The 53484-nt window shown below is 66.8% G+C and carries 59 protein-coding genes and 1 tRNA gene (1 of these 60 running past the window's edge); 34 read left to right on the forward strand and 26 right to left on the reverse strand.

Annotated elements, in window-relative coordinates:
• Both D7T59_RS08765 and D7T59_RS08770 read right to left on the reverse strand, forming a co-directional pair.
• Window positions 1–348: the start of an efflux RND transporter permease subunit gene (locus tag D7T59_RS08765; protein WP_180851414.1), read on the reverse strand. The gene continues 2754 nt to the left of window position 1, outside the view; 348 of the gene's 3102 nt are visible here — the first part of the coding sequence; it begins with the start codon at window positions 346–348; the stop codon falls past the left edge of the window.
• 3 nt (window positions 349–351) lie between these two features.
• A complete protein-coding gene (locus D7T59_RS08770) occupies window positions 352–1539 on the reverse strand; it encodes an efflux RND transporter periplasmic adaptor subunit (protein WP_180851413.1) in 1188 nt (395 codons plus the stop codon).
• A 156-nt stretch (window positions 1540–1695) separates the two neighbouring features.
• Here D7T59_RS08770 and D7T59_RS08775 point away from each other — a divergent pair, with 156 nt between their 5' ends.
• The 3 genes from D7T59_RS08775 (at window position 1696) to D7T59_RS08785 (ending at window position 5934) form a co-directional block, all read left to right on the forward strand.
• On the forward strand, window positions 1696–2379 hold the full coding sequence (locus tag D7T59_RS08775) for a response regulator transcription factor (RefSeq protein ID WP_180851412.1): 684 nt from the start codon (window positions 1696–1698) through the stop codon (window positions 2377–2379).
• The gene (locus tag D7T59_RS08780; RefSeq protein WP_180851411.1) at window positions 2366–3742 is read left to right on the forward strand and encodes a sensor histidine kinase; all 1377 of its coding nucleotides are present in this window, start codon (window positions 2366–2368) and stop codon (window positions 3740–3742) included. The genes D7T59_RS08775 and D7T59_RS08780 overlap by 14 nt, the downstream gene beginning before the upstream one ends.
• Before the next feature lie 98 nt (window positions 3743–3840).
• Window positions 3841–5934: a TonB-dependent siderophore receptor gene (locus D7T59_RS08785; protein ID WP_180851410.1), complete on the forward strand. Its 2094-nt coding sequence runs from the start codon at window positions 3841–3843 to the stop codon at window positions 5932–5934.
• Here the strand turns inward: D7T59_RS08785 and D7T59_RS08790 are convergent.
• Entirely contained in the window at window positions 5918–7435 is a 1518-nt protein-coding gene (locus tag D7T59_RS08790; protein ID WP_180851409.1) for an MFS transporter, read from the reverse strand. The two genes, D7T59_RS08785 and D7T59_RS08790, sit on opposite strands and share 17 nt — an antisense overlap.
• Before the next feature lie 106 nt (window positions 7436–7541).
• Between D7T59_RS08790 and D7T59_RS08795 the strand changes: the two genes are divergently transcribed.
• Window positions 7542–8465, forward strand: a complete 924-nt coding sequence (locus tag D7T59_RS08795) for a LysR family transcriptional regulator (RefSeq protein ID WP_164136965.1) — start codon at window positions 7542–7544, stop codon at window positions 8463–8465.
• A 48-nt stretch (window positions 8466–8513) separates the two neighbouring features.
• Here D7T59_RS08795 and D7T59_RS08800 read toward each other — a convergent pair whose 3' ends face one another.
• A complete protein-coding gene (locus tag D7T59_RS08800; protein WP_180851408.1) occupies window positions 8514–9377 on the reverse strand; it encodes an EamA family transporter in 864 nt (287 codons plus the stop codon).
• Window positions 9378–9509: 132 nt separating this feature from the next.
• Between D7T59_RS08800 and D7T59_RS08805 the strand changes: the two genes are divergently transcribed.
• Entirely contained in the window at window positions 9510–10889 is a 1380-nt protein-coding gene (locus D7T59_RS08805; protein ID WP_180851407.1) for an aminotransferase-like domain-containing protein, read from the forward strand.
• On the opposite strand, the gene D7T59_RS08810 is transcribed toward D7T59_RS08805, so the two are convergent.
• Complete coding sequence (locus D7T59_RS08810; protein WP_258012980.1) at window positions 10828–11787, reverse strand: LysR substrate-binding domain-containing protein; 960 nt, start codon at window positions 11785–11787, stop codon at window positions 10828–10830. The genes D7T59_RS08805 and D7T59_RS08810 overlap by 62 nt on opposite strands.
• Window positions 11788–11887: 100 nt before the next feature.
• Between D7T59_RS08810 and D7T59_RS08815 the strand changes: the two genes are divergently transcribed.
• Complete coding sequence (locus D7T59_RS08815) at window positions 11888–12586, forward strand: glutathione S-transferase family protein (protein ID WP_180851406.1); 699 nt, start codon at window positions 11888–11890, stop codon at window positions 12584–12586.
• 87 nt (window positions 12587–12673) lie between these two features.
• Window positions 12674–13348, forward strand: a complete 675-nt coding sequence (locus tag D7T59_RS08820) for a class I SAM-dependent methyltransferase (RefSeq protein WP_180851405.1) — start codon at window positions 12674–12676, stop codon at window positions 13346–13348.
• A gap of 3 nt (window positions 13349–13351) precedes the next feature.
• Here D7T59_RS08820 and smqnr read toward each other — a convergent pair whose 3' ends face one another.
• Window positions 13352–13999, reverse strand: a complete 648-nt coding sequence (gene smqnr / locus D7T59_RS08825) for a SmQnr family pentapeptide repeat protein (protein WP_180851404.1) — start codon at window positions 13997–13999, stop codon at window positions 13352–13354.
• A 159-nt stretch (window positions 14000–14158) separates the two neighbouring features.
• On the opposite strand from smqnr, the gene D7T59_RS08830 reads away from it, so the two are divergent.
• Together D7T59_RS08830 and D7T59_RS08835 are read left to right on the forward strand one after the other, a co-directional pair.
• On the forward strand, window positions 14159–14935 hold the full coding sequence (locus tag D7T59_RS08830; RefSeq protein WP_180851403.1) for a DeoR/GlpR family DNA-binding transcription regulator: 777 nt from the start codon (window positions 14159–14161) through the stop codon (window positions 14933–14935).
• Window positions 14936–14946: 11 nt separating this feature from the next.
• Window positions 14947–16080: an MFS transporter gene (locus tag D7T59_RS08835; protein WP_180851402.1), complete on the forward strand. Its 1134-nt coding sequence runs from the start codon at window positions 14947–14949 to the stop codon at window positions 16078–16080.
• A gap of 9 nt (window positions 16081–16089) precedes the next feature.
• Here the strand turns inward: D7T59_RS08835 and D7T59_RS08840 are convergent, their stop codons facing one another.
• From D7T59_RS08840 to D7T59_RS08860, 5 genes are all read right to left on the reverse strand, one after another.
• On the reverse strand, window positions 16090–17595 hold the full coding sequence (locus D7T59_RS08840; RefSeq protein ID WP_180851401.1) for a PepSY-associated TM helix domain-containing protein: 1506 nt from the start codon (window positions 17593–17595) through the stop codon (window positions 16090–16092).
• 11 nt (window positions 17596–17606) lie between these two features.
• Entirely contained in the window at window positions 17607–19745 is a 2139-nt protein-coding gene (locus tag D7T59_RS08845) for a TonB-dependent receptor (protein ID WP_180851400.1), read from the reverse strand.
• Between the two features lie 129 nt (window positions 19746–19874).
• Entirely contained in the window at window positions 19875–20261 is a 387-nt protein-coding gene (locus D7T59_RS08850; RefSeq protein ID WP_180851458.1) for a DUF2946 family protein, read from the reverse strand.
• Window positions 20262–20472: 211 nt separating this feature from the next.
• Complete coding sequence (locus tag D7T59_RS08855) at window positions 20473–20727, reverse strand: hypothetical protein (RefSeq protein ID WP_005408345.1); 255 nt, start codon at window positions 20725–20727, stop codon at window positions 20473–20475.
• Between the two features lie 11 nt (window positions 20728–20738).
• The gene (locus tag D7T59_RS08860; RefSeq protein ID WP_005408344.1) at window positions 20739–20963 is read right to left on the reverse strand and encodes a hypothetical protein; all 225 of its coding nucleotides are present in this window, start codon (window positions 20961–20963) and stop codon (window positions 20739–20741) included.
• A 485-nt stretch (window positions 20964–21448) separates the two neighbouring features.
• Here D7T59_RS08860 and D7T59_RS08865 point away from each other — a divergent pair, with 485 nt between their 5' ends.
• The 24 genes from D7T59_RS08865 (at window position 21449) to D7T59_RS08980 (ending at window position 40501) form a co-directional block, all read left to right on the forward strand.
• Window positions 21449–23785 carry a VapE domain-containing protein gene (locus tag D7T59_RS08865; RefSeq protein ID WP_180851399.1) on the forward strand — a complete coding sequence of 779 codons (2337 nt, stop codon included), beginning with the start codon at window positions 21449–21451 and terminating at the stop codon, window positions 23783–23785.
• Window positions 23786–24061, forward strand: coding sequence for a DUF7696 family protein (locus tag D7T59_RS08870; protein WP_180851398.1), 276 nt, complete (start codon window positions 23786–23788; stop codon window positions 24059–24061). It begins immediately after the preceding gene.
• Window positions 24062–24135: 74 nt separating this feature from the next.
• A complete protein-coding gene (locus D7T59_RS08875; protein WP_180851397.1) occupies window positions 24136–24363 on the forward strand; it encodes a hypothetical protein in 228 nt (75 codons plus the stop codon).
• A gap of 41 nt (window positions 24364–24404) precedes the next feature.
• On the forward strand, window positions 24405–25043 hold the full coding sequence (locus D7T59_RS08880; RefSeq protein WP_180851396.1) for a deoxynucleotide monophosphate kinase family protein: 639 nt from the start codon (window positions 24405–24407) through the stop codon (window positions 25041–25043).
• A gap of 152 nt (window positions 25044–25195) precedes the next feature.
• A complete protein-coding gene (locus tag D7T59_RS08885) occupies window positions 25196–25579 on the forward strand; it encodes a hypothetical protein (protein ID WP_049444117.1) in 384 nt (127 codons plus the stop codon).
• Window positions 25580–25934: 355 nt separating this feature from the next.
• On the forward strand, window positions 25935–26363 hold the full coding sequence (locus D7T59_RS08890; RefSeq protein WP_232274011.1) for a Mor transcription activator family protein: 429 nt from the start codon (window positions 25935–25937) through the stop codon (window positions 26361–26363).
• On the forward strand, window positions 26360–26710 hold the full coding sequence (locus D7T59_RS08895; protein WP_043033662.1) for a hypothetical protein: 351 nt from the start codon (window positions 26360–26362) through the stop codon (window positions 26708–26710). The genes D7T59_RS08890 and D7T59_RS08895 overlap by 4 nt, the downstream gene beginning before the upstream one ends.
• Window positions 26707–27192, forward strand: a complete 486-nt coding sequence (locus D7T59_RS08900; RefSeq protein ID WP_180851395.1) for a glycoside hydrolase family 24 protein — start codon at window positions 26707–26709, stop codon at window positions 27190–27192. Before D7T59_RS08895 ends, D7T59_RS08900 begins: the two co-directional genes overlap by 4 nt.
• An 80-nt stretch (window positions 27193–27272) precedes the next feature.
• Window positions 27273–27566 carry a hypothetical protein gene (locus D7T59_RS08905; protein ID WP_239506887.1) on the forward strand — a complete coding sequence of 98 codons (294 nt, stop codon included), beginning with the start codon at window positions 27273–27275 and terminating at the stop codon, window positions 27564–27566.
• Window positions 27472–27801 (forward strand): hypothetical protein, encoded by a 330-nt coding sequence (locus tag D7T59_RS08910; protein ID WP_164136929.1) that lies wholly within the window; start codon window positions 27472–27474, stop codon window positions 27799–27801. The genes D7T59_RS08905 and D7T59_RS08910 overlap by 95 nt, the downstream gene beginning before the upstream one ends.
• 118 nt (window positions 27802–27919) lie before the next feature.
• Window positions 27920–28474, forward strand: coding sequence for a hypothetical protein (locus D7T59_RS08915; RefSeq protein WP_180851394.1), 555 nt, complete (start codon window positions 27920–27922; stop codon window positions 28472–28474).
• Window positions 28471–29061 (forward strand): phage baseplate assembly protein V, encoded by a 591-nt coding sequence (locus D7T59_RS08920; RefSeq protein ID WP_180851393.1) that lies wholly within the window; start codon window positions 28471–28473, stop codon window positions 29059–29061. Before D7T59_RS08915 ends, D7T59_RS08920 begins: the two co-directional genes overlap by 4 nt.
• 52 nt (window positions 29062–29113) lie before the next feature.
• Window positions 29114–29452 (forward strand): GPW/gp25 family protein, encoded by a 339-nt coding sequence (locus tag D7T59_RS08925; RefSeq protein WP_005408332.1) that lies wholly within the window; start codon window positions 29114–29116, stop codon window positions 29450–29452.
• Window positions 29453–29454: 2 nt separating this feature from the next.
• The gene (locus tag D7T59_RS08930) at window positions 29455–30351 is read left to right on the forward strand and encodes a baseplate J/gp47 family protein (RefSeq protein WP_180851392.1); all 897 of its coding nucleotides are present in this window, start codon (window positions 29455–29457) and stop codon (window positions 30349–30351) included.
• A 223-nt stretch (window positions 30352–30574) separates the two neighbouring features.
• Window positions 30575–31123 (forward strand): phage tail protein I, encoded by a 549-nt coding sequence (locus D7T59_RS08935; protein WP_227860081.1) that lies wholly within the window; start codon window positions 30575–30577, stop codon window positions 31121–31123.
• Between the two features lie 7 nt (window positions 31124–31130).
• Window positions 31131–33329 (forward strand): tail fiber domain-containing protein, encoded by a 2199-nt coding sequence (locus D7T59_RS08940; protein WP_180851390.1) that lies wholly within the window; start codon window positions 31131–31133, stop codon window positions 33327–33329.
• Window position 33330: 1 nt separating this feature from the next.
• Window positions 33331–33990: a hypothetical protein gene (locus D7T59_RS08945; protein ID WP_180851389.1), complete on the forward strand. Its 660-nt coding sequence runs from the start codon at window positions 33331–33333 to the stop codon at window positions 33988–33990.
• Window positions 33991–34096: 106 nt separating this feature from the next.
• Window positions 34097–35299, forward strand: coding sequence for a phage tail sheath C-terminal domain-containing protein (locus D7T59_RS08950; protein ID WP_180851388.1), 1203 nt, complete (start codon window positions 34097–34099; stop codon window positions 35297–35299).
• Window positions 35300–35301: 2 nt separating this feature from the next.
• Window positions 35302–35805: a phage major tail tube protein gene (locus D7T59_RS08955; RefSeq protein WP_099553864.1), complete on the forward strand. Its 504-nt coding sequence runs from the start codon at window positions 35302–35304 to the stop codon at window positions 35803–35805.
• A gap of 80 nt (window positions 35806–35885) precedes the next feature.
• Window positions 35886–36176, forward strand: coding sequence for a phage tail assembly protein (locus tag D7T59_RS08960; RefSeq protein ID WP_005412456.1), 291 nt, complete (start codon window positions 35886–35888; stop codon window positions 36174–36176).
• A gap of 120 nt (window positions 36177–36296) precedes the next feature.
• Complete coding sequence (locus D7T59_RS08965; RefSeq protein WP_180851387.1) at window positions 36297–38768, forward strand: phage tail tape measure protein; 2472 nt, start codon at window positions 36297–36299, stop codon at window positions 38766–38768.
• A gap of 2 nt (window positions 38769–38770) precedes the next feature.
• Window positions 38771–39238 (forward strand): phage tail protein, encoded by a 468-nt coding sequence (locus D7T59_RS08970; protein WP_049430173.1) that lies wholly within the window; start codon window positions 38771–38773, stop codon window positions 39236–39238.
• Window positions 39222–39437, forward strand: coding sequence for a tail protein X (locus tag D7T59_RS08975; RefSeq protein WP_180851386.1), 216 nt, complete (start codon window positions 39222–39224; stop codon window positions 39435–39437). Before D7T59_RS08970 ends, D7T59_RS08975 begins: the two co-directional genes overlap by 17 nt.
• Window positions 39428–40501, forward strand: a complete 1074-nt coding sequence (locus tag D7T59_RS08980; protein ID WP_180851385.1) for a contractile injection system protein, VgrG/Pvc8 family — start codon at window positions 39428–39430, stop codon at window positions 40499–40501. The genes D7T59_RS08975 and D7T59_RS08980 overlap by 10 nt, the downstream gene beginning before the upstream one ends.
• Window positions 40502–40581: 80 nt before the next feature.
• Here D7T59_RS08980 and D7T59_RS08985 read toward each other — a convergent pair whose 3' ends face one another.
• The 15 genes from D7T59_RS08985 to D7T59_RS09055 all read right to left on the reverse strand — a co-directional run bounded on the left by D7T59_RS08985 (window position 40582) and on the right by D7T59_RS09055 (window position 52568).
• Window positions 40582–40962, reverse strand: a complete 381-nt coding sequence (locus D7T59_RS08985) for a tautomerase family protein (RefSeq protein WP_106549828.1) — start codon at window positions 40960–40962, stop codon at window positions 40582–40584.
• A 245-nt stretch (window positions 40963–41207) separates the two neighbouring features.
• Window positions 41208–41282: transfer RNA gene (locus tag D7T59_RS08990), tRNA-Val, on the reverse strand.
• 135 nt (window positions 41283–41417) lie between these two features.
• A complete protein-coding gene (locus D7T59_RS08995) occupies window positions 41418–41771 on the reverse strand; it encodes a PilZ domain-containing protein (RefSeq protein WP_111111528.1) in 354 nt (117 codons plus the stop codon).
• Window positions 41768–42724, reverse strand: a complete 957-nt coding sequence (locus D7T59_RS09000) for a DNA polymerase III subunit delta' (RefSeq protein ID WP_180851384.1) — start codon at window positions 42722–42724, stop codon at window positions 41768–41770. The genes D7T59_RS08995 and D7T59_RS09000 overlap by 4 nt, the downstream gene beginning before the upstream one ends.
• Window positions 42721–43386, reverse strand: coding sequence for a dTMP kinase (gene tmk, locus D7T59_RS09005; RefSeq protein ID WP_180851383.1), 666 nt, complete (start codon window positions 43384–43386; stop codon window positions 42721–42723). Before tmk ends, D7T59_RS09000 begins: the two co-directional genes overlap by 4 nt.
• Entirely contained in the window at window positions 43383–44444 is a 1062-nt protein-coding gene (gene mltG, locus D7T59_RS09010) for an endolytic transglycosylase MltG (protein WP_164136937.1), read from the reverse strand. Before mltG ends, tmk begins: the two co-directional genes overlap by 4 nt.
• Before the next feature lie 98 nt (window positions 44445–44542).
• Window positions 44543–45907 (reverse strand): aminodeoxychorismate synthase component I, encoded by a 1365-nt coding sequence (locus D7T59_RS09015; protein WP_180853508.1) that lies wholly within the window; start codon window positions 45905–45907, stop codon window positions 44543–44545.
• Between the two features lie 112 nt (window positions 45908–46019).
• Complete coding sequence (gene fabF, locus D7T59_RS09020; RefSeq protein ID WP_008266624.1) at window positions 46020–47282, reverse strand: beta-ketoacyl-ACP synthase II; 1263 nt, start codon at window positions 47280–47282, stop codon at window positions 46020–46022.
• 142 nt (window positions 47283–47424) lie between these two features.
• Window positions 47425–47664 (reverse strand): acyl carrier protein, encoded by a 240-nt coding sequence (acpP, locus tag D7T59_RS09025; RefSeq protein ID WP_005408313.1) that lies wholly within the window; start codon window positions 47662–47664, stop codon window positions 47425–47427.
• Window positions 47665–47816: 152 nt separating this feature from the next.
• The gene (fabG, locus tag D7T59_RS09030) at window positions 47817–48560 is read right to left on the reverse strand and encodes a 3-oxoacyl-ACP reductase FabG (protein ID WP_005408312.1); all 744 of its coding nucleotides are present in this window, start codon (window positions 48558–48560) and stop codon (window positions 47817–47819) included.
• Window positions 48561–48642: 82 nt separating this feature from the next.
• Complete coding sequence (gene fabD, locus D7T59_RS09035) at window positions 48643–49587, reverse strand: ACP S-malonyltransferase (RefSeq protein ID WP_180853507.1); 945 nt, start codon at window positions 49585–49587, stop codon at window positions 48643–48645.
• Window positions 49588–49827: 240 nt separating this feature from the next.
• Window positions 49828–50610 carry a BUD32 family EKC/KEOPS complex subunit gene (locus tag D7T59_RS09040; RefSeq protein ID WP_164136934.1) on the reverse strand — a complete coding sequence of 261 codons (783 nt, stop codon included), beginning with the start codon at window positions 50608–50610 and terminating at the stop codon, window positions 49828–49830.
• Between the two features lie 77 nt (window positions 50611–50687).
• On the reverse strand, window positions 50688–51665 hold the full coding sequence (locus tag D7T59_RS09045; protein WP_099553840.1) for a beta-ketoacyl-ACP synthase III: 978 nt from the start codon (window positions 51663–51665) through the stop codon (window positions 50688–50690).
• A gap of 91 nt (window positions 51666–51756) precedes the next feature.
• Window positions 51757–51951: a 50S ribosomal protein L32 gene (rpmF, locus tag D7T59_RS09050; RefSeq protein WP_005408308.1), complete on the reverse strand. Its 195-nt coding sequence runs from the start codon at window positions 51949–51951 to the stop codon at window positions 51757–51759.
• A 107-nt stretch (window positions 51952–52058) separates the two neighbouring features.
• Window positions 52059–52568 carry a YceD family protein gene (locus D7T59_RS09055; RefSeq protein ID WP_164082454.1) on the reverse strand — a complete coding sequence of 170 codons (510 nt, stop codon included), beginning with the start codon at window positions 52566–52568 and terminating at the stop codon, window positions 52059–52061.
• A 113-nt stretch (window positions 52569–52681) separates the two neighbouring features.
• Here D7T59_RS09055 and D7T59_RS09060 point away from each other — a divergent pair, with 113 nt between their 5' ends.
• Window positions 52682–53251, forward strand: a complete 570-nt coding sequence (locus D7T59_RS09060) for a Maf family protein (protein ID WP_180853506.1) — start codon at window positions 52682–52684, stop codon at window positions 53249–53251.
• Window positions 53252–53484: the final 233 nt, after the last annotated feature.

Below are 53484 nucleotides of genomic sequence, written 5' to 3' on the forward strand. Positions count from 1 at the left end.
GATGGCCTGGTTGACGCTGTTCTGCACCTGCACCTGGGCGATATCCGGATTGGCGCTCTGGTCGAAGGTGACCGTGATCCGCGCCTGGCCCGATGACGAACTGGTGGAGGAAAAGTACAGCAGGTGATCGATACCCTTGATCTGCTGTTCGATCACCTGGGTGACGCTGTCTTCCACCGTCTGCGCCGAGGCACCGGTGTAGTTGGCGGTGATGTTGACCTGTGGCGGCGCAATGTCCGGGTACTGTTCGACCGGCAGCTGGCTGACGGCGATCGCGCCGAAGGCCATGATGCAGATCGCCAGCACCCATGCGAACACTGGGCGATGGATGAAGAAGCGCGGCAACATGGCTCAGCCCTTCCCGGCGGCTGCCGGCGCGACTGCCGCCGCGGGCTTCACCTGCACCGCCGTGCCATCGGAGAGCCCCTGTGCGCCGGCCACGACCACCCGTTCGCCGGCAGCGATGCCATCCAGCACCAGCCACTGGTCGCCAATCGCCCGCGCGGTACGGAACAGGCGCAGCTTCGCCTTGCCCCTCTCATCCACCACCCACACCTGCGCCTCACCCTTCGGGCTGCGGTCCACCGCGGACTGCGGCACCAGCAGGGCCCGCTGCTGCGTGCCCTGCCCCACCTGCGCCCGCACATACATTCCCGGCAGCAGCTGCCCGGCGGGATTGGGAAACCGTGCGCGCAGGGTGATGCTGCCGGTTTCCTGCTGCACGTCGATATCGGCAAATTCCAAGGTGCCGGGCAACGGATACTCACTGCCATCGGACAGCCGCAGCCGCACCGCAGCGGTGGTGGCCTGCACGCCTCCGTCGGCGATCGCGCGGCGCAGGGCCAGGTACTCGTTGCTGGACTGGGTGATGTCCACGTTCATCGGGTCGACCTGCTGGATCCGCGCCAGCGGGTTGGCCTGGCCCGAGGTAACCAGCGCACCCGGTGTGAACAGCGCACGACCGATTCGCCCGGCAATCGGCGCGGTCACCGTGGCGAAACCAAGCCGCGTGCGCGCGGTATCCAGGCTCGCCTGTGCCGCCTGCACCGCGGCTGCGGCCTGCTGGCCGCTGGCAATGGCGTCGTCCACGTCCTGGCGCGCGGCCAGCTGCTCACCGCCCAGCGCGTGCATCCGCTGCGCGCGCAGGCGTGCGGTCACTGCCGCCGCTTCGGCGGTCTTCAGGTTGGCCTGTGCCTGGTTCACTGCCGCCTGGTACAGGGCCGGCTCGATCTGGAACAAGGGCTGCCCGGCACGCACCGATTCGCCCTCTTCGAACAGGCGTTTCACCAGCACGCCATCCACCTGCGGGCGCACATCCGACTCCTGCGATGCGATGGTCCGCCCCGGCAGCTCCTGTTCCATCGCCAACGGCTTCTCCTGCAGGGTCAGCACTTCCACCTCGTGAAGCCTGCCCGCCGGCTTGGGCGCATCCTTGCCACAGGCCGACAGCAGGCCGAGCAGAACGAGTGCAAACAGCGCCGGCCGGCGCGTCCTCAGTGGTCGGGCGTGGCGGGGCAATGGGGTATGCAGGAGGTTCATCGGTGGCCGGGATTCCGCGCGCCGGGGGGAGACGCTCGGCGCCGAATATAGAAGACCCGCGCGCGGATTCCGGCGAAACGCGCATGAAACATTTTTCATTTGCAGTCACCGCGCGCGGTTGCGAGGATGGCAGCCATCCAACCTGCACACTGGCCCATGCCGCGCGTACTCACCATCGAGGACGACCTTGTCACTGCGGAGGAAATCGCAACCGAACTGCGCAGCCACGGCTTCGAGGTCGACGTTGCCGTTGATGGCACTGCCGGCCTCGCATTGGCGCGTGCGGGCGACTACGCGGTGATCACCCTGGACCGCATGCTGCCCGGGCTCGATGGCCTGGCGCTGGTCACTGCCCTGCGGCGCGAAGGTATCGTCACGCCCGTACTGATGATCAGCGCGCTGTCGGACGTGGACGAGCGCGTGCGCGGCCTGCGTGCAGGCGGTGACGATTACCTGACCAAGCCGTTCGCCTCGGATGAGATGGCCGCCCGCGTGGAGGTATTGATCCGTCGCCAGAGCCAGGCCGGCCCTGCAGACAATGTCCTGCGCGCCGGCGACCTCGAACTGGATCTGATGACCCGTTCTGCCCGGCGTGGCGGGCAGGAGATCAGCCTGCTGCCGACGGAGTTCAAGCTGCTCGAATTCCTGGTCCGCAATGCCGGCCAGGTGGTCACCCGCAGCATGCTGTTCCAGGAAGTCTGGGGCTATCACTTCGACCCCGGTACCAACCTGATCGACGTCCACATCGGTCGTGTCCGCAAACGCATCGAGCAGCCGGGCCGCCCGCAACCCATCACCACCGTGCGTGGAACCGGTTATGTCTTCGATGCGCACCCCTGACCAATGGCGCTCGTCCAGCAGCCGCCTGCTCGGGTTGTACTGCATCCTGTTCGTCGCCTGGTCGAGCCTGCTGCTGGGGGTGATGTACTGGCGCATCTCGGACTACCTCAATGACCTGACCGAATCCGGCCTGCAGCAGCGCGCCCATCTGTTCATGGCATTCGACGGCCAGGCACTGGATGAGGCATTGCGCGACAGCCAGCGCTTCGACCTGCACCAGGTGTACACCTACGGGTTGTTCGACCGCCGCGGTTCACCCATGGGCGGCACGCTGATCGCCATTCCCGAGGGGCTGCCACTGGATGGCCGCTCGCATCCGGTGCAGGGTTGGACGCTGGCCGGTGGCAGGCACGACAGCGGCGGTAGCGCGCTGGGCATGGCGACCCGGGATGGGCGGACGCTGGTGTTCGTCCGCCAGAACGGCAAGCTCACTGCCGTCAACAGCATCATCCTCGATGCGCTGTTGTGGGGCGTATCGCTGACCGTCATTCCCGGCCTGGTGGGCTGGCACCTGCTGCGCCGGCGCCCATTGAAGCGGATCCAGCAGATCGAAGCCGCCACCAACCGCATCGTGGCCGGTGACCTCGGTCAGCGCCTGCCGGTATCCAACCGCCGCGACGAGATCGATCGGCTGTCGAGCATCGTCAATGCCATGCTCGAACGCATCGAGCAGCTGATGACCGAGGTCAAAGGCGTGTGCGACAGCATCGCCCATGATCTGCGCACCCCGCTTACCCGCCTGCGGGCACACCTGTACCGCATGCGGGTCGGCCTGGACGAACAGGATCCCCATGCCGACCCGCTGGACAAGGCATTGGCTGAAACGGACATGCTGATGGCGCGTTTCACCGCGCTGCTGCGGGTATCCGAACTGGAAAGCCACCAACGGCGCTCGGCGTTCGACGAGGTCGACCTTGCCGAGCTGCTGCAGGAACTGCACCAGTTCTACCTGCCATTGGCCGAAGAGAAGCAGCAGTTGCTGGAGCTGCAGGTGGATCCACAGGTCGGCGCGCTGCGCGGCGACCGTGAGCTGCTGTTCGAAGCGGTGGCGAACCTGCTGTCCAACGCCCTGCAGTTCACCCCTGCACACGGCCGCATCCTGCTGCGTGCGGTCGACGATCACGGCGCCCCGAGGATCGATGTGATCGACAATGGACCCGGCATCCCGCCGCAGGATCGCTCGCTGATCTACCAGCGCTTCTTCCGCGGCGGCAGCAGCGCCGGCCAGGGACCGGGGTTCGGTCTGGGACTGTCGATCGTGGCCGCCATCGCCGGCCTGCACGGCTTCCGGCTGCGTGCGGGCAGCGCCCCGGGCGGCGGCGCCTGGCTGAGCATCCGCGGCGCCTCGAACGGGCTGCCCTGACACCAGGTCCGGACCTTTCAATCGCATTTGGGAATCATTTGTATTTGTGGGCAGGCATCCGGATAATCCGCCGTCACCGCCTTCCCGGATTCCTGACGATGCCCGCCCTGTCGCCGCACCGCCCGCTGCTGTACGCGCTCGCCCTGCCCACCCTGCTGGCCTCCGCCATCGCCCACGCCCAGGACGGCCCGGCGGCACGTACATTGGACAAAGTGACCGTGGTGGCCGAGCGGGCCAGCACCGCAACCAAGACCGATACCGCCCTGACCGAGACGCCACAGGCGATCAGCGTGGTCACCCAGCAGCTGTTCACCGATCGCGGCGCGCACAACCTGCAGGAAGTGCTGCGCTACAGCGCCGGCGTCACCGCTGATGCCTGGGGCCTGGATACCCGCAACGATGCCACCTCGGTGCGCGGCCTGGACCCGGTGCAGTACCAGGATGGCCTGCGCCGCAGCTACGGTTTCAGCCCCCTCGCCCGCCCGGAAATCTATGGCCTGGAGCGGGTGGAAGTGCTGCGCGGCCCGTCCTCGGTGCTGTATGGTGCCGGCGCCACCGGCGGCATCATCAATGCAATGAGCAAGCGCCCGGCCTTCGGCGCCCTCAACGGCGAGGTCGGCGTGCAGCTCGGCAGTTTCGACCGCAGGCAGCTGCAGGGTGACATCGGCGGCGCGTTGAACGATGCCGGTACGCTTGCCGGCCGCTTCGTCGGGCTGCTGCGTGAATCGAACATGCAGACCGATGTATTGAAGGACGACCGCGTCTACCTGGCGCCGTCGATCAGCTGGCGTGGCGAAAGCACTACGTTGACCCTGCTGGCCAGCTACCAGCGCGACAGGACCGGCTCCAGCCAGCAGTTCCTGCCGCTGGCCGCGACCCTGCTGGCCCCGCCCGGACGCCGCCTGGATCCTTCCACCTTCATCGGTGACCCCGACTTCGATCGTATCGACTCGCGCGTGTACAGCCTGACCGCACTGTTCGACCACCGCTTCAACGATGTGCTCAGCCTGCGCTCGGCCGTACGCTACATCGACGGCAAGACGACGCTGCAGCAGATGTACGTGGACAGCTACAGCAATCCGGCCGATCCGTTCATCGACGCCGCGCGCCGCGTGGTCAACCGCACCGCCTACGGCACCCGCCCGGACGTGCAGATCCTCAGCGCCGACAACGCGCTGCAGTTCGATTTCGCCACCGGTGCCTTCCAGCATCTGCTGCTGGCCGGCGTGGACTACAGCCAGTACAAGGAACAGCTGCAGCGGCTGGATGCCACCGGCACACCGATCGATATCTACGCCCCGGTGTCGGTGGCACCCACGGTACGCGGCTGGGAGCGGCAACCCGACCAGACCTCCACCCAGCTGGGCGTGTACGTGCAGGACCAGATCCGCTGGGCCGACCGCGTGTCGCTGGTGCTGGGCGCGCGCCGCGACCATGCGCGCTCGAAGACCGAAGGCCAGCCCAGCCAGACCGACAACGCGACGACCTATCGCGCCGGGCTGATCGGCGAACTGGGCGCGGGCGTGTCGCCCTACCTGAGCTACAGCGAATCGTTCCTGCCGGTGGCCGGCCAGGACCTGTTCGGCCAGGCCTTCAAGCCGATGCGCGGCCGCCAGGCCGAGGCCGGCATCAAGTGGCAACCGGCGCGCAATCTGCTGCTGACGATGGCCGCGTACCGCATCACCGAAACCAACCGCCAGACCAACGATCCGGACAACGTGCTGAACGTCGTGCAGACCGGGCAGATCCGCTCCAAGGGCGTGGAGCTGGAAGGCCAGTTCCAGTTCGCCAACGACCTGACGATCACCGCCGCTGTTGCGCGCAACGAGGCCGAAGTCAGCCGCAGCAACTTCGCGCTGGAAGTGGGCCAGCGCCTCAATGACACCCCGCAGGACCTGGCCTCGGCCTGGGTGTCCAAGGGCTTCCAGCTGGACGATGCCGCGCGCCTGCGCCTGGGCCTGGGCGTGCGCCACGTCGGCAACACCGTATCGCTGGGCAATGGCGGACGCATCGTCACGCCCAGCTACACGCTGGCCGATGCATTGGTGGAAGTGCAGGTGACCGACTGGACGATGGCGTTGAACATCACCAACCTCACCGACAAGCGCTACTACGCGCCGTGCCGCACCTTCGGCGACTGCTTCGCCGGCTATCCGCGCGTGGTCACCGGCACCATCAGCTATCGGTTCTGAGCACGGCCATTGCCGGCCGCCGCAGCAGCAGGTGCAACAGCACCGCGCATGCGGCGGTCAGCAGTGCCAGCAGACGCAGCAGCACCACCAGCGCCTCGGCACTGGCGTGCTGCAGCTGCCCACTGCTCATCGACGGCAGCAGAGCCTGTGCCTGTGTCTGCGCACCCGTGGCCAGATAGGCACCGGCGCGCGCCAGCAATGCAGGCGACGTTCCCTGTAGATGCCCGCTGACAAGCAGCGACAGCACTGCTGTCACGGCCGCCAGTGCAATGCCTTCACCGGCCACCCGCACGGTTCCGAAGATGCCCGCCGCCATGCCCGCACGTTGCACCGGTACCACGCTCACCGACAGGCCATCCATCAGCCCCCACGGCAGGGCCGTACCTGCACCGATCAGTACCAGCCAGGGAATCCACTGCGAAGGCGATGGATGGGCGGCATGCCGCGACAACAGATACAGTCCGCACGCACACACCAGCAGGCCAAGCGTGCACAGCCGTGCGCTGCCGATCCGTTCCGCCCAGCGCACGGCCAGTAGCGGCAGCACCAGCATCGGCGCAGACAGGGCCAGCATCTGCAGGCCAACCCATGTGGCGCTCTGCCCGTGCACGCCCAGGAGTTGAAGCGGCAGCACGACCAGCAGCACCACGTAGCCGAGGCAGGTTGCCACCGGTAGCAGCTGGACGCCCAGGAACGCCGGTTGCGAGAACAGCGAGAGGTCCAGCAACGGCAATGGATGCATCCGTTCGATGCCGATGAACACTGCACCGAGCAACAGCGTGGCGAGCAAGGCCAGTTGCACGCGCACGGCGTGCACGCCGAATTCGCCCAGCCACAGCAGGGCCAGGGTCAATGCCGCCAGCATCAGGCTGAAGCCCAGCATGCCGCCGACATCCAGCCGCCCGCGTTCGCCATGGCTTTCGGGCAACGCGCGCGCGCCCAGTGCGAAGGCCGCCAACGTCAGCACACCGCCTGCAGCAAACACGCTGCGCCAGCCCAGTGACTGCAGCAGCAGGCCCGCCAGCAACGGCCCAAGCGCCAGTCCCGCACCGAACGTCGTGCCCAGCAGGGCGAAGACACGGGCGCGCTTCGGCCCCTGCCAGCCCTGCGCCAGCGCCGCCGTGCCCGAGGCCAGCGCGGCGGCGGCGGCAACGCCCTGCAGGCCGCGCGCCAGATCCAGCCACAGCAGCGTCGGGGCCAGGCATGCAGCGGTCGTAGCGGCGGTGAAACCCGACGTGCCCAGCAGGAACATCCGCCGACGGCCATAGCGGTCGGCCAGGCCACCGGCAGCAAGCAGCAGGCTGCCGAAGGTGAGCATGAAGGCATTGGTCACCCAGGCCAGCGCAGTGGGCGAGGCCGCCGCGGAACGGGCCAGCACCGGCACCGCGACGGCACCGGCCGAAAAGGACAACGGCAGCGCCAGCGCGGCCAGGCAGACCGCAAGCAGCGTCCAGTGCTGCTGCGTGCGGACAGGTACAGGGAGTATCGAAACCGGGGCCATGCGGGCCTCCATCCATCAGGGACATTGATGATGGACAGGCCGCTATTCCTGAAAAACAGGCCCGATGGACGTTGATTGCGGCGCAATGTTCCGCAATCATGACTGCATGGACTCCATCTCCGCCCTGCTTGCCTTCGTCCGTACCGCCGAGGCGGGCAGCATCGTCGGCGCCGCCCGCGTGCTCGGCCTGTCCGCCTCGGCGGTCGGCAAGCGTATCGCCCGCCTTGAGCAGGAACTCGGCACCCGCCTGTTCCATCGCACCACCCGCCGCGTGCACCTCACCGACGAAGGCGAACTGCTGCTGCAGCGCTGCCGGCGTGCACTGGACGAGCTTTCCGAAGCACAGGCGGATCTGGCGCAACGACAGCACGCCCCAAGTGGACTGCTGCGCATCGGCCTGCCCACCATCGGCTACCGCTTCCTGTTGCCGGTACTGCCCGGCTTCCAGCAGCGCTACCCGCAGGTGCAGCTGGAGCTGGACTTCAATGACCGCATCGTCGATGTGGTCAGCGAAGGCCTCGACGCGGTGATACGTAGCGGTGAACTGGCCGATTCCAGCCTGACCGCACGGCGGCTGGGCGGCTTCCGTTTCATGCTCTGTGCAGCGCCTGGCTATCTGCAGGCGCACGGCATTCCCGGCGATGTGGGCGATCTGCGCATGCATGCGGCTCTGCGCTTCCGCTACCCGACTACCGGGAAGCTGCATCCCTGGCAGCTGCCGGGGGTGGAAGGCGATGCCGGCGCGCGCCTTCCGACGGCGATGACCTGCAACAACATGGAAGCAGTGCTGGCCGCCGCCATCGGCTGCATGGGCCTGGCCTGGATGCCAGACTTCCTCGCGGCCGACGCGCTGGCCGATGGCCGCCTGCAACAGGTGCTGCCTGCACTGCCCACACACAAAGGGCAGTTCTCGCTGCTATGGCCCGGTGGGCGCCACCCCAGCGCACGGCTGCGGGTGTTCATCGACTATGCCGTTGCGCATCTGTTCCGCAACGGCGCGGAAAAGGGGACGGAGGGGATCAAGTCATGATCGGCCCTTCTGTGCCTGAAACGACTTAATCCCCTCCGTCCCCTTTTTTCAGCGGCTGAAGCGGCGGGCGCCGGCCACGCAGATCACCGCGACCACGGTCACCAGCACCATGCTGAGGCTGACCGCTTCATGCAGCAACAGTGCCGCCAGGGCCAGGCCGAAGAACGGTTGCAGCAGCTGCAGTTGGCCGACGGCGGCGATGCCGCCCTGGGCCAGCCCGCGGTACCAGAACAGGAAGCCGATCAGCATGCTGAACACCGCCACGTAGCCCAACGCCCACCACGCCGACGGACCGACCGCGGTGAACGAGGGCGGGCGCATCAGCACCGTCAGCGGCAGCATCACCGGCAGTGCCAGCAGCAGCGCCCAGCTGATCACCTGCCAGCCGCCGAGATGGCGGGCGAGCCGACCGCCTTCCGCGTAGCCCAGTCCACACACCACGATCGCCGCCAGCATCAGAAGGTCGGCCTGCAGCGAGGCTTCAATGCCGTTGCGCGCGGCATAGCCGACCACGCAGGCACTGCCCAGCAGCGAGAACAGCCAGAACGCCGGGCGCGGCCGATCGCCACCGCGCAGCACGCCGAACACCGCAGTACTCAGCGGCAACAGGCCGAGGAACACGATGGTGTGCGCTGACGAGGCATGGCGCAGGGCAAGCGCGGTCAGCAGCGGGAAGCCGACCGCCACGCCGAGGCTGACCACCGCCAAGCCGGGCAGGTCGCTGCGCCGCGGAAAGGGTTGGCGCAACAGCAGCAACAGGCCGAGGCCGAGTACGGCGGCGATGGTGGCGCGTGCGGCGGTGACGAACCCGGCGTCCAGCTGCAGCACTGCCAGGCGGGTGGCCGGCAACGAGCCCGCAAAGATCACCACACCGATGAAGCCATTGATCCAACCACTCGCCGACCGTTCCACGCCTGTACTCCTGGGAGGCCGGGCGGTGCCCGGCGGGATCTCCATGGAAGCACCTGTGGCCCGCGCTCCCCAGCTACAATCCAGTACAGCTTCAAATAACTGTACTGCCCACACTTCCAGCACACTTTCACCATGACACGCCCGCTCACACGTATCGAATCGGTCATCCAGACCGTCCGCACCCGCATCGGCACGCGGGTGGATGGCGCCGGATCGCGCCTGCCCTCGGTACGCGCGCAGGCGGCGGCGATGGGCGTGTCGGTCTCCACCGTGGTCGAGGCCTACGAGCGCCTCGCCGCTGAAGGGCTGATCAGCGCGCGTGCCGGTTCCGGTTTCTATGTCAGTGGACCGGCCGCACCGCTGGCGCTGGCCGAAATGGAACCACGCCTGGACCGCGCGGTGGACCCGCTGTGGGTGTCGCGGCAATCGCTGGAAACGCCGCCTGGGCACCTCAAGCCGGGCTGCGGCTGGATGCCCAGCGACTGGCTGTACCACGACGGCGTGCGCCGCGGCCTGCGTCGGCTGGCGCGCGGCGATGCTCCGCACCTGGTCGACTACGCCGGCCCGCTCGGCCTTCCACCGTTGCGCCATCTACTGCAGCGACGCGCAGCTGCGCTGGGCATCGACGCACCGATGGAGCAGATCCTGCTGACCGAATCCGGGACGCACGCAGTCGACCTGATCTGCCGTTTCCTGCTCAAGCCCGGTGACTGCGTGCTGGTCGACGACCCGAGCTATTTCAACTACCACGCCCTGCTGAAGGCGCACCAGGTGCAGGCGGTGGGTGTGCCCTACACGCACGCTGGCCCGGACCTGGACGCGTTCGCTCAGGCGTTGCAGGCACATTCGCCGCGGCTGTACATCACCAATTCGGGCCTGCACAACCCGACCGGCGCGGCGCTATCGGCCAGCACCGCGCATCGGCTGCTGGGACTGGCCGAACGCAGCGAGCTGATCATTGTCGAGGACGACATCTTCGCCGACTTCGAACTGCAGCCGGCACCGCGTCTTGCTGCGCTGGATGGGCTGTCGCGGGTGATCCACGTCGGCAGTTTCTCCAAGACCCTGTCGGCCGCTTCGCGCTGTGGCTACATCGCGGCACGCCACGACTGGATCGAAGCGCTGACCGACCTGAAGCTGGCCACCAGCTTCGGCGGCGGCCACCTGGCGATGCAGTTGATGCACATCGCGCTGACCGACAGTGGCTATCGCCGCCACATGCAATCGGTGCGCTCGCGCCTGGCCGATGCGCGCCGGCACACACTGCGGAAACTGCACGCGCTGGGCATCACCCCGTGGCTGCAACCGGAAGCCGGCCTGTTCCTCTGGTGCCAGCTTCCCGATGGCCGCGACGCCGCTGCGCTGGCACGGCAATGCCTGCGCGAAGGCATCGTGCTGGCGCCGGGCAACGCCTTCAGCCAGTCGCAGCGCGCGGCCGACTATGTGCGCTTCAACGTCTCGCAGTGCCAGGACCCGAGGATCTGGCAGGTACTGGCGCGCGCGCTGCGTTGAGCTGGTAATGCGCGACCAGCGCATCCACCACCACACGCACGCCCGGCAACTGGCCGCGACGATGCGGCAACAGCACGCTGGTGGTCACTTCGCCGGCATGCCACGCCGGCAGCACCTGCTGCAGGCGGCCGGCGGCAAGGGCTGCGGCACACAGGCTGTGTGGCAACACGGTGATGCCAAGACCCGCTTCGGCTGCTGCGATCAGCAGCTGCGATTCATTGCCGACCAGCGCCACCTGCGGCTCCACCTGCACGGTGCGGGCGTCGGGGCCGTGCAGCGTCCAGCGCGTTGCATGGCGGGCGGTCAGCAGGCCGGCATGCGCACGTAGCTGCTCGGGCGTATCCACTGCCAGCGCGGCTGCCAGATAGCCAGGGGACGCCACCAGCACGATGCGCTCGCTACCCAGCAAGCGCTGCACCAACCCGGAATCGGGCAGCGGACCGAAGTGGCTGCGCAGGGCGATGTCGATGCCCTCCTGAGCCAGATCGATAAAACGATCACTTACTTCAACTTCGATGCGCAGCCGTGGATAGCGGCGGGCCAGTACAGGCAGGCACGCGGCGAGCTCGCCCTGCACCACCGGAATCGAAGCGCTGATGCGTACGGTGCCGCTGGGTTCGGCCTGGCGGTCGCGGACGATGGCCTCGGCGGCCTCGACCTCAGACAACGCTGCGCGCGCGCGCTCGAAGAACTCCTGGCCGACCTCGGTCAATGCGAAGCGGCGCGAACTGCGTTGCAGCAGCCGCACCTGAAGTTGTTCTTCCAGCAGCGCCACGCGCTTGCTCAGGGTCGAGCGTGGCAGGCCCAGATGGCGCCCGCCTGCGGCGAAACCGCCCTGCTCCACCGCAGTTACGAACAGGGCCAGATCGTTGAGGTTGAGCATGTGCAACGTCCACATATGTGGACTTCAGGATGCCATTCGGACGGCTTCCGGGGCAATGTCCACGCGGGCACGCTTTCCTCACCCGCCGCATCGCGGCTCGAACCGGAAACCTGCCATGACCCCGATCCTCTTCTACGGCGTGCCCTCGGGCTGCTCGTTCGGCTCCATCATCGCGCTGGAGTGGCTGCGCCAGCCGTATCAACTGTGCCGCATCGAGATGCCCGGCCAGGTGCAGGGCGAGGACTACCGCCGCCTCAATCCACTGGGCGAAACCCCGACGCTGCGAACCGCACAGGGTGAGCTGCTCAGCGAGAGCCTGGCCATCCTCAACCACCTGGCCGCGAAGGGCATCGCGCAGGGGCTGGGCTTCGCACAGGGCACCTCCGGCTTCGATCGCCTCAACCATCGGCTGGCCTATCTCAACACCAGTTTCTTCGGTGCCTATGCGCCGCTCTGGCACGCACTGGAGCATGCGGAAGGCGATGAAGGCGAGGCGCTGCGTGCCTATGGCACGACCAAGGTGCGCCACGCCCACCAGGCGCTGGAGCAGATGATCGGCACGGGCCCGTGGCTGCTGGGCGAACAGCGCAGCTTTGCCGACGCCTACTTCGCAGGCATCGCGCGCTGGAACGACTATCACCAGGTGGTCGATCGTCGCGAGTTCCCAAGGGTGCAGCAGCTGTTCGAGCGCCTGCAGGACGACGCCGGCGTGCAGTTCGCCCACGCCATCGAAGCGCAGCAGCCGGCAACCAGCGCTGGTGGATTCCTCGGCGAGGTGCGGCTGGAAGACGTGCTTGAGGCCGCAGCGGCGTGAGCCCTGTCCCGCCCGTGCGGCAGCGGCGGGCAATGCCTCTTGCGCGCCGCGCTACAGTGGTATGTCGCCCTCCGCAGGAATCCGCGCATGTCCACGTTCTCCGACCCGCAGGCGGTGGCCCGCTATGCCGAAGCGCCGCTGCGCCAGGTGCCGGGCTTCCTCGCGTTGCAGCAGATGAGCCGGCTGCTGCTGGCCGAACGTGTCCCTGCGCAGGGCCGCGTGCTGGTGCTGGGTGCCGGTGGCGGGTTGGAACTGAAGGCCTTTGCCGAGGCGCAGCCGGGCTGGCAGCTGCTGGGGGTCGACCCGGCCGCGCCGATGCTGGCCCTGGCCGAGCAGACACTGGGTCCGCTGATGTCGCGCGTGCAGTTGCTGGAAGGCTATATCGACGATGCGCCCGATGGGCGCTTCGACGGCGCCAGCTGCCTGTTGACCCTGCACTTCCTCGATACCGCGCAGCGCCTGCACACACTGCGCGAGCTGCGCAGGCGCCTGCATCCGGGTGCGCCACTGGTGGTGGCCCACCACAGCGTGCCGCAGGACCCGGCCGGCAAGCTGCGCTGGTTGCAGCGCTACGCGGCGTTCGCCGAAGCCTCGGGGGTTGCCCACGCCGATGCGCAGCGCGCGATCGACGCCATTGCCGAGCGATTGCCGTTGCTGTCGCCCGAGCAGGAGGTTGCGCTACTGCAGGAGGCCGGCTTCGACGGTGTGGAACTGTTCTATGCCGGCTTCAGCTTCAAGGGCTGGGTGGCGTACGCCGGATGATGCCTACGGCACCACGGTAATGCCGATGCGCTGCATCAACAGCGCCACCTGCTGCACATCCAGCGTGGCCCCGCGCAGGTTGGTGCTGCGCAGGTCCAGCTCGCCCAGCTCAGAGTTGGTCAGGTTGCAGTCGGTGAAGTTGGCGCTGTTCCAGTCGATGCCCTCGAACTGGCCGCCGGACAGGTCCGATCCTGCGAAGCTGGCACCGCTCACATTCGCGCCATCCCAACGGTTCTCCCACAGCTCGCACTTTTCCAGCGTCACCCGCGAAAAATTGGCGTAGCGCAGGTTCGACTTCTTGATGAAGGCACTGCAGAACCAGCTGCGCGTGGTGATCTGGTTCATGAAGCTGGCGTTGCTGAAATCAGCGCCCTGCGCGCGGCACTCGCTGATCTCCAGGCCCAGCGCCTTGATGAAACTGAAGTAGCACATGCTGATGTCGCAGCTGCGGAAGCTGGCTTCCTTCAGCGTGGCGCCATTGAAGCGGCAGCCCGCGCGGGTGTCGGCGTCATAGAAGCTGCAGTTGATGAACTCGGTGGCGGTGAGGTCAGCGCCGGAGAAATCGCATTCGTGGAACTGCTGGTCGACCACTTTCTGGCCGGTGTACTGGTCTGCGCCGATGCGCAGCTTGCGGTGAACGGTGGGGGACATCGGGAATTCCATGCCAGGGGCCACGCCATGATGCCGGGCATCGCAGGCGATCCAAAGGCCCGCGGCCTCAGATCGCGGGTACACCCGTCGCCGCCTCGCGTCCATTCGCAGCATATGCACGTTGTTGCACGTTTATGCATGAACGTGCAGACTTGCAGCATGAGCTCCGATCCCAGCCCCCTCCCCGCCCAGCGCACCCTGCAGATCCTCGACGAACTGCGCCAGCAGGGCCGCGTGGTCGCCGCCGACCTGGCGCGCCGCTACGCCGTTTCCGAAGATTCAATCCGCCGAGACCTGCGCGAACTGGCTGCCCAGGGCCTGTGCCAGCGCGTCTACGGGGGCGCTGTATTGCCGCCACCGAAGGAACGCCCGCTGCGCGAGCGCCTGACCCGCGACCGCAGCGACAAGGCCGAGCTGGCCGCGCGCGTCTGCGCGCTGCTGCAACCCGGTCAGGTCGTACTGCTCGATGCCGGTTCGACCAACCTGGCCATTTCCCAGCAGCTGCCCGCCGCCCTCGGGCTGACGGTGATCACCAACGCCCCACAGATCGCCACCGCCGCCAGCCTGCATGAGGGCACCTCCGTGCAGCTGATCGGCGGCCGCCTGGCCAGCGGGGGGGGCGCGGTCGGCGCCGAAGCGCTGGCCCAGGTCCAGCGCCTGCGTGCCGACGTGTACCTGCCCGGCCCGTGCGCGGTGGACGGCGACACCGGCGTGTGGGCGATGGATGCCGAGGAAGCCACGCTCAAACGCGCGATGGTGGCCTGCAGCAGCCGCATCATCGTCGCCGCCACCACGGAAAAGCTTGGTGCCCGCGGCCACTGGCAGATCGCCAGCCTGGACGAGATCGACGATCTGGTGCTGACCACCTCGGCACCGCCCGCACTGGCCGCGCGCTTCCGCGCCGCCGGTATCGCGGTACACCCCACTCCGCCCTGAGCGCACCTCCAATGTCCCTCGCCAACCGCGCGCGTGCCGAACAGCACGCGACCCGCGCTGCATTCTTCATTCCCGGCTTCGCCACCGCACTGTGGGCCACCCTGGTGCCGTTCGCCAAGGCGCGCACCGGCATCAACGACGCCACGCTGGGGCTGGTACTGCTCTGCCTCGGAGCGGGTTCGCTGCTGGCGATGCCCTTGTCCGGCGTGCTGGCCGCGCGCCTCGGCTGCCGCCGGGTGATGGTGGCCAGCAGCCTGCTGATCTGCCTGACCGTTCCCGGCCTGGCATTGGCCGGTTCGGCGTGGGCGCTGGGGCTGGTGTTGTTCGTATTCGGTGCCGCCGTGGGCGCGATGGACTGCACGATGAACGTACAGGCGGTGATCGTCGAGCGCGAGGCACGACGGGTGATGATGTCCGGCTTCCATGCCTTCTTCAGCATCGGCGGATTCCTCGGTGCGGCCACCATGACCGTGCTGATGTCCGCGCAGCTGCCACCGCTGGCATCGGTACTGATCGGCGTTGCTGCCATGCTGCTGGTGATGCTGCTGTCGGCGTCGTACTGGCACAGCGGGCGCATGCCCCATGACACCCCGATGCTGGCCATGCCGCATGGCATTGTGCTGTTCATCGGCGTACTGGCCTTCGTCGCCTTCCTGGGTGAAGGCGCGATGCTGGACTGGAGCGCGGTATTCCTCACCGATATACGTCGTGTCGATGCCAGCCTGGCAGGCATCGGCTATGTGACCTTCACCCTGACCATGACCGTCGCCCGCCTGTTCGGCGATGCACTGGTGGCGCGCATGGGACGCCAGCGCGCGATCGTGTTCGGTGCTCTGCTCGCTGCCACCGGCGTGCTGGTGCTGACCCTGGTCACGCCGTGGCAGATGTCGTTGGCCGGATACGTGCTGGTCGGCCTCGGCTGCGCCAACATTGCACCGGCGCTGTTCTCGCTGGCCGGCCACCAGAACCGCATGCCCGGCGCGCTGGCGATCACCGCCGTTTCCACGCTGGGCTTTGCCGGCATCCTCGCTGGCCCAGCACTGATCGGCTTTGCCGCCAATCATTTCGGTCTGATCGCCGCGTTCATCGGCGTGGGCATGGCCTTGCTGCTGGTGGCGGTGTCCACCCGTTGGCTGCGGATGTAGTTTTTGGCATCAGCGCCGCCTGCGCCGCAACTTCATCCTCAACCGGCGGTAGCCAATCACCACGGCCGTCGCGCACAACGCCGTACCCGCAACGCTCAACAGCAGCAACACAGCCAACCGGGTGCTGTCCAAGCGCAGCATCGCCGGCAGGTCCCAGCTGTGCAGGAAGTAGAACAGCCAGCGCCCGACACGCTCGCGATGTCCCATCGTCAGCAGCGGATCGCCGGTGGCCAGGTCGAGATAGACACGCGTCGCCTCGGCATCACCGAAGTCCGCCACGGCCACCGGGAAGCGGCGTACGGCTGCACCGTTCATCGCTTCGGGTGCGCGCGGATAGAAGTACGCGTCCGGCGCCCGCTGGACCGAGAAGGCCTGCATCGGCGCATCAGACATCGCGCGGGCCATCTGCTGCAGCCAGCCCGCAGGCAGTTGCCGCAAGACCCGCAGCTCTCCATCTGCACTGGACACGATGCGGGTATCGCCCCGTCCATCCAGCAGCACGGCGAACAGTTCGCCGCCGATGCGCCGCCACTGCATCTCCACCGGCCTGAAGTTGTGGGCGCCCGCCGCCGCCAGCAGCGCTGCAGGTTCACCCAGCATTCCATCCACGGCTGCCGCGCCACCGCGATAGCGCTCGGCGTCCACAGCATCGCGCGTGCTGCTGAAGATCCCCAGCGGATTCATCGACATCAGGCCGCTGAAGATCCAGGTGAACACGAATGCCGCTGCCACCAACCCGATCAGGTGGTGCCAGCGCATCCACGGCTCGACATACGGCGTCTTCGCGCCAGTGCGGTAGCGCCCACGGAAGCGCCAGCGCCACACACCCACCACGATGCCGCTGATTGCCGCCACCGTGCACAGCGCTGAGAGCACGATCACCACCCACGTCCACACCGGATCGACCGACTGCATGCGCAGGAAGTACAGCCAGTGCAGCCACGCGCCCACGTAGTTCCAGCGCTGCTGCACGCGCGGCGCATCCAGCACCACTTCGCCGGTGTGCGAGGACACATACACATCCCCCGGCTGCGCGCCGCCCACCTCGACCCGGTACAGCGGCCGATGCGCGTCCAGCGCGCGCGAATGGGTCCAGCGGTCCTCGTCCACGCGCATCGCGCCAACGAAGGCCTGCCCACCGGCGAACTGCGCGGCCGACGCTTCGGCGCGCTGCGCGGAAACCGGCAGCAGCGCCTGGCCGGTCCGTACCGACCACGCACCGACGTTGCTGCCGCTGCGCACCACATACGCCGCTTCACCGCCCACCGTGGTCAGGGCCACGGCTTCCGGCTCGGCCCGTACAGCTTCCGGCAGCGCCGACAGTCCTCGCCAATCCCTTGCATCACCCAGCACCGGCAACGACGCCAGCCGTTCGCCGGGCGTCAACTTCGGGTAGCCGATGAACAGCATCACCATGCCGCTGACGAACCACAGCAGCATCAACAGGCATCCGCCGATGCCCAGCCAGCGGTGCAGCAGATAGGTCCAGCGCTTGGCAGTGGATCGCAACGACATGGCCAGTGCCCTCAGAACCGGTGGTCGACGGTGAACTCGACGCGCCGATCCGGTCCCAGCAGCCATTGCGTACTGGTGTAGTACGCCGTGGCGTAGTACGCCTTGTCGAACACATTGAACAAGCGCGCCGACAACCGCGTACGCGGTGACGCCTGCCAGGTCAGCGCCAGGTCGGTGGTGCTGTAGCCGGGCAGCTCCAGGGTGTTGGCATTGTCGGCGTAGCGCTTGCCGACGTAACGCACGCCTGCGGCCGCGCTCCAGTCGGGCAGGAACTGCCAGCTCACCCACACATTGGCCAGGCGCTCGGCCACGTTCGGCGGCACATTGCCATCGCGCGGGACCACTACCGGCGGCGAACCGGTGGCTTCCAGGAAGTCCTCGAACTCGGCCTTCAGCACTGTGGCATTGGCATCGAGCGACCACCGCGGCGCGAAGGCCCAGTTCAACGATGCCTCGATGCCGCGCGAGGTCTGCGCGCCCACCTGTAGCCGGCGATCCGGCACCAGCGGGTCGCGGCTGAGCAAGCCGGTCTTGCGGATGCGATAGGCCGCCAGGGTCCACTCGCCACCGTCGAATGCCTGCTTCAGGCCCACCTCGACCTGCCGTCCCTTGGCCAGGTCGAACGCACCGTTGGCCGGGCTGATCATCAGCAGGCCGCTGACCGGGTCCACCGCCTGTGAGTACTGTGCATAGAAGCTCAGCGTTGGCTGCAATGCGAATACCGTGCCCACGCGCCAGCCCGTGCTGTTGTAGGTCCTGGAAAACGCGTTCCGGCCGCTGATCAGGTCGGTGCGGTCGATGCGTGCGCGGTCATGGCGTAACCCCCCCAGCACCGACCAACGCTCGCTCAACGCCAGGTGGTCTTCCACGAACAGCGCGTACTGCTCGGCACCGTTGCGATAGCGCGGCAGGTTCGGCGCATCGCTGGCGAACTGGCCCGGCACCGGATCGAACGGATCGACCGGGCCGGAACTGCCGGCATAGGTGTTGTTGGTGTGCTTGAAGTGCGCTCGGTTGGCGTCCAGGCCCACGGCAAAACTGTTCTGCAGCCCGCCCACACTGCCCCGCACGCGCAGCGTCGAGGTCAGCCCGGTCTGGTCCTGGTTGTGGGTGATCTCGGTATTGCCCGATCGATCGATCAAGCCGGTAGCGCGGTTGTAGACATAGGCCTCGGCATTGCGCCAGTCGCGCTGGCTGCCGATCTGGTAGACGCGCGTGCGCCATTCCACGTTCGCGTTCGGTGTCCACAGCGCATCGAGCTGGGTCCAGCGGTCACGATAACGGATCTCGCTGTCTTCCACGTTGTAGTTGCGATGGCGCAATGCCTCCAGCTGCTGCCCATCCACCAGCGGCGTGCCGAAGTAGCGCATCGGCTTCTGGTGGCCCTGCGCATGGGTGAGGGTCAGCTGCAGATCCGTGCGTGGCTGCCACAGCAGTGCGCCGGAGAAGGTGGCATCACTGTTGCGCCCGCGGTCGACCCACCCGCCGCTGTAGTTGCCGCTCACGTCCACGCGGTAGGCCAGCTCCGGCGCCAGCGCGCCGCCACTGCCGAAGCCCAGGCGTGCGGTGTCCTCGCTGCCCACGGTCACGCTGATCTCGTTCTCGATGGCACCGCGCGTCGGCTTCTTCGGCACGATGTTGATGACCCCGCCAATGGCACCATCGCCGTGGATGACCGAGGCCGGACCGCGCAGCACTTCGATGCGCTCGATGGACCAGGTATCGAACGGGAACGTGATGCCCACGCCGCCGTACTGGCGCAGCCCGTCGTACAGGCGCATCACTGAAGCGCCATCGGTGAAGCCACGGCTGGACAGCGCACTCAGGCCGTTGCCCGGGTGCGGCATCGCACTGATCGCGCCGGCGCGGCTGATCGCGTCGTTGAGGTTGGCGTCGCCACGCTGTTCCAGCTGCTCGCGCGAAATCACCGTCAGGCTGGCCGGTGTCTGCAGCACGCTCAGGCCCAACGCAGAGCCTGCGCTGGCGGTGGATGACAGCTCACCGCTGCGGGTATCGATCACGCGTACGGTCTCCAGCGTGGTCGGCGGTGCCGCATCGGCGGCAAGTACGGAGGCGGTGTGCAGGAGCAACGCGCACATGACAGGCAGCGTCGCCCGGCGCAGGTGCGCGGAGTTCGGGTTCGTATTCATTTGTTCACGGCATGCAAGGCCACCCCGCAGTGGCAGGGCAGCAATCAGAAAGGGACAGACACGCGCGGGCGGGCGCCGGCCGTGGCCGGCAACCTCATGGAAGGAAGGTCAATGCACCGCGCGTGTGGCTCAGGCAGCCATGAAGGCCGGTGGCCCGCGCGCTCCCAATGTGCCGCTGACCCGCTGCGGCAACGCCTGCACCGCACCGGGCAGTGCACGGCATATCGATGCCACCGGCGCAAGCAGCAGCAATACCGCCACCAGCAGGGTGATCAGCCGCGCGGCGATCAGGCAGTAGTCGCAGTCCACGCCCATCTCATGCTCGGCGTGTGGATCGGTGGGCGGCTTCCTTGCGTCCTCGCCCTGCTGCATCGCCATCGCGTGGTGGTCGTGATGACCCTCCATCGCATGCTGCGCATGCTGGGAATGGTCCATCGCCACTACTGGCAAAGCCGCTGCAACGTGACCATGCGCCAGCCAGCGGCTCACCAGCGGGGCAAGCAGCACCAGCAGCATGGCCAGCCATGCCAGGGCCTGGAACCGGCGGTGGAGGACAGAACGACGCACCCGGCCATTCTACGGGCCTGCGACCAACCTTGGACCACGTTCAGGGTTGCCCGGCCGCCGGTGCGACGTTATGACGCAGCCTGCAGCACAGGGGACCGGCCACTGCCCGAGGGGGACGGAAGGCAGCCTGGCCGGCCCCTTCCGTCCCCGCACCGGATGACTAGAACCGCGCCGGCTGCTGCACCGCGCGCTCCAGGAACATGACACCCGCCTGCAGGCTGTTGCGGGCGTTCTCCAACCAGCGCTCCGGATCGGCTACCGCGAATCGCTCCTGTGCATCCACATCACCCGAGTCGGCCAGATCAGCCAGCTGCAGATGGATGTGGTTCTCCACCAGGCTCACCAGCACGGCGAGCTCGGCCGATAGACCGGCGATGCGTTCGGTGAAGCCAGCGTCGTTGCTGTTCAGAGACATGTCCCCTGTTCCTATGCGTTGCGGTGTTGATGGATGGCTTCGAAACGCTCGGCACAGGCAGGCCCACAGAACAGCCTTGCCGGATCGTTGTCGAAGTCTTCGCTGCAGTCCGGGTTGTGGCATTCCCCCATGGGAGTGAGAGGGGCAACGTTGCTGGCCCGCGTTGCGTGCTGGGCCAGGGCGCGTTGCAGGTGGCGCGCTTCCATTTCCTGCGCTTCGTCGATGGTGTCCGTCATGCGGGTTGTATTTTATCGAGGGGTGGTCGCACCGATTGAGAACGTCGCAACGACCGTCAATGACGCGGATTCCGCGGCGGATCGGCGTTCGTGGTTGCAGTGGATTTCAGGCATGCAGGCTCCTTGTGCACGGGCGCCCGAAGGCGCGATGGAGAGAAACAAAGGGCCGTCGCTGACGGCGATCGCATCATCCGAAAACCGGTTCTCGCCAACTGCGACGCATCAATGCGACCACAGCGATCTGCAAACGCCATCGCAGATCCAACGAGTACCCGGCGACCCGATCGCAATCAGGGATGCAAGGTGCTGGAAGGTGTTGCAAATGAAACCCCATTCCGACACCATGACCGTCACCACCTCCCATCACATCCTGACCACACTGCGTCGGTCGGCCGCTGCGCGGCCTGCGCACGCCAGGCACTGCACAGCACGTTGGCCGCCATCGGCCGCCGTGGACCGATCCACGTTCCCAGGGGCCCCGTCGAATGCACACACCGCATCCCACGCAGGACATCGTTCCCGCGTTCCTGCAGGCCATGCACGCGCACGGCATCGTGCCGGACGCGCGCGGCCGCGACGCGCTCAACGCCGATGGCACCCTGGTACGCTTCCATGTGGAAGGCGACCGTCGTGGCACGCGCAATGGTTGGGCGGTGTTGTTTGGCGACAACGTGCCGGCCGGCGAGTTCGGCAGCTGGCGGACCGGCATCCGCCATGCCTGGTGCGCGAAATCACCGACCGCGTTGAGCGCCGCCGAGCAGCGTGCCATCCGGCAACGCCAGGAGGCGGCCCGCAGCGCGCGCGAACGGGATCAGCGCGAGCGCGAGGACGCCGCCGCCAAGGTGGCCAACGCGCTGTGGAACCGAGCCATTCCCGCGGATGCCCACCACCCCTATCTCGTACGCAAGGGCATCCACGCACATGGCCTGCGTGTGGCGCCATGGCCGGTGCGCAACAGCGATGGGCTGGTCTTCCGCCACATCGACAATGCCCTGCTGGTACCGGTGATGAACAGTGCGGGCCGGATTGTCTCGCTGCAGGCGATCTTTCCACGCATGGATCCGGCACTCGGACGCGACAAGGACTTCCTTTCCGGCGGCCGCAAGCAGGGCTGCTTCCATGTCATCGGCAAGCCGGTTGCCGGCCAGCCAATTGCCATTGCAGAAGGTTACGCCACGGCCGAATCCATCCACCAGGCCACCGGCTGGTGCGCGGTAGTCGCCTGGGATGCGGGCAACCTCGGCCCGGTCGGCCAGGCCTGGCGCGGCGCCATGCCGGACGCGTCGTTCGTGCTATGTGCCGACAACGATCAGTGGACGCGACAGCCGCTGGACAACCCTGGCGTCACCCTGGCCTCGCGGACCGCCGCAGACATCGATGCCCGCGTGGTCTGGCCCGAGTTTGCCGCGCTGCATGGCGACGATGACCGTCCTACCGACTTCAACGACCTGCATCTGCGTGAAGGGCTGGACGCCGTGCGTACCCAGCTGTTGCCCCCCATGCCGCCCGCAGCAGGCGACGACGTGGCGCAGGACGATGCGCCGTCATCGGCCAGCGCGCGCTACCAGGTGCCAGGCAACCTGTCCGCATTCGATGCCTTTACCCCGTTTCCCGACACCAGCGCGCGCGCGCGGCCGTTGCCAACGGCCCGCAACCTGGCCGAGCTGTGCCGCCGCACCGGTGTGACCGTGCGCTACAACGTCATCCGCAAGGATCTGGAGATTCTGGTCCCTGGGCTGCAAACGACCGTGGACAACGCCAAGGAAGTCGCGGCAGGCGAAGTGATGGACTGCATGCACCGCGCCGGCATGGCCACCGCCAGCTTCGAGACCAACCTGTGCCAGGTGGCCGAAGCCAATCCCTACAACCCGGTCGCCAGCTGGATCACCTCACGGCCGTGGGACGGCCAGCCCCGCCTGCAGGCGTTCTTCGACACCGTGCAGGAAGCCCAGCCCACGCGCATGGCCGACGGACGCGTGCTGAAGGAGGTCCTGATGCGGCGCTGGCTGATCTCCGGCGTGGCAGCCGCCTTTGAGCCCGATGGCGTGGTCGCGCGCGGCGTGTTGACGTTCGTCTCGAAACAGAACCTGGGCAAGACGCGCTGGGCACGGCAGCTGGCGCCGGCCGAGCTGCAACTGATCGCCGATGGCGTGGTGCTCGATCCGGCCAACAAGGACAGCGTCAAGCAGGTCATCTCCAAATGGATCGTCGAGCTGGGCGAAGTCGATGCCACCTTCCGCCGTACTGATATCGCGGCGCTGAAATCATTCATCTCGCGCAGCCATGACGAGATCCGCCGCCCCTACGCGCGCACCGAATCCCGCTACGCACGGCGCACCATCCTGTTTGCCAGTGTCAACGACGAACGCTTCCTGCGCGATGCCACCGGCAACACCCGCTGGTGGACCGTGCACGCCGTGGCGTTGGGTGAACCGGCGCGGATCGACATGCAGCAGGTCTGGGCAGAGGCCCATGCGCTGTACTGCAGCGGCGAGACCTGGCACTTGAGTGCCGAGGAACTGGATGCACTGAATGCCACCAACAGCGAACACGAACCCATCTCGCCGATCGCCGAACTGATCGATCGCCATTTCGACTGGTCGCTCCCTGCCGAACACTGGAGCGCGCATTACCGCGCCACCGAGATCGTCATCGCGGCCGGCATCGACAAGCCCAACCGTCGCGAGGTGAACGAGGCCGCCGCCTACGTGGTGAAGCGGCATGGCGTGCGCACCCGCGTGGTGGGCAAAGAGCGGGCCAAGGTCTGGCTGATGCCCGAGCGCAGACGCAGTCTCGCCGAGCACGCGGCAGGGCCGTTCTAGATGCCACGCCTGCATGATGGTCGCGACGTGCATAGCAGCAGCGACGACTGGCGTCTGCACTGCGAAGCACGTCGCCTGCTGCAACTGGACGGCTACCGGCGCATGGACAACGACGGGCGCTGGACGGCGGTCAGCCCGCGCCGGCACCGCCAGCAGTATCTCGAGGGTGTCCTGGCCGCACGCGGCCCGGTTGAGCGTGAGCGCCTGGCAGCAGCGGCATTGCGGCTGTGGACCGCCAGCCCGCCCCTCCAACCGCACCATGACGCAAGTAGATGAAAGGTGTTGACTAGGGACGTCTACGGAGGCAAGATGGCTGTATCGGCCCGCCACCTTCCAGGAGCGCTTCCGCCATGCCTCATCCCCGACTGCATGCCTTCGAAGGTGAGCAGCTGACCGTGCAGCAGATCCACCAGCGGGTACCGGTGCTGTCCGAGCGGACCATCCGCGACCACCTTGCTGCCGGCCGACGTACCCGCACCGCCATGCTGTGCTTTGACCCGATCGCCGCGGCGGCCCGGGGTGGTCGCATCACCCAGCGCATCCTCCGCGCCCGCAGCCTCGCCGGCCGCGATTGCTGATCCTCCGGCACCTGCCGCATTTCTCCAGGAGTAGATTCCGCATGATTCCCGCCTCCCTCGACAGCGGTCATCGCATGATTGCCGACACACTGGCCGCGTTCCGTGCCGGCCCTGCACTGGGCAGCATCGCCCTGCGGCCGGCGCCGCGCGCGCGTGTGCCCCTCTACATCGGCATCGCCGGCAGCAAGCGATCGGGCAAGGACATACTCGCCAATGGACTGGCGTCGGCGTTGGCGCTGCCACGCGACAGCTTCGCGGCCCCACTGCGGCAGTTCGTCGCCTCCCTCCTCGGGCTCTCCCTGCACGAACTGGACAGCCGCAAGGAGGACGCCATCGACTGGCTGGCCGAACTCACCCCGCGCCACCTGATGCAGACCGCCGGTACCGAATGGGGGCGTGACCGCGTCCATCCCGAGCTGTGGGTACGCTCGCTGTTCGCACGCCTGCCCGAGGGTGGGCTGGTACCCGACGTCCGCTTCGCCAATGAGGCCCGCGCGATCCGGCGTCGTGGTGGTGTCGTGATCCGCGTCAACCGCCCGGGCCATTGCAGCAGCGACCCTCATGCCAGCGAGCAGCCGCTGCCGCATGAACTGGTCGACATCGAAGTCGACAACGACGGCAGCCCGGCCGATCTGGTCCGCAGATCCCTGGACCAGCTGCTTTCACGCGGTGTGATCTGATCCGGAACCAGGACCCGCTACCGGCCCCATCCGCTGAACCCAGCGCAGGCCCCGACCCATCATCGGCGAAAATGATGTAAGGTCATCCCCCATCACCGACGACACCTGTCGTCACCCTGCATCCCCAACCAATTTCGCAAAGAGGAAACGCCATGGAGGTCGAACAGTTCACGTCGACGCGCCTGAAGGCCATCGAGTTGTTCAAGTCCCAGCCCAAGGGCAGCAAGGACAACGTGAGCCTGGATGCGATCTTCATCTCGCTGTGCACGCTGGCCACTGCCCGGGCAGGCGCTGGCAGCGCCCAGCAGGCGCGTACCGTGGCCCGCCCGGGCAACCAGCAACCGCCCGCGCCATGGTTCGTCGAAACCCTCGCTGCCCTGAAGGGCAAGGGCGAGTCGATCACCGTGGCGCGCTTCCTGATGTTCGCCAACCGCTTCCCGGTCAAGCGTATGGACCAGGTCAACGCAGCACGCTGGCTGCGCGACGCCGGCTACATCCCCCGCAAGACCGGCGGCAACCTGGTATTCGATCTTTGATCCAGCGCCTCCTGCAGTCCTGAAGCCCCGGCATCGTCCGGGGCTTTTTCGTTTCAGGCCAGTACACGGCGCATGAGGCTGTGTGGCGGGTGGCCGTCCTCACCCTGTACCTGCCCGATCCCCTTGATCCGCCTCTGTTCCTGCCAGGTGAGGACAACGAGTACGGATGTACAGGAAAACATCAGCGGTCGGCGCAAGCGGATGCAGCGCACTGCAGGCAGGCGTGTCGTACTCCTCACCCTTCCTCCCGCACGACTGAACGTCTTCAGTGCGCCGATATAAAAGTAGATGAAAGGTGTTGACTGGCCGGGCGGGATGGCAACAGTGGAGATCAATGCCACTGAAGACATCCTCCATGAACGCCCTGCCCGACAGCATCCAGACCCTGGCCGAGGTCATCGGCGAATCCGCAGCCCTCACGCTGGTGCGTGCGTGGCCGCCGACCACCTCCAGCACCACCGGCCGTCACCGCGTCATCGTCTACGTCCCCTCCACCCTGCCCGACCAGCACCGGCTGATCGACATCCTTGGCCACGACGTCGCCCAGCGGCTGGTCGCGCACTTCGGCGGCGAACTGTTGTTCCTGGCGTCCTGCTTCGCTGCCGGCGCGCACGAACGCCGTGAGCAGATCGCCCGCGCGGTCGCCAGCGGCATGCCGCGCGAGCATGTCGCGCGTGAGTTCGGCGTCTCACAGACCACCATCAAGCGCGCCCTGCGCGGCGCGCGTTCCGCGCCGCCACCGGCCGTCCACCCGGCCCTGCTCAAGGGGTACGCACGCGCATGAACGAGAGCGACCTGCTGGCCGGCGTGCCGGATTGGGCCAAGTACCTGGGCGGGACCTCGGGCGTGCTGATCGCGGTGTCGTTGTGGCTGCGCCAGTGGCTGTCGTCGGCCAAGGTCGACCGCACTGCCGATGAAGCCACCAGCAACACCCTGCGCACCCTGCAGGAACAACTCGCGGCCGAACGTACACGCGCCGATGGACTGATGCACGAACGCGAGGCAATGGCCCAGGAGATCGGGCAGCTGCGCGGTGAAGTCAGCGCCCTGCGTGCACAGATCGCCCAGCAGAGCGTACAGATAGACGCCCTGCTGGCCCTGGTGCGCAAGCAACCGGGAGCGGCCGCATGACCGTCGCCGCCGCCAGTGCCCTCGGTGGCACCAACGTCGCTGCGTTCCTGGACATGCTGGCCGTGTCCGAAGGCACCGACATTCCGGGCCAGCGCTCACGTGACCGCGGCTACGACGTCATCGTCGGCGGCCAGCTGTTCACCGACTACCGCGACCATCCCCGCGTGCTGGTGTCGCTGCCGCGCTACGGCATCAAATCCAGCGCCGCCGGCCGCTACCAGTTCCTGCGCAGCACCTGGGACGACCTGCGCGCACGCCTGGGCCTGCCCGACTTCGGCCCGGTCTCGCAGGACCGCGCGGCGGTCGCCCTGCTGAGACAGTGCGGTGCCTACGAGCTGATCCGGCTGGGACGCTTCGACGCTGCCGTCACCGCGGCACGGCGCATCTGGGCGTCGCTGCCAGGCGCCGGCTACGGCCAGAAGGAGCACGCACTGGAAACGCTGCGCGCGGCGTACCGGGCCGCCGGCGGAGCCCTGCAGTGACGCCCGGGGCACTGAGGTTGGGCATCGGACTGCTGGTCCTTGCCGGCAGCCACGCGAGCTGCGCCTGGCTGGGATGGACCTTGCGCGACCGCAGCGCGGACCTTGCCGCTGCCACCACCCGGGCAGCGCAGCAGGCGGCCCACACCGATGCAGCCCAGCGAGCGTACCAGCAGGCCCTCGCCAACAGCGCCGCAGGCGCGCAGGCCGAATCACAGCGCCTGGCCCGGCAGTCCCGGCGCACCGAACAGTTCAACACCCTGCAACGGGACATCGAGACCCATGCCAAGACTCCTGGTCGTGATCGCGGCGACGCTGACGCTGAGTTCGTGCGCATCTGGCGCGAGGCCAACGCCGGCCACGCCCTGCCGCGCTGATCTCAGCATCGCACCTGCCCAGCTGCTTCCCCCTTCCCGCCTGCCGGACCTGCACGCGGCCAGCGATGACGCGCTGCTGCGCAATCACGTTGCCGTCGCACAGCAGTACCACGCGCTGGCCGACCAGCTGAGTGCGCTGCTGTGCAGCCTCGGCAACCAGCGCGGCATCACCATCAATGGCGCCGCGCCGGCAGCACCTTCCGACTGCAGCAGCAGCGCCACACCCGCGCACTGAGCCTGCCGGATACGGCCACGCCTGCAATGCCACCCCACTGCGGTGATGGCAACACTGGCTGCAGACCGCGCGCGCCTTGCAGCGCTACGCCCTTCCTCCCTTCCCTGCATGAGCTGACATGGCGAACGATCCCTTCCCTCCCACGCTCGATCCGCTGATTGCCGCGATCGAATCCGCAATCCGCGCACGCTTTCCAGGGTTTGCAAGCGTCGAGTTCCATCGCGACGCCAACGCTGAGGGGCTGCCCCTGCCGGCCTGCCTGCTGGCGATGACCCGCTGTGACCGCAGCAGGGACAACAATGATGGCAGTGGCCTTCTGCAGGCCACGCTGCGCTTCGAAGCACGCATTGTGCTGCCGGCAACCGATGCAACCACGGCGCTGCGGCTGCGCAACGCGGCCCTCGCCCTTGCAACCTGGCTGCACCAGCTCGGCCGCTTTCCCGGCGTTGCCAGCGGTGCGATCGATGTGATCGCGGCATTGCCCGAAGACCCAGCGGCGGCACAGCCGGGCCTGCGCACCTGGATCGTCGAGTGGTCGCTGCCGGTCGCACTGGGCCACAACCCGTGGGACGACACCGGTGGCGTGGTGCCGCAGGCGTCCTACAGCTTCGCGCCGGAGATCGGCCGCGCCCATGAGTCCCGCTACCAGCCGTTGCCGGAGCGCGCACGATGAGCGCCGAACACGCGCGGCTGATCGGCAACCTGCTGATGATCGGTGTGGTACGCGAGCTGGACGAGGCGAACGGGCGTGTCCGCGTCGATGCCGACGGCATGCTTACCGACTGGATTCCCTGGCTGGAACGCCGCGCGGGCCCGGGCGTACGCAGCTGGTGCGCGCCCGAACCCGGCGAGCAGGTCGTACTGGCCTGCCCCTATGGCGACCCCGGCCAGGCACTGGTACTCGGCAGCCTGTACCAGGACCGCTTTCCGCCGCCGGCCGACTCGCGCCTGCGGCAACGCACCGAGTTCGCCGACGGCAGCACCGTCGAGTACGACCAGGAAACCAACACGCTCAACGTCCATGTCGGCAGCGGCAAGGTCATCGTCACCTGCGCCAATGCACAGGTGATCGCCAGCGAATCGATCGTGCTCGATACGCCCTCGATCAAGGCGACCGGCGATCTGGATGTCAGCGGCGCGATCAGCGCCGGCAAGGACATCAGCACACCGGGCGAGATCAAGGCTGGCGCCATCGGCCTGAAGGCACACAAGCACACCGCACAGGGCCCAACCGCGCCGACCACGCCGGCCCAGGCCTGAGCGGCCACGCCTGCAATGCCCTGAAAACCCGCACTCCACGACGATAGAGGCCATGCGAGGAATCGACGCCAACACCGGCAAATCACTGGATGGGCTCGCCCATCTCCACCAGTCCGTGCGTGACATTCTCACCACGCCCCTTGGCTCCCGCGTACTGCGCCGCGAATACGGTTCACGCGTGTTTGAACTGATCGATGCGCCGACCAACCGCTCGCTGCGCATGGACCTGATCGCGGCCACCGTCGACGCGCTGGCGCGATGGGAACCGCGTCTCCACGTCGAGAACGTCGACGTCTCCCTCCCCGCCCCCGGCGTGATGATCCTGGCAGTGACCGGGATCCACCTGCCGGACGGCGAGGCCATCACCATCGAAGGAATCGAGGTTCGCTAACCGTGGCATCCGGCTCGTTCACCAGTGTCAATCTGTCCCAGCTGCCTGCCCCGGCGGTCATCGAAGTGCTCGATTTCGAAGCCATGTTCGATGAATCGCTGACCGCGCTGCAGGCCCTGGATCCCACCTTCGACGCGCTGCTGCCGTCGGACCCGGCCTTCAAGATCCTGGAGGTCTGCACCTACCTGCGCCTGCTCGATCGCCAGCGTGTCAACGATGCCGCGCGTGGCGTGATGCTGGCTTATGCCGGTGGCAGCGACCTGGACCACCTCGCCGCGATCTTCGGCGTCGTCCGCCAGGTGCTCGACCCGGGCAGACCGCAGGAAGGCATTCCACCGCGATATGAGAGCGACGAGGACTTCCGCCGCCGCATCCAGCTGGGCCCGGAAGGGTTCAGCGTTGCAGGACCGGAAGGTGCCTATGTATTCCATGCGCTGAGCGCGGACCCGCGTGTGCTCGACGCCAGTGCGACCAGTCCCGCCCCCGGCGAAGTGGTGGTCTCGGTGCTGTCGCGCGAAGCGGATGGAACCGCCACCCAGGGCCTGCTCGACATCGTCGAGGCGAAGCTGAGCGCGGATGACGTGCGACCGCTGACCGACCAGGTGCTGGTGAAGCCGGCCACGATCGTCAACTACACGGTCGACGCCACGCTGTTCACCTTTGCCGGCCCGGACTCACAGGTCGTGCTTGCCGAAGCGCGCACCCGCCTGGACCGCTACATCAGCGAGTCACATCGCCTCGGCCGCGATGTCACCCGTTCGGGGTTGTTCGCCGCATTGCATGCCGAGGGCGTGCAGCGCGTGGAGATCCTCCATCCGGCTGCAGATGTGGTGGTGGACCGAACCCAGGCCACGCACTGCACCGGCGTGACCCTGACCCATGGCGGCACCGATGAATGAGCCGAGCACGCGCCTGATCAACGCGCGCCTGCACGGCGCGATCGATGGCCGCAACCGCACCTTCCGCCACCCCGGCGGCACGCTGGCGACCCTGCAGTCGGTATTCCGCACCGATGCGCAGGGGCGCAAGCTGCTGCAGGGCAGCGTCATCGAGGGCAGCATCGTCACCCTGGCCGCTGCACCGGCGCCCGGCGAGGTCATCGATGGTGACGCCCAGGTGGTGGTGCCTTCGGCGGCGAACCTGCTTCCCGCCAACGCCACCCACGCCGAGCGCGCGCTTGCCCGCGCCATCGTTGCACGTCCGTTGCCGGTGGACATCACCGCGCTGTGGGATGCCGACCGCTGTCCGACCGCGCTGCTGCCCTGGCTGGCCTGGGCGCTGTCGGTGGACGAATGGAAGGCCTACTGGCCCGAAGCCGTGAAGCGCGCCCGGGTGCGTACGGCCATCGCCATCCAGCGACGCAAGGGCACCGCCGGCAGCGTGCGTGACGTGGTGGCCGCCTTCGGTGGCTCGGTGCTGATCCGCGAGTGGTGGCAGCTGCAGCCCAAGGGCGCGCCGCACACCTTCGAAGCGGTGATGACCATCGCCAACCAGGATGGCCAGTCCGCCACGGCGATGTTCGTCGAGGACGTCATCGGCGAAATCACCCGGACCAAGCCGGTGCGCTCGCATTTCACCTTTACCCAGGGCATGCAGGCCGACGCCGCCGTCGGCGCACTTGCAGCCGCCCACGCCACGGCCTTCCGCCGCCTTCAACTGATCGGAGAGTAACCCCCGCATGCGCTTGAAAATCACCGATGCCGGCTTCGCCAAGCTGGTCAATCCGCCGAACACCGGCACCAACGCCGTCCTGATCACCCAGATCGGCCTGACCCCGACCGCCTTCGTGCCTTCGGCGGGGCTCACCGCGCTGCCCGGCGAAATCAAGCGCGTGGCGACGTTCGGCGGCCAGGCCGTGGGCGATGACACCGTGCACGTCACCATCCGCGACGACAGCACCACGTCCTACACGCTGCGCGGCTTCGGCCTGTACCTGGCTGACGGCACCCTGTTCGCAAGCTACGGCCAGGCCGATCCGATCATGGAGAAGTCGGCCGCATCGATGCTGCTGCTGGCCACCGATACCCGCTTCAGCGGGATCGACACGACGCAGATCCAGTTCGGCGATGCCGGCTTCCTCTATCCGCCGGCCACCACCGAGGTCGTCGGTGTGGTCGAGCTGGCCACCAGCACCGAAGCCGAAGATGCCACCGACACCCAGCGCGCGGTAACCCCGCGCGGCCTGCGCGCCTACACCGACAAGCGCTTCGGCGCCAGCGCCCCGAGCGCGCTGGCGAAGACGCTGCTGTCCGCGGCGAACACCAGCGCGGCGCGCACTGCGCTGGAACTGAAGAGTGCCGCGCTGAAGGACACCGGGCATGGCAACGGCCTGGACGCCGACACCCTGGACGGCAAGCACGCCTCCGAGTTCGCCCTGGCCGGTGACTTCGCCACCGTGGGCCACAAGCATGTGATTGCTGATGTGACCGGGCTGCAGTCGGCACTGGATGGCAAGGCGTCCAGGGGCGGCAACACGTTCACCGACCAGCAGTTCATCGCGGGCAGCTCGCCCCTGGTCGGCTTCGGTAGTTCGGGCGCAGAACAGTCGTTCATTGGCGGCTGGGCAAACACCGGACTGTGGCGCGTGTGGAGTACCGACCGTAGCGCCAGCAGCGAGATCACCATCAAGCATGGTGATGGCCCGCGCTGGAATGGATCGGCGATGTGGCATGCGGGCAATTTCGCACCGGACTCGAAGATCAACCTGACCGGTGGCACGTTCACTGGCAACGTCACCATCAAGAGCAACTCGCTGCGGCTATCCGGCTGGGGTAACGCCGCGACCGACGGTGTTGTGTACTTCGGCTCAGGCGATAGCTACCTCTTCAAGAGCGGTTCTGCGTTCTCGCTCAAGAACGTGGAAGGTGGATTCACCGCGACGATCAACTCTGGCGGCACCGTCTGGACCAGTGGGAACTTTGATCCGGCAAGCAAGGTGAACAAGGCCGGCGACGTGATGCCCGGCGCCCTCCGGGTAAACAATGCAGTGAGGATGGCTGCGGGCGCCGACCGCATGCTTCGCGTCATGGATTTCGATGGTCGAAGCGTAATCCAGGGCGTCAATGACGCGGAGTCCGAATTCACGCCGATCGAGATGCGCGGCTCGTACATCAATATGCCCTGCGAGGTTCGCCCATTGCGAATCCGGATTCCACACGACGCGTACGGCACCGAGATTCTGTGGAATCAACTCGGTAGCGAGAACGGCTACGGATGTTCGGAGTACATCAATTATCGTGGCGGCGGCACTGGTGGTCACGTGTTCTACGCGGCGGTCGCGAACGTCTCGCAGCGCCGAACCGGACGTATCACTGAAACTGGAAACATTGACTCTTATCCGACCGCGCCAAATCCTGGGACCGGCGTATCCAGCTTTGGCTTCCGTACTGGCGGCAGCTTCGGTGGCGGCTACGGGATGACCGATGGGGGCCTCACTTGTGGCATCTACATGCAATCAGGTGGAACGAACATCGGCTTCGGTAGCGTTGGTGGCGGTGTAGGACAGCAGCTTCGCATCGATCAGTACGGAAACCTCAATGTAGTTGGCGCTGCCAGCGCCAACGGCGGCTTCGATGTCGGCTCGTCACGCAAGCTGAAAGAGATCGACAGCGTGGTCCCTTATGGTCTGGCAGACGTCGAGCGCATGGAGCTCGCATCTGGCCACTACAAGCCCGAGTACAACGACGACGGTCGTCGCCGCCTGTTCTTCGTCGCCGAGCAGCTGGCCGAACTGGTGCCGGAAGCGGTCGACCTGGAAGGCGTCGAGTTCCAGGGTGAGCGCGTGGCATCGGTCAAGCTCGACCAGCTGCTGCCGGTGATGGCCAAGGCCATCCAGGAACTGGCCGCCGAGGTGCGCGCACTGAAAGCGGAGCGCTGACATGCCCAGCGGATATCGCTCTTCCGGCGTCGACTTTGACGACCTGTTCGATCCGTACGTCGAAGGTCCGCAGGCACAGGACTCGGGCCGCCGTATCGGCGGCACCGACCTCAGTCGTCGCTATGCCCACATCCAGTACGGCAGCAAGCGTGCCGACGTAGGCCATCGCATCAACGGCATGGACGTATCCAACCTGTGGGCGGCCCGCGGCAGCGCCACCTACAGGCTGCCGTTCCACGGCAAGGGCTACTCGGCAAGCAATGGCGCCAAGACCAACTCCAGCGGCTCCGTGTCGGCAACCGTCTCCATCCTGATGTATGCCGACGGCACCTATGCCATCCGCACGGGCGTCGCCGGTGGCGGCAATGGAGGCAGCTCAGTAGCAGCGTCGGGCCAGTGGCTTCCGGCAGGTGCAAGCGTTTCCGAGTACGAAGTGCAGATTACCGGCTCCTCGCCAGCTAAAGCCTCTTTCAGCACCAGTGCTCCCTCGTTCGTGCCGGCATCGGCGGCACCGTCGGCAAGCGTGTCGATCAGCGTCCCTGCCAGGTCCGCCAGCTACGAATCGGACAGCGTCAGCATTTCCGTCGCGCTGCGCCGTGCCGGAGGTATCGCCCAGGTTTCCACCTTCAGCGCCAGAGTCAGCGCCTCCGGCTGGGTCTGATCGATCAGCGGGCCACCGCTGCAATTAACCCGACAACCACATTCTCCGAACATTACCCCGTCGCCTGCACAAGCCGGCACACACCCACACCGAGGAAGAACCCCGAATGACCGAATTTCTCCATGGCGTACAGGTCGTCAACATCGATACCGGTGCCCGATCGATTGCCATCGCCTCCAGCAGCGTGATCGGCATCGTCGGCACCGCACCGCTGGCTGACACCGAAGCGTTCCCCATCAACACCCCCGTCCTGGTGACCTCGCCGTCGCAGGCCGCCAAGCTGTCGGCTACCACCGGCACCGAAGCCGGCACGCTGCCCGGCGCACTCGATGCGATCTTCGATCAGTCCAGCGCTGTCGTCGTCGTCATCCGCGTCGAGAAGGGCGCCAATGAAAGCGCCACCCTGGCCAACGTGCTGGGCGGTGTGAACGCACAGACCGGTGCCTATGAAGGCGTGCATGCCCTGCTGGCGGCCAAGTCCATCGTCGGCGTGAAGCCGCGCATCCTGGTCGCACCCGGCTTCACCCATGTGCACCCGGCCGACCCGGCCAAGCCGGAGGCCGTGCTGGCCAACCCGGTCGTGGCCGAACTGCTCGGCATCGCCGACAAGCTGCGCGCAGTGATCATCAAGGACGGCCCGAACAGCAACGATGATGCCGCCAAGTCCACCGCCGCCCTGACCGGCTCCAAGCGTGTCTACGTGGTCGACCCGGCGCTGCTGGTGCAGTCCGGTGATGCCATCGTCACCCGCTATGCCTCCGGTGCCGTGGCCGGTGCCATCGCCCGCAGCGACAACGAGCGCGGCTGGTGGGCGTCGCCGTCGAACCTGGAACTCAACGGCGTGGTTGGCACCGCGCGTGCAATCGACTTCGGCCTGTCCGATGCCACCAGCCGCGCCAACCTGCTGAACCAGGCCAACGTGGCAACGGTCATCCGCGAAGGGGGCTTCCGCCTGTGGGGCAACCGCACCACCAGCATCGATCCGAAGTGGCAGTTCCTGTGCGTGGTGCGCACCGCCGACATCATCGCCGACAGCCTGGAAGCCGCCCACCTGTGGGCCGTCGACCGCGGCATCAGCAAGACCTACGTCGATGACGTGCGCGAGGGCGTCAATGCCTTCCTGCGCGGGCTGAAGACCCAGGGCGCGATCCTCGGCGGCAACTGCTGGATCGACCCGGAACTGAACGCAGCTGACAGCGTGGCCCAGGGCCGCTTCTACTGGGACTTCGACTTCACCCCGACCTACCCGGGTGAGCAGCTGACCTTCCGCATGCACATGAACAACAACTACGTCTCGGAGATCTTCTAAGCATGGCGCGCAAGATCCGTAAAAACTTCAACTTCTACGTCGACGGCAAGGGTTATGCCGGCAGCGTGATGTCCTTCACTGCACCGAAGCTGTCGCTGAAGACCGAGGACTTCCAGGCCGGCGGCATGCTCGCCCCGACCGAGATCGTGCTCGGCCATGAAAAGCTCACCGCCGAGGTCGAGTTCGCCTCGGACGACGCGGAGATCATGACCAAGTTCCACGTCATCGAGAGCAAGGAGTACGGCTTCACCGCCCGCGAAGCGCTGGAAGGCGACGACGGCGAAGTGACCCAGGTCGTGCACAACATGCGCGGCAAGGTGAAGCTGCTGGACCGTGGTGAAACCAAGGTCGGCGAGAAGGGCACGATCAAGGTCAGCCTGGCGCTGAGCTACTACAAGCTGACCCATGGCGCCCAGGTCGTGCAGGAGATCGACGTGGTCAACATGATCGCCCGCCAGGGTGGCGTCGACGTCCTGGCCGGCATCCGCGGCGCGCTGGGCATCTGAGCCCACGCCGCACCGAAGAACCCGGGGGCGCCTCGCGCCCCCGCATCCATCGCACCGCATCGCATTCCAGGAACGCCTCCATGTCCAGCAAGACCAAGACCCCCACCGACACCGTCATCGAGCGCGATGGCTTTGCCGAGATCACCCTCACCCGCCCGCGCCAGGTCAACGGCATGGAGACCGCCGTGCTGCGCATGCGTGAACCGACCGTGGAAGACATGGAGCGCTACCAGGACGACAAGGGCAGCGACGCCCAGCGTGAGGTGCGGATGATCGCCAACCTGTGCGAGATCTCGCCGGACGACGTGCGCAAGATGCCGCTGCGCGACTACGCCCGACTGCAGGCAGGCGTCGCGCTTTTTACCACCTGACCCTGCCACAGATCAGGCAGGGAGTGCTTGCCCTGGCCGGTCATACCGGCTGGGGCCTGCGCGAGATCATGACGCTGCGGGTGTCGAAGTTCATCTGGTGGATTCAGGGGTTGCCGGTACATGGCCAATAACGTTCAAACGACAACGATCACGATCGGCGGCTCGGTGTCCAGATCGCTGAAGGACGCATTGTCCTTCGCCAACGATGGCATCAAGCGCATCGGCACCGAGTTGACGCTGCTGGACCGCAGGCTTGCCCGTCTGAGCACGACGAGCAAGGAATACGCTCGCATGCGTACCCAGGTCGACGCGCTGCGTGCCTCGCAGGAGGCACTGGAGAGCATCGAGGCAAAGCGCACCGCCAACCTGGAAAAGCGCGAGAAGCTCGGCTCGGCATTCGGCCAGGCACGTGGTGCGCTTGGCACGGCCGTTACCGCGCTGGCCAAGCCGGTGGAGAACGCCTCCGGCTTTGCCCGCCAGAACCAGCAGATCGGCGTGGCCGCCAACCTCAGCCGGGCCCAGGTGAGCGCCTTGGGGCAGGCCATCCTGGAACAGTCGCGTGCGACCAACCAGGGCGCCGACGCGCTGCAGCGCTCGATCAGGCTGATGATCGACGCCGGCATGGATGCGCAATCAGCCCAGGCCAGCCTGGGCGCGGTCGGGCGGACCACCACCGTCACCGGCGCCAGCATCGATGATGTGGCCCAGGCCGCGGCCGCCCTGCAGCAGTCGTTTGATATCGATCCCTCGCGCATGCAGAACGCGCTGGATGTGCTGGTCGTCAACAGCCGGCAGGGCGGCCTGGGCCTGAAGGACATGGCCGAAGTGCTGCCTGCCCTGGGTTCGTCGTTCGAAGCGATGAAGCTGCAGGGCACCTCGGCGGCCGCCACCCTCGGCGCCGCCCTGCAGGCCACGCTGGATTCGGCCGGCGGCGCCGACAAGGCCGCCAGCAACATGAAGAATTTCATGTCGTCCGTCCTGTCGCCGGAGCTGCAGAACAAGGCAAAGAAGAGCCTCAATCTGGATCTGCGCAAGATCATCGGTGACGCACAGACCGACGGCGGCAATCCCTTCGATGCCGCCATGCAGGGAATCATCCAGGCCACTGCGGGCGACCAGAAGAAGATCGGCGCACTGTTCGGCGATGCCCAGGCGAAGAACTTCGTCCAGCCGATGATCGAGAACTGGGACACCTATGTTCGAGCCCGCGACAAGGCGCTGAATGGATCGGCGGGCACCACCGATGCAGCCTATGCCGATGCGATGCAGACCGATCCGCAGAAGATCGAGGGCGCCAAAATCGCCGTGGACAACCTGTCCAAGGCCTTCGGTGCCGCGCTGCTGCCGGCGGTGGGCGAGGCCGCGGTCAAGCTCACCGAACTGCTGAACGGGGTCACCTCGTTCGTGCAGGAAAACCCGAAGCTGATCGCCAACACCACGCAGATCGTGGTCGGCATGCTGGGCATGCGCACCGCGGTGCTCGGCGCACGCTACGCCTGGACCTTCCTGCAGGGCCCGATCCTGGCTGCGCAGAAGGCCTTCGAGCTGTTCCGTGGCGGCAGCCTGCTGGCCCAGTTGGGACGCTTCGGGCCGATGGCGATGCGCCTGGCGTCGGGCTTCCGCATCGTCGCAACTGCCGTGGCCGCCATCGGTGGCGGGCCGATAACGATCGCCATCGCAGCGATCACCGCAGGCGCCATCCTGGTGCGCAAGTACTGGGAGCCGATCAAGGCATTCCTCGGAGGACTCTGGCAGGGGGTGAGCGACTCCGCCGGTGCCGCGATGGGCGAGATCATGGCCGCTGTCGAGCCACTGCGCCCGGTTTGGGAGGCAATGGGCGAAGTGTTCAGCCGGGTATGGAACTGGATCAGCCAGCTGATCGCACCGGTCGAGTACAGCGGCGACGCGCTCTCGCGTGTTGGCGAAGTGGGCCGCTTCGTCGGCACCCTGCTGTTTGAAAGTTTCCGCATGGCGATCGCTGCCGTCGGCAACATCATCCAGACCATCGTATTCCTCAATGATGCAGCGATGTCCTTGGGCGAAACCATTGGTACCGCGCTGATCGGCAGATGGGATTCGATGAAGGAGACTGCCCGCGCCGCGATCAACGTGGTGATGGATGCACTGAAGCCCCTGCTGGAGCTGATCGATGGTCCACTGGGTGATCTGGGAGGGCTTGTCGGCAAGGGTCTGAACGTTGCATCAGGCTTCCTGGGGCAGCTCAAGGAAGGCGCAGTCGATGGCATGAAGAGCATCGGCAACGGTGTGGTTGGATACAGCAACATGCGCGCCCAGGGCCGAGGCGGCCTGAACGATGCGTTGTATACCGGTGTTGCGGTGGCAATGGGTGACAGGCCCGCCGTCCGAGAGCAGGAGGACAGCCTGCGCCGCGCCATGCAGGGCCGTCCTGCACCCGACATGCCCGCGCCCACCCCACGCGGCGTCACCACCGTGCAGCAACAACAGACCAACAACATCACCATCCACCAGCAACCGGGTGAATCCAGCGAATCCGTAGCACGTCGCACCGCCGACGAACTGCAGCGTCGCAACGCGGTTGCCGCCCGTGGTGGCCTTGCAGACAGGAATTGAGCATGAAGCGCGAGTTCGTAACCGGCACAGTGGACAAGCTGCTGTCGCAGTTCAAAGCCAACGATTCCGGCAACGCTCCGGTACTGCTGATGCTGGGCGGCTTCAAGTTCAGCCTCAACACTGCCGTGTTCCAGGACATCCAGCAGAGCAACGAGTATGGCTGGGCAGCGCAGGAACGCATCGGCCAGATGGCTGCGCTGCAGTACACCGGGCCCGGCAAGGCCAGCATGACGCTGCCTGGCGTCATCCACTATGCGTTCCGCGGTGCCGGCAATGAGCTCTCGCAGCTGCGCAAGCTGGCCGCGCAGGGCAAGCCACAGCGGTTGCTGACCGGCAAGGGCGGGAACCTGGGGCTGTGGGTCATCGACAAGATCGACGCCACCGCCTCCGGTTTCACTGCCGATGCCGGAATCCAACGGCACGAATTCACCCTCTCCCTGCGGAAGCACAGCGATGGCACGAACGTATAACACCCGCGATGGCGACGTCGTCGACCGCATTGCGTACACGCACTATGGCGAACAATCTCCGGCCATCGTGCGCGCGGTGTTCGACGCCAACCCGGGCCTTGCCGCCCGCGGCGCGGTACTGCCCGCGGGCATGGCGATCACCCTGCCGGATGTGCAGCGCCCAGCAAACGAGCGCAGGGGAGTGGCCCTGTGGGACTGAACATCACACCGGCATTCCGCGTGGTGGCCAACAACCAGGACATCACCGACATCATCAGGTCGCGCTTCAAGTCGCTGCGGATCACCGACGAGACCGACAACACCTCGGACATGCTGGAACTGCAACTGGCCGACCATGATCCTTCCGATCCGATCCAGCTGCCGCCGGCAGGCGCGGAGCTGGAAGCCTTCATCGGCTACGACGGTGACGTGCGGCGCATGGGCCTGTACATCTGCGACGAAGTGGAGATTTCCGGCTACCCCGGCAGCATGACCCTGCGCGCCCGCGCGGCGCCGTTCGAGGCCAGCAAGGGCGGCAAGAACGATCTGCAGACGCAGAAGACGCGCACCTGGAAGAAGGGCACCACGATCGGCGGCATGGTGCAACGCATGGCCGGCGAACACGGAATGGGCGCTGCCGTAAGCGCATCGCTTGCATCGATCGCGCTGCCGCTGACGGTGCAGTCGCAGGAGTCGGACATGAACCTGCTGCTGCGCCTGGCCAGGCAGCATGACGCCATCGCCAAGCCGGGCGGTGGCCGCCTGATGTTCGTCAAACGTGGTGAATCCACCAGTGCCAGCGGTGAGCGCATTCCCGACGTCACCCTGACCCCGGCCGATGGCAGTGCCTACAAAGTGAGCATCGTCTCACGCGAGAAGACAGGCACCACCATCGCCTATTACCGCGATGTACGCGGTGCCACGCGCCAGGAAGTGAAGCTGGGCAGCGGTGAGCCGATCGTGCGCCTGCGCATGGCCTACGCCGACCGCGAAACCGCCGAAGCTGCAGCGCGCGCCAAGCACCAGGAACAGGCCAGGCAGACGCGTACGCTGAGCTACACCCTGCCCGGCCGCGAGACGCTGATGGCCGAAGCCACGGTGGTGATGCAGGGCTTCCGCGATGGCGTGGACGGGCAGTGGCTGGTCAAGCGTGCCGAGCACAACATCAGCCACGACGGCTACGTGACCAGCATCGAGTGCGAACAACCCAACAGCGCCGACGCAGTGAAGGCGGCCCGCAGTGCCGCGGCCACCGAAGGCGAGCAGGTCGGCAGCGAGGTGTAAATCCACGCGGGCGTGGATCTACATCGGCGGCCTCGACCAAGCTCGGTAGATCCACGCCATGCGTGGATGCTTTTCGCGCATCAACTCACGTACTGCGCAACCCCGTTCCCGAACGACCAGTTCTCCTTCTTCACTTCCACAAGATTGATGAACACATCCTCGCGGCGGATGCCCACCGCCGCGTGCAATCCCTCGGCGATGCCGGCGTACAACGCCTTCTTCTGCTCCAGCGTGCGTCCTTCGTTCCAGGTGATCTGGATGCAGATGAAATCGTCGGTGCGGTCCACGCCCAGGTAGCTGGCGTCGTAGATCAGCGTGCCGGGCTCGTGTTCCTGGAAGATCTGGAAGCGGTCGTTTTCCGGCACGCCCACCGCGCGCATGGCCTGGTAGATGGTTTCGCCAACGCGTTGCAGGTAGTCGGCGGATTTACCTTTGCGAAGATCGATGCGGGCGAGCGGCATGTTGGCACTCCGGCGTGGATGGGCACGGCAATGGGCTGAGACTACGCCTGCCCGGGGCGGCGGAACAGCACATGGATGGAACCCTCTGCCCGCATCGGTGAAGTGCGTCCCCGAGCGCTTCGCGCGGTTGCGCGAGCCGGTGAGTCGCGCTGTCAACGATGACGCTGCACGATGCCGGAAAGCCGCGCCGATGGTCAGGCAACAAAAAAGCCCCCATTGCTGGAGGCTTCTTTCGTTCTGCAACATGGTGGGCGGTACAGGGATCGAACCTGTGACCCTTGCCGTGTGAAGGCAATGCTCTACCGCTGAGCTAACCGCCCGGTGTGTTGCTGAGCCGCTCATTATAGGGGCTTTTCAGAGGCCGTCAACAGTTTTTCACATTCGTGTTCACGGGTGTTTCGAGGGCCGCTGCCGCGCATGGGCCGGCGCTACCCGGGGCGGCAATCCGCGCCCCGTTACATCGTATGGGTCGGCTTGTCAGAACTGGTCAGGCCGGCCAGCAGCGTCTCGATCTTGTGGCGCACGCCCTCGCCTTCGGCCCCCTCGGCCAGCTGCACGCCGATGCCGGCGGTGCGGTTGCCCTGCGCGCCGGCCGGGGTCACCCAGATCACCTTGCCGGCCACCGGCAGGCGCTCGCTGGAATCGGGCAGGGTCAGCAGCAGGAACACTTCGTCGCCCAGGAAATAGCGCTTGGGCGTGGGCACGAAGATGCCGCCATTCTTCACGAATGGCATGTACGCGCTGTACAGCGCGGCTTTGTCCTTCACGGCCAGGGACAGGATGCCCTGGCGGGCGTTGCTGGCACTCATCGATTTCCCCTTGCGGCAGGCCGCTCGTTCACCTTGTTCCAGGCCAGCAGCAACTCGACCACCGCAAGGTCTGCACGCACGGTGGTACGCAGCAGGTCGCGGGTGCGGTTGGCCGCATCGAACCAGGCTGCAAGCTTGTGCAATCGCTCCGGCGCGGTCAAGGCATCGGTGCTGGCCTGGGCCAGCGCCAGGTCGGCGGCAAAGCGCAGGCGCAACGCCGCGTTGTCGTCACCACACCACCTCTGCGCCAGCTCCACTGCACCGGTCTTGCCGGCAGCCAGCTGTTCCAGTTCGCGACCTACTTCACGGCGCAGGCTCAGGCCATCCTCGCGCAGCCAGTTGTCGGCCTGGCCGGGATGCCCGCGCGCAGCCTCCAGCGCTTCGCGCGCCGACGCCTCGCCATGGCCCTGCTGCTGCAGCCAGGCCAGCGCTTCATGCAGCGGCGGCAGCTTGAACTCCAGGCGCTGGCAACGGCTGCGGATGGTCTGCGGCAGGCGCGCCGGGTCGCTGCTGATCAGCCACAGGTAGCGGCCCGGCTGCGGCTCTTCCAGGGTCTTCAGCAGCGCATTGGCGGCCGAGCGGTTGATCGCATCGGCCGGGTCGACGATCACCACCTGCGCCACGCCGTACTGCGGGGTCAGCGCCAGCTTGTCGGTGATCTCACGCACCTGCTCGATGACGATCTCGGTACGCAGCTTGTCGCCGCTCTTGTTCGGAATGAAGCTGACCAGCTGCAGGTCCGGATGGGTACCGGCGGCGATCAGCTGGCGCGTGCGCGTGGCATGCGCGGCATCACCGCGCGCCAGCACGTGGTCGGCCAATGCCAGCGCCACCTCACGCTTGCCCAGCCCGGCCGGGCCGCAGATCAACAGGCCATGGCCGAGCCGGTCGGCATCGAGCGCAGCCACGGTCTGATCGAACGCGCGCTGCTGCCACGGCGAGAACGTACTCATGCGCCCTCCCCGCCCTGCAGCCAACGCTCGACGCATGCAACCACATCGGCCGCCACACGCTCCTGTACTTGGCCGGCGTCGATCAGCGCGAAGCGCTGCGGGTCCTGCTGCGCGCGGCTGCGGAACACTTCACGCACGCGCTGGAAGAAATCGTCCTGCTCGCTTTCGATGCGATCCGGCCACAGGTCGCGGCCGTTGGCGCGCGCGCGGCCTACCGCCACATCCACGTCCAGCAGCAGGGTCAGGCCGGGCAACAGGCCGACCGCGCGTCGTTCCAGATCGGCAATCCACTGCGGATCAAGCCCGCGGCCACCGCCCTGGTAGGCGTAGCTGGAGTCGGTGAAGCGATCACTCAGCACATAGGCACCGCGCTGCAGTGCCGGTTGGATCACCTGGCGCACATGCTGCGCGCGTGCGGCGAACACCAGCAGCAGTTCGGCCTCGGCACTGAGCGGTTCGGCGGCAATCTCGGCATCGGGCTTCAGCACCAGGCCGCGGATGCGCTCGGCCAGGGGGGTGCCGCCCGGCTCACGGGTCAGCACCACCTCGTGGCCGTGGCTGCGCAGGCAGTCACGGATGGCATTGATGGCGGTGGTCTTGCCCGCGCCCTCGCCGCCTTCCAGGCTGACGAAACGCGGGTGGCGAAGCAGCGCGGGACTCATTGCGCCGGGGTCTCCTTGGTACGTTGCTGGCGCAGCTGCTGCAGGTAGCGGGCCACTGCGGCGTTGTGCTGGTCCAGGCTGGGCGAGAACACGTGTGCGCCACTGCCATCGCCAACGGCGACGAAGTACAGTGCGTCGCCCGGCGCAGGCTGCGCGGCCGCCATCAGCGCATCGCGGCTGGGCATGGCGATCGGCGTCGGGGTCAGGCCAGCACGGGTGTAGGTGTTGTAGGGCGTATCGGTGGTCAGGTCGCGGCGGCGGATGTTGCCGTCATACGCGGCACCGATGCCATAGATCACGGTCGGGTCGGTCTGCAGGCGCATGCCGATTTTCAGGCGGCGCATGAACACGCCGGCAATCTGCGGGCGCTCGCTGGCCAGCGCGGTTTCCTTCTCGATGATCGAGGCCATCGTCAGCAGTTCGTAGGGCGTGTTGATCGGCAGGTCCGGCGCACGGCTTTCCCAGGCCTCGTCCAGCGCCTTTTCCATCGCGCCATGTGCACGCTTGAGCACGTCCAGGTCGCTGTCGCCGCGCTGGTAGACGTAGGTTTCAGGCAGGAAGCGGCCTTCCGGATGCTGGCCACCGAAGCCGAGGCGCTGCATCAGCGCGGCGTCATCAAGATTGTCGGTGGTGTGCAGCAGCGGCTCGGCGCGCTTGAGCGCGGCCCGCAGCTGGCGGATGTTCCACCCCTCCACGATGGTGACGCGGTGCTGCAGCACCTTGCCGGCGCGCATGCGCAGCAGCAGCTCGCGCGGGGTCAGCTCGCCACTGAGCGCGTACTCGCCCACCTTCAGCTTGCCAGCGGCATCAAGCTGGCGCGCCAGCAGCTGCCACTGGGTGTCCTGGCCTTCATCCACACCGGCGTCGCGCAGCTTGCGCAGCACGCTGTTCATGCCATCGCCGCTGGCGATGACCACGCTTTCGGCGGTGGGCGTGATCGGGGCATCGGCGAAGCGGGTCTGCTGGTAGAAGAACCACGCGCCCACGCCGGCCACGACGGCGGCCAGCACCACCACCAGCGTTACCACGAACAGACACCCGCGCTTGGCTCCCGCCATGGACTACCTCTGAACTCGATTCCGTCGTGCAGGATACCGTGCCGGTGGATTGGGGTCATGACCGGGTGGCAGATGCCCCGGTAGTGCCGGCCGGTCGATCAGCCCTGCTGGCCCAGTGCGCGCAGCAGGCCGCGCGCCTTGGCGCGGGTCTCGTCCAGTTCCTTGTCCGGGTCCGAGTCCACCACGATGCCGGCGCCGGTGCGGAAGCTCACCTCGTGGCCTTCCACTTCGGCGGTGCGGATCAGGATGTTCAGGTCCAGGTCGCCATCGCGGTTCAGCCACCCGAAGGCGCCGGTATAGGCACCGCGCGGCACCTGCTCCAGCTCGCCGATGATCTGCATGCAGCGCACCTTCGGGCAGCCGGTGATGGTGCCGCCAGGGAAGGTGGCGGCAATCACCTCGCCCGGTGTCACCTCAGGGCGCAGATGGCCGCTGACATTGCTGACGATGTGGTGCACGTGGGCGTAGCTCTCCACGGTCATCAGCTCATCGACCACCACGGTGCCCGGCAGGCAGATGCGACCCAGGTCATTGCGCTCCAGGTCGATCAGCATCACGTGCTCGGCACGCTCCTTGGGGTGGCCGACCAGTTCCTGGATGCGCGCGGCATCATCGTCGCCCTCGAAGCGTGGCCGTGTACCCGCAATCGGGCGGGTCTGCGCATGGCCGGCGTGCACCGACACCAGCCGCTCCGGCGAGGAACTGACCACGTGGCGGCCGTGCGCGCTGAACAGGCCGGCAAACGGCGCCGGGTTGGCACGGCGCAGCTGCGCATACAGCGCCTGCGGGTTGACGGGCGCAGCGAACTGCGCGCTCCAGCGCCGCGACAGGTTCACCTGGAACACGTCGCCGGCACGCAGGTACTCGATCACCCGGCGCACGCCGTCGGTGAAGCGCTGCGGCGCGTCCTCGCCCACCGACTGCGGCGGCTGCCAGCCCTGCCCGGCCTCGGGCAACGCCGCCGAGGCCAGTGCGACCAGCGCATCCAGCAATAGCTGTTCACCCGCTTCGGCGATGACGAAGCTGGCGTCGTTCTGGTGGTCGTGCAGTACCGCAGCCGGGCAGCGCAGCGCCAGCGCGGTCGGGCGGCCGTCCGCGCGCGCGCGCGCCGGCAGCACCGGTTCGATCTGGCTGGCCACTTCGTAATCCAGCATCAACGCCCAGCCGCCGCGGAACGGCAGGCTGTGGCTGCCGTCATGTGGCAGGCGTTCGGCCTGCCACGCGCGATCCAGCGCCTGCAGGAACGTGCCGGGCTGCACGGCGTCGTGCTGGTCGCGCACCCGGCCGTCGGCATCCAACCGCAGGACATCGCCTTGTGCGGCCAGCAGCAGGCTCCAGCGGCCCTGGGCGGTGCCTGAGGCGGTGGATTCCATCAGCAGCGGGAAGCGTGCCGGATCGTGCTGCTGCAGGGCCAGCAGGTCGATCGGATGCGACAGCGGGTGGATCAGCGGTGCGTGGGTCATGGCGGCCAGTTCGGAGGTTCAGATGCACGGAAGCCGCCTTGCGGCGGCTCCGTGGTGCACGGCATTGATCCGTTTGTCGGATTGCCGGTGGGTCGCGTCGCGACGATGCCGGTCAGACGCGCTTGAAGATCAGCGTGCCGTTGGTACCGCCGAAGCCGAAGCCATTGGACATCACCACGTCCACCTTGGCCTGACGTGCTTCGTTGGGCACGTAGTCCAGGTCGCAACCTTCGCCCGGCTGCTGCAGGTTGATGGTCGGCGGAATGATGTTGTCCTGCAGTGCCATCACCGAGAAGATCGCTTCCACGCCGCCGGCGGCACCCAGCAGGTGGCCGGTCATCGACTTGGTGGAGCTGACCATCATCTTGTAGGCGTGGTCGCCGAAGGCGGTCTTCATCGCCATGGTCTCGCCCAGGTCGCCCAGCGGCGTGGAGGTGCCGTGCGCGTTGAGGTAACCCACCTGTTCCGGGGTCACGCCGGCGTCCTTCATGGCCATGACCATGCAGCGCGCGGCGCCTTCGCCGTTCTCGCTCGGGGCGGTCATGTGGTACGCGTCGGAGCTGGCACCGAAACCGGCCAGTTCGCAGTAGATCTTCGCGCCGCGTGCCTTGGCGTGCTCGTACTCTTCCAGGATCAGGATGCCGGCGCCGTCGCCCAGCACGAAGCCATCACGGTCCTTGTCCCACGGGCGCGAGGCCTGTTCCGGGGCGTCGTTGCGGGTGCTCATGGCCTTCATCGCGCAGAAGCCGCCCAGCGCGGTCGGCGACGAGCCACGCTCGGCACCACCGACCACCATCACGTCGGCATCGCCGTACTGGATCATGCGCATCGCGGTACCGATCGAATGGTTCGAGGTCGCGCACGCCGACACCGCCGAGAACGACGGGCCCTTCAGGCCGGTGATGATGCTCAGCTGGCCCGGCAGCATGTTGATGATGGTCTTGGGCACGTAGAAGGGCGAGATCTTCTTGCCCTCGTGGAACTCGATGGTCTGCTCTTCGATGCCGAGCAGGCCACCGATGCCGGCGCCGACGATGGCGCCGATGCGCTCGGCGTTGGCGTCGGTGATCTCCAGGCCCGAATCGTGCAGGGCCATGAACGAGGCACCGAGGCCATAATGGATGAACGGGTCCATCTTCTTGGCATCCTTGCCGCTGACCCGGAACTTGCCGAACAGTTCATTGTCGGCGGTGATGTCAAATCCCTTGACCTCACCTGCAATCTTGGTGGTGAACCGATCCACGTAGGCATCAGCAACGTTGGTCAGCGGACCGATGCCCGAACGACCGTGGGTGATGCCTTCCCAGCTGCTGGCCAGATCATTGCCCAACGGCGAGACGATACCCAGGCCGGTTACGACGACGCGACGCTTCATTGCTGTTTCTCCTGACCCGGATGGATTCTACGGGCAACTCGGTTTGCTTCGATGTGATGCTCAAACACACGGGGCCGCAACAGCGGCCCCATGGGGTGCGGTGCGCGGCGAGGATGACCCGCACGCGCACTGCCGTCTGACATCAGGCCTTGACGTGGGCCTTGACGTAGTCGATGGCGGCCTGCACGGTGCTGATCTTCTCGGCTTCTTCGTCCGGGATCTCGCACTCGAATTCTTCTTCCAGGGCCATCACCAGCTCGACGGTGTCCAGCGAGTCAGCGCCCAGGTCATCGACGAACGATGCGCTGTTGGTGACTTCTTCTTCCTTGACGCCAAGCTGTTCGACGACGATTTTCTTGACGCGTTCTTCGATGGTGCTCATGGGATCTCGCTCCAGATGGAGTTGTGGTTCAAAAGTGGTCGCCATCAAAGGCGATGGCCGTGGGATAGTGTAGTGGAAACCGGCGCGGCCTTGCATCGCAGCAAAAACCTCAGCAGATCAACCACTTGCGGCGCAATCCCTGCGCCCCTTGCTTACGGCATGTACATGCCACCGTTCACATGGAGGGTTTCGCCGGTGATGTAACCGGCAGCCGGGCTGGCCAGGAAGGCCACCGCATGGGCGATGTCCTCCGGCGAACCCAGGCGTTCGAGGGCGATGTCGTTGATCAGCGCGGTGCGCGCTTCTTCCGGCAACGCCTTGGTCATGTCGGTGTCGATGAAGCCGGGAGCGACCACATTGACGGTGACACCGCGCGAACCGATTTCCTTGGCCAGCGACTTGCTGAAGCCGATGATGCCGGCCTTGGCGGCCGCGTAGTTGGCCTGGCCGGCATTGCCGGTCACGCCCACCACCGATGCGATGTTGATGATGCGGCCCTTGCGCGCCTTCATCATGCCGCGCATCACCGCCTTGCTGGTGCGGAACACGCTGGTCAGGTTGGTGTCGATGATCGACGCCCAGTCCTCGTCCTTCATGCGCATCAGCAGGTTGTCGCGGGTGATGCCGGCATTGTTGACCAGGATAGAGATCGGGCCGAATTCCTTGGCGATGCCGTCCAGCACGCTGTCCAGCGCGGCAGCGTCGGTGACGTTCAGCGCACGGCCGTGACCGCCGTGGGCGGCCAGGCGCTCGCCGATCGCGGCAGCGCCGGATTCGGTGGTGGCGGTGCCGATGACGGTGGCGCCCTGGGCGGCCAGCAGATCGGCGATGGCGGCACCAATGCCACGGCTGGCACCGGTGACCAGTGCGATTTCACCCTGCAGGGGCTTGCTCATGATGTTTTCCTCAGGCTGGGGCGGCCGCCGCACCCGTGCCGCGTGCAGCGGCCACCGGTACGGTCGGCAGGAACAGGGGGAGTCAGGCCGACCATGCCTCGCGGGCGGCTTCGAAGTCGCCCGGGGTGGCCAGCGAACGGCCGTCGATGGCCTTGTCGATGCGCTTGACCAGGCCAGTCAGCACCTTGCCCGGGCCGCACTCGGCGATCTGGGTGATGCCACGGCCGGCCAGCGCCTGCACGCAACCGGTCCACTGCACCGGCTGGTACAGCTGCTGCACCAGCGCGGTACGGATCGCGTCGATACCGTCATGCACCTTGGCATCGACGTTCTGCACCACCGGCAGCTGCGGCGCCTGCCAGGACAAGCCGGCCATCACTTCGGCCAGGCGGTTGGCGGCTTCGCGCATCAGCGGGGTGTGCGAGGGCACGCTCACGGCCAACTTTACGGCCTTGCGCACGCCCTTCTCCGCCAGCAGCGCCAGCGCGCGGTCGACCGCGTCGGCGTCGCCACCGATGACGATCTGGCCCGGCGAATTGAAGTTGGCCGGCACCACCACCTGGCTGCCTGCGGCTTCGGCGCAGACGTCCAGCACCAGCTGGTCTTCGGCGCCCAGCACGGCGGCCATGGCGCCGACACCGGCCGGTGCGGCTTCCTGCATCAGCTGGCCGCGCAGGCGCACCAGGTGCGCGCCGTCGTGCAGGCTCAGCGCGCCAGCGGCAACCAGCGCGGTGTATTCGCCCAGGCTGTGGCCGGCCAGCACCGACGGGCGCGGACCGCCCACGGCGTTCCAGGCGCGCCACACGCCGATGCTTGCGGCCAGCAGGGCCGGCTGGGTGTATTCGGTACGGTTGAGCATTTCCTCCGGGCCACCCTGGGACAGCGCCCACAGGTCGACGCCGGCACCATCGGATGCCTCGGTGAAGGCTTCACGCACCTGCGGGTGCAGTTCGGCCAGCTCGGCCACCATGCCCACAGACTGCGAGCCCTGGCCGGGGAAGACAAAAGCGAGGGTGGATACGGTCACGCGGTCATCCGCTTGTTGCAATCGAAGCGGGCCATGATAAGGGCGAATCCGCTGTGTCGTCTGTACGTGCGCGTATGCAGGCGTATGGAGCGCAGCCGCGGGACATCCCGGCATCCGGTGCGGTGTCCCCGCCCAGGTAGAGTCGACTGTTAGTCGACTGCCCCACGATCAGCCCCTGAAAACCCGCGCTGCGCGCGGAGGTCGACCAACAGTCGACTCTACCGCAGCGCGAGCCAGCCATCAGCAGAACAGCTGCAGCACGTCCAGGTCGCCGTCGGCGAGGAAATCCACGCACAGGCCCACCAGCATCAGCACGCCCGCCGTACTGGCGCCGTGGGCGATGAAGATCGAATGGGCCAGCGCGCGCGCTGAGCGGCCCAGTTTCATGCACACCCGGGCCAGGCTGCGCAGGCGGCCGCTGACCGCATGCACATGCTCGCGCACCGGCGCCTGGGCATCGCCCATCGCTTCGGCCATCATCGTCTGCAGCTGCTCGGGGCGGTCGGCGTAGTACTTGGCCACGCCGTAACCGAACATCAGCCAGTCGCGGGCCTGCGCTTCGCACAGATCCATCACTTCCAGCGGATCTTCCTCGAAGTCGATGAAGCCCACCTTCTGGCCATCCCAGGTGAGGTTGCGCGGCAACGGCTGGCCAAAATAGGCGCCGCGCGCGTGCGCTTCGGCGATGGCCTGCATCGCCGCCATCACCAGCCGGTCGCGACCGGCCTCGTCGGCCTGGCGCAGGCAGGTATTGAACGAACTGCCGTTGTCGCCGATCACCAGTGCGGCATGGCCGCTGCCCAGCACGCCGGGCACGTTCACGCCCTGCGCCTGCAGTTCCCCAAGGCGACGGGCTTCGGTTTCGCGCGCGGCGTCACCACCCCGGTGCGGCGGTGGGCGCAGGGCATCGAGATGGAAACGGCGGGCAACGAAATTGAGCAGGCCCAGGGCCAGTGCGCGGCTTCCCTTGCCGTACTGCTTCAGCCAGGCGCGCTGCCCTTCGATGACGATGGGCTCAACCATGACAGGTACTCCTATAAACGCGTTACGGCCCCAGAGGGGCCGTAACGACAAGCTTCACATTGTCGTAACTTGCACTATCAATAGCGCAGCAGGGCCGAACCCCACGTGAAGCCGCCGCCGAAGGCTTCCAGCAGCAGCAGCTGGCCACGCTCGACGCGGCCCGAACGCACCGCAGCGTCCAGCGCCAGCGGCACCGAACCGGACGAGGTGTTGCCATGCTTGTCGACAGTCACCACCACCTGGTCCATCGACATGTCCAGGCGCTTGGCGGTGGCTTCGATGATGCGCAGGTTGGCCTGGTGCGGAATCAGCCAATCCAGGTCGGACTTGTCCAGGCCATTGGCGGCCAGGGTCTCGTCCACGACCGAGTCCAGCGCCTTGACGGCGTACTTGAACACGTCGTTGCCCTTCATGTTGATGGTGCCACCACCGTTGGCGCCGTCCTTGAAGCCGGTCGATACGCCCACCGGGTTCCACAGCAGTTCCTTCTTGCTGCCGTCGGCATGCAGGTGGGTACTGAGGATGCCGGTCTCTTCGTCGGCCTTGAGCACGACAGCGCCGGCGCCATCGCCGAACAGCACGCAGGTGGTGCGATCGTTCCAGTCGACCATGCGGGTCAGCGTTTCGGTGCCGATCACCAGCACATGCTTGCAGTCGCCGGAACGGATGAACTTGTCGGCCACGCCCAACGCGAACACGAAGCCCGAGCAGGCGGCGTTGACGTCAAAGGCAGGGCACCCCGCAACACCGAGCTTGGCCTGGATCAGGCACGCGGTGGAGGGGAAAATGAGGTCAGGCGTGGTCGTACCAACCACGATCATGTCGAGCTGCGAAGCGTCGATACCGGCCGCTTCAAGTGCGCGCAGCGCGGCCTGGTAGCCGAGGTCGCTGGTGGTTTCGCCTTCGGCCGCGATGTGCCGTTCACGAATTCCGGTGCGCGACTGGATCCACTCATCCGAGGTTTCGACCATTTTTTCCAGGTCGGCGTTGGTCAGGACTTTTTCCGGCAAATAGCTACCGGTGCCCGCGATCCTCGAATAGATCCGCTTGCTCATCATGTTTCCTGTTGCGCGGGCCGCCGATCACCGGCACGCCCGGGAAAGAAGGCAAAGGCCGCTGCCCGGGGGCAGCGGCCTTCCCGGCACATCAATCTTCTTCGACGGCCGAGGTCTTGGTCTGGATGACCTTCTTGCCGCGGTAGAAACCGTCAGCAGTGATGTGGTGACGCAGGTGCACTTCGCCGGTGGTCGGGTCGGTCGACAGCTGCTTGGCGCTCAGGGCGTCATGCGAACGGCGCTGGCCGCGGCGGGACGGGGTAACACGGGATTTCTGCACAGCCATGGGATTGCTCCAAACTCGGTTCGTTTTGCTTCGTCGTATCGTCGCGCAGGACGCCAGCGCCCAGCACACTTTCGCTTTCGCCGCAGCCGCCGACGACAATCCGGCTGCTATTGTTTCTTCAACGCCGCCAACGCCGCGAACGGATTGGCTTTCTTTGTTTCTTCTTCGCTCGGCGCCCAGTCCTTGTCGACTGCTTCACCGTCGGGCGACAGCGGTACCACCGGCACTGCCAGCACCAATTCGTCCTCGACCAGATCCAGCGGCTTCAGCTGGCCATCCTCCGGCACCAGCAACGCCTCGTATTCCTCCGGCAGGGACGATTCCTCGTCCTCGTCGCGGATCAGGCCAAGCCTCTGGGTCACCTTCACCGGCAACAGGAATCGCTGCATGCTGCGCTGACAGGTCAGCGGCAACGCGGTGTCGATGGTCAGTTCCACATAGGATACCCGCAGGACTTCGTCGCGACCGAATTCAAGCGAGTAGGAACACTCGCCGTCGGTATCTGCGACCAGCCCCTGCAGGCGGGTCAATTCAGCCAGGGAGACCTGGCCGTCGAAGCGCCTGCGCGCTACGACCATCCGCCAAGCATCCAGCGATTCGGGCACGTTCGCGGACATAAGCCGCTGAATACTAAGGATCGGGGGGGCTGCTGTCAAATGCCCGCCATACAGGACTTGCTGCTGGCGCTGCGCACGGGCCAGACTGCCGCGCCCTGCCTTGGAATTGTCGCATGTCACTGGTCCTGGCCTCTACCTCCCGCTACCGCCGCGAGTTGCTGCAGCGCCTGGGCCTGCCCTTCGACTGCGCCCGCCCGGAGGTGGATGAAACCCCGTTGAACGCTGAGACGCCGCTGGCCCTGGCCACGCGCCTGGCCACGGCCAAGGCGGCCGAGGTCGCCGCCCGCTACCCCGGCGTCTGGGTAATCGGCTCGGACCAGGTGGCGGACCTGAACGGGCGACCGCTGGGCAAGCCGGGCACGGCCGGGGCGGCCTGCGCACAGCTGGCAGCGATGTCCGGGCAGACGGTGCGCTTCCATACTGCCATCAGTCTCACGCGAGATGGAGAATCGTTCAGCGCCGTGGATCTGACCGAAGTCCGTTTCCGCACGCTGGGCCAGGAGGAGATCGCCCGCTACGTGGCCGCCGAACAGCCGCTGGATTGTGCCGGCAGCTTCAAGTGCGAGGGCCTGGGCATCAGCCTGTTCGAAGCGATCGACAACCGCGACCCGACCGCGTTGATCGGCCTGCCGCTGATCGCGCTGTGCGGGTTGCTGCGCCAGGCCGGGTTCGCGGTGCCGTGAGGGCGGCACACTGATTGCCGACACCGATCGCGGAAACAGGCCGGACCTGGGCCGGGTAGGACATGGGCCGGGTAGAGTCGACTGTTAGTCGACTATCGCGCGCAGCGCGGGGTTTTGCCAGCGGCTGGAAGAGCCGTCGACCAGCAGTCGACTAACTGTGTAAACCCAGTACGTTGTTCAGCGGGATTCTGGAAATAGGTGGCTGGCAGCCGATCCCCATATGGGGGCGGTGC

The sequence above is a fragment of the Stenotrophomonas maltophilia genome (assembly GCF_013464915.1).
Taxonomy (GTDB): domain Bacteria; phylum Pseudomonadota; class Gammaproteobacteria; order Xanthomonadales; family Xanthomonadaceae; genus Stenotrophomonas; species Stenotrophomonas maltophilia_AT.

Excerpts from the sequence above, each read along its gene's own strand:
- D7T59_RS08770 (WP_180851413.1), bottom strand. The coding sequence starts at position 1,539 with ATGAACCTCCTGCATACCCCATTGCCCCGCCACGCCCGACCACTGAGG.
- D7T59_RS08775 (WP_180851412.1), top strand. The coding sequence starts at position 1,696 with ATGCCGCGCGTACTCACCATCGAGGACGACCTTGTCACTGCGGAGGAA.
- D7T59_RS08780 (WP_180851411.1), top strand. The coding sequence starts at position 2,366 with ATGCGCACCCCTGACCAATGGCGCTCGTCCAGCAGCCGCCTGCTCGGG.
- D7T59_RS08785 (WP_180851410.1), top strand. The coding sequence starts at position 3,841 with ATGCCCGCCCTGTCGCCGCACCGCCCGCTGCTGTACGCGCTCGCCCTG.
- D7T59_RS08790 (WP_180851409.1), bottom strand. The coding sequence starts at position 7,435 with ATGGCCCCGGTTTCGATACTCCCTGTACCTGTCCGCACGCAGCAGCAC.
- D7T59_RS08795 (WP_164136965.1), top strand. The coding sequence starts at position 7,542 with ATGGACTCCATCTCCGCCCTGCTTGCCTTCGTCCGTACCGCCGAGGCG.
- D7T59_RS08805 (WP_180851407.1), top strand. The coding sequence starts at position 9,510 with ATGACACGCCCGCTCACACGTATCGAATCGGTCATCCAGACCGTCCGC.
- D7T59_RS08810 (WP_258012980.1), bottom strand. The coding sequence starts at position 11,787 with ATGTGGACGTTGCACATGCTCAACCTCAACGATCTGGCCCTGTTCGTA.
- D7T59_RS08815 (WP_180851406.1), top strand. The coding sequence starts at position 11,888 with ATGACCCCGATCCTCTTCTACGGCGTGCCCTCGGGCTGCTCGTTCGGC.
- D7T59_RS08820 (WP_180851405.1), top strand. The coding sequence starts at position 12,674 with ATGTCCACGTTCTCCGACCCGCAGGCGGTGGCCCGCTATGCCGAAGCG.
- smqnr (WP_180851404.1), bottom strand. The coding sequence starts at position 13,999 with ATGTCCCCCACCGTTCACCGCAAGCTGCGCATCGGCGCAGACCAGTAC.
- D7T59_RS08830 (WP_180851403.1), top strand. The coding sequence starts at position 14,159 with ATGAGCTCCGATCCCAGCCCCCTCCCCGCCCAGCGCACCCTGCAGATC.
- D7T59_RS08835 (WP_180851402.1), top strand. The coding sequence starts at position 14,947 with ATGTCCCTCGCCAACCGCGCGCGTGCCGAACAGCACGCGACCCGCGCT.
- D7T59_RS08840 (WP_180851401.1), bottom strand. The coding sequence starts at position 17,595 with ATGTCGTTGCGATCCACTGCCAAGCGCTGGACCTATCTGCTGCACCGC.
- D7T59_RS08845 (WP_180851400.1), bottom strand. The coding sequence starts at position 19,745 with ATGAATACGAACCCGAACTCCGCGCACCTGCGCCGGGCGACGCTGCCT.
- D7T59_RS08850 (WP_180851458.1), bottom strand. The coding sequence starts at position 20,261 with ATGCTGCTGGTGCTGCTTGCCCCGCTGGTGAGCCGCTGGCTGGCGCAT.
- D7T59_RS08855 (WP_005408345.1), bottom strand. The coding sequence starts at position 20,727 with ATGTCTCTGAACAGCAACGACGCTGGCTTCACCGAACGCATCGCCGGT.
- D7T59_RS08860 (WP_005408344.1), bottom strand. The coding sequence starts at position 20,963 with ATGACGGACACCATCGACGAAGCGCAGGAAATGGAAGCGCGCCACCTG.
- D7T59_RS08865 (WP_180851399.1), top strand. The coding sequence starts at position 21,449 with ATGCACACACCGCATCCCACGCAGGACATCGTTCCCGCGTTCCTGCAG.
- D7T59_RS08870 (WP_180851398.1), top strand. The coding sequence starts at position 23,786 with ATGCCACGCCTGCATGATGGTCGCGACGTGCATAGCAGCAGCGACGAC.
- D7T59_RS08875 (WP_180851397.1), top strand. The coding sequence starts at position 24,136 with ATGCCTCATCCCCGACTGCATGCCTTCGAAGGTGAGCAGCTGACCGTG.
- D7T59_RS08880 (WP_180851396.1), top strand. The coding sequence starts at position 24,405 with ATGATTCCCGCCTCCCTCGACAGCGGTCATCGCATGATTGCCGACACA.
- D7T59_RS08885 (WP_049444117.1), top strand. The coding sequence starts at position 25,196 with ATGGAGGTCGAACAGTTCACGTCGACGCGCCTGAAGGCCATCGAGTTG.
- D7T59_RS08890 (WP_232274011.1), top strand. The coding sequence starts at position 25,935 with ATGAACGCCCTGCCCGACAGCATCCAGACCCTGGCCGAGGTCATCGGC.
- D7T59_RS08895 (WP_043033662.1), top strand. The coding sequence starts at position 26,360 with ATGAACGAGAGCGACCTGCTGGCCGGCGTGCCGGATTGGGCCAAGTAC.
- D7T59_RS08900 (WP_180851395.1), top strand. The coding sequence starts at position 26,707 with ATGACCGTCGCCGCCGCCAGTGCCCTCGGTGGCACCAACGTCGCTGCG.
- D7T59_RS08910 (WP_164136929.1), top strand. The coding sequence starts at position 27,472 with ATGCCAAGACTCCTGGTCGTGATCGCGGCGACGCTGACGCTGAGTTCG.
- D7T59_RS08915 (WP_180851394.1), top strand. The coding sequence starts at position 27,920 with ATGGCGAACGATCCCTTCCCTCCCACGCTCGATCCGCTGATTGCCGCG.
- D7T59_RS08920 (WP_180851393.1), top strand. The coding sequence starts at position 28,471 with ATGAGCGCCGAACACGCGCGGCTGATCGGCAACCTGCTGATGATCGGT.
- D7T59_RS08925 (WP_005408332.1), top strand. The coding sequence starts at position 29,114 with ATGCGAGGAATCGACGCCAACACCGGCAAATCACTGGATGGGCTCGCC.
- D7T59_RS08940 (WP_180851390.1), top strand. The coding sequence starts at position 31,131 with ATGCGCTTGAAAATCACCGATGCCGGCTTCGCCAAGCTGGTCAATCCG.
- D7T59_RS08945 (WP_180851389.1), top strand. The coding sequence starts at position 33,331 with ATGCCCAGCGGATATCGCTCTTCCGGCGTCGACTTTGACGACCTGTTC.
- D7T59_RS08950 (WP_180851388.1), top strand. The coding sequence starts at position 34,097 with ATGACCGAATTTCTCCATGGCGTACAGGTCGTCAACATCGATACCGGT.
- D7T59_RS08955 (WP_099553864.1), top strand. The coding sequence starts at position 35,302 with ATGGCGCGCAAGATCCGTAAAAACTTCAACTTCTACGTCGACGGCAAG.
- D7T59_RS08960 (WP_005412456.1), top strand. The coding sequence starts at position 35,886 with ATGTCCAGCAAGACCAAGACCCCCACCGACACCGTCATCGAGCGCGAT.
- D7T59_RS08965 (WP_180851387.1), top strand. The coding sequence starts at position 36,297 with ATGGCCAATAACGTTCAAACGACAACGATCACGATCGGCGGCTCGGTG.
- D7T59_RS08970 (WP_049430173.1), top strand. The coding sequence starts at position 38,771 with ATGAAGCGCGAGTTCGTAACCGGCACAGTGGACAAGCTGCTGTCGCAG.
- D7T59_RS08975 (WP_180851386.1), top strand. The coding sequence starts at position 39,222 with ATGGCACGAACGTATAACACCCGCGATGGCGACGTCGTCGACCGCATT.
- D7T59_RS08985 (WP_106549828.1), bottom strand. The coding sequence starts at position 40,962 with ATGCCGCTCGCCCGCATCGATCTTCGCAAAGGTAAATCCGCCGACTAC.
- D7T59_RS08995 (WP_111111528.1), bottom strand. The coding sequence starts at position 41,771 with ATGAGTGCCAGCAACGCCCGCCAGGGCATCCTGTCCCTGGCCGTGAAG.
- D7T59_RS09000 (WP_180851384.1), bottom strand. The coding sequence starts at position 42,724 with ATGAGTACGTTCTCGCCGTGGCAGCAGCGCGCGTTCGATCAGACCGTG.
- tmk (WP_180851383.1), bottom strand. The coding sequence starts at position 43,386 with ATGAGTCCCGCGCTGCTTCGCCACCCGCGTTTCGTCAGCCTGGAAGGC.
- mltG (WP_164136937.1), bottom strand. The coding sequence starts at position 44,444 with ATGGCGGGAGCCAAGCGCGGGTGTCTGTTCGTGGTAACGCTGGTGGTG.
- D7T59_RS09015 (WP_180853508.1), bottom strand. The coding sequence starts at position 45,907 with ATGACCCACGCACCGCTGATCCACCCGCTGTCGCATCCGATCGACCTG.
- fabF (WP_008266624.1), bottom strand. The coding sequence starts at position 47,282 with ATGAAGCGTCGCGTCGTCGTAACCGGCCTGGGTATCGTCTCGCCGTTG.
- acpP (WP_005408313.1), bottom strand. The coding sequence starts at position 47,664 with ATGAGCACCATCGAAGAACGCGTCAAGAAAATCGTCGTCGAACAGCTT.
- fabG (WP_005408312.1), bottom strand. The coding sequence starts at position 48,560 with ATGAGCAAGCCCCTGCAGGGTGAAATCGCACTGGTCACCGGTGCCAGC.
- D7T59_RS09040 (WP_164136934.1), bottom strand. The coding sequence starts at position 50,610 with ATGGTTGAGCCCATCGTCATCGAAGGGCAGCGCGCCTGGCTGAAGCAG.
- D7T59_RS09045 (WP_099553840.1), bottom strand. The coding sequence starts at position 51,665 with ATGAGCAAGCGGATCTATTCGAGGATCGCGGGCACCGGTAGCTATTTG.
- rpmF (WP_005408308.1), bottom strand. The coding sequence starts at position 51,951 with ATGGCTGTGCAGAAATCCCGTGTTACCCCGTCCCGCCGCGGCCAGCGC.
- D7T59_RS09055 (WP_164082454.1), bottom strand. The coding sequence starts at position 52,568 with ATGTCCGCGAACGTGCCCGAATCGCTGGATGCTTGGCGGATGGTCGTA.
- D7T59_RS09060 (WP_180853506.1), top strand. The coding sequence starts at position 52,682 with ATGTCACTGGTCCTGGCCTCTACCTCCCGCTACCGCCGCGAGTTGCTG.